The organism is Brachybacterium phenoliresistens (assembly GCF_039530785.1).
Classification (GTDB): Bacteria; Actinomycetota; Actinomycetes; order Actinomycetales; family Dermabacteraceae; genus Brachybacterium; species Brachybacterium phenoliresistens.
The window spans coordinates 113,405-163,075 of sequence record NZ_BAAAOW010000008.1 but is presented as its reverse complement, the minus strand read 5'-3'; the positions used below and the strand labels follow the sequence as shown (position 1 = coordinate 163,075).

At 73.3% G+C, this 49,671-nt stretch carries 45 protein-coding genes (1 of these 45 running past the window's edge); 20 read left to right on the top strand and 25 right to left on the bottom strand.

The window, feature by feature from the left end:
- Positions 1 to 175: 175 nt before the first annotated feature.
- The 3 genes from ABD234_RS15700 to ABD234_RS15690 all read right to left on the bottom strand — a co-directional run bounded on the left by ABD234_RS15700 (position 176) and on the right by ABD234_RS15690 (position 3,579).
- Positions 176 to 1,681, bottom strand: a complete 1,506-nt coding sequence (locus ABD234_RS15700) for a GntT/GntP/DsdX family permease (protein WP_344358198.1) — start codon at positions 1,679 to 1,681, stop codon at positions 176 to 178.
- 58 nt (positions 1,682 to 1,739) lie between these two features.
- On the bottom strand, positions 1,740 to 2,651 hold the full coding sequence (locus ABD234_RS15695; protein ID WP_344358196.1) for a phosphogluconate dehydrogenase C-terminal domain-containing protein: 912 nt from the start codon (positions 2,649 to 2,651) through the stop codon (positions 1,740 to 1,742).
- A 106-nt stretch (positions 2,652 to 2,757) separates the two neighbouring features.
- Positions 2,758 to 3,579: a sugar phosphate isomerase/epimerase family protein gene (locus ABD234_RS15690; RefSeq protein ID WP_038371673.1), complete on the bottom strand. Its 822-nt coding sequence runs from the start codon at positions 3,577 to 3,579 to the stop codon at positions 2,758 to 2,760.
- A gap of 247 nt (positions 3,580 to 3,826) precedes the next feature.
- Here ABD234_RS15690 and ABD234_RS15685 point away from each other — a divergent pair, with 247 nt between their 5' ends.
- Positions 3,827 to 4,633 carry a FadR/GntR family transcriptional regulator gene (locus tag ABD234_RS15685; protein WP_344358192.1) on the top strand — a complete coding sequence of 269 codons (807 nt, stop codon included), beginning with the start codon at positions 3,827 to 3,829 and terminating at the stop codon, positions 4,631 to 4,633.
- A gap of 122 nt (positions 4,634 to 4,755) precedes the next feature.
- Here ABD234_RS15685 and ABD234_RS15680 read toward each other — a convergent pair whose 3' ends face one another.
- From ABD234_RS15680 to ABD234_RS15670, 3 genes are all read right to left on the bottom strand, one after another.
- Positions 4,756 to 5,517, bottom strand: coding sequence for a triose-phosphate isomerase (locus ABD234_RS15680; RefSeq protein ID WP_344358189.1), 762 nt, complete (start codon positions 5,515 to 5,517; stop codon positions 4,756 to 4,758).
- Between the two features lie 256 nt (positions 5,518 to 5,773).
- Entirely contained in the window at positions 5,774 to 6,232 is a 459-nt protein-coding gene (locus ABD234_RS15675; protein WP_344358186.1) for a ribose-5-phosphate isomerase, read from the bottom strand.
- Positions 6,233 to 6,267: 35 nt separating this feature from the next.
- The gene (locus tag ABD234_RS15670) at positions 6,268 to 7,992 is read right to left on the bottom strand and encodes a dihydroxyacetone kinase family protein (RefSeq protein WP_344358184.1); all 1,725 of its coding nucleotides are present in this window, start codon (positions 7,990 to 7,992) and stop codon (positions 6,268 to 6,270) included.
- Positions 7,993 to 8,591: 599 nt separating this feature from the next.
- Between ABD234_RS15670 and ABD234_RS15665 the strand changes: the two genes are divergently transcribed.
- From ABD234_RS15665 to ABD234_RS15650, 4 genes are all read left to right on the top strand, one after another.
- On the top strand, positions 8,592 to 9,512 hold the full coding sequence (locus tag ABD234_RS15665) for a sugar phosphate isomerase/epimerase family protein (RefSeq protein ID WP_038371667.1): 921 nt from the start codon (positions 8,592 to 8,594) through the stop codon (positions 9,510 to 9,512).
- 118 nt (positions 9,513 to 9,630) lie between these two features.
- Positions 9,631 to 10,413, top strand: coding sequence for an SDR family NAD(P)-dependent oxidoreductase (locus ABD234_RS15660; protein WP_344358180.1), 783 nt, complete (start codon positions 9,631 to 9,633; stop codon positions 10,411 to 10,413).
- Between the two features lie 110 nt (positions 10,414 to 10,523).
- Positions 10,524 to 11,507, top strand: a complete 984-nt coding sequence (locus tag ABD234_RS15655; protein WP_038371664.1) for a 3-hydroxyacyl-CoA dehydrogenase family protein — start codon at positions 10,524 to 10,526, stop codon at positions 11,505 to 11,507.
- 154 nt (positions 11,508 to 11,661) lie between these two features.
- Positions 11,662 to 13,062, top strand: a complete 1,401-nt coding sequence (locus tag ABD234_RS15650) for a GntP family permease (protein ID WP_344358176.1) — start codon at positions 11,662 to 11,664, stop codon at positions 13,060 to 13,062.
- 388 nt (positions 13,063 to 13,450) lie between these two features.
- Here the strand turns inward: ABD234_RS15650 and ABD234_RS15645 are convergent, their stop codons facing one another.
- The gene (locus tag ABD234_RS15645) at positions 13,451 to 14,818 is read right to left on the bottom strand and encodes an MFS transporter (RefSeq protein WP_344358174.1); all 1,368 of its coding nucleotides are present in this window, start codon (positions 14,816 to 14,818) and stop codon (positions 13,451 to 13,453) included.
- 222 nt (positions 14,819 to 15,040) lie between these two features.
- On the opposite strand from ABD234_RS15645, the gene ABD234_RS15640 reads away from it, so the two are divergent.
- From ABD234_RS15640 to ABD234_RS15630, 3 genes are all read left to right on the top strand, one after another.
- Entirely contained in the window at positions 15,041 to 16,369 is a 1,329-nt protein-coding gene (locus ABD234_RS15640; RefSeq protein WP_344358171.1) for a hemolysin family protein, read from the top strand.
- Between the two features lie 136 nt (positions 16,370 to 16,505).
- Entirely contained in the window at positions 16,506 to 17,843 is a 1,338-nt protein-coding gene (locus ABD234_RS15635; RefSeq protein ID WP_344358167.1) for an ABC transporter substrate-binding protein, read from the top strand.
- 88 nt (positions 17,844 to 17,931) lie between these two features.
- On the top strand, positions 17,932 to 18,297 hold the full coding sequence (locus ABD234_RS15630; RefSeq protein WP_344358165.1) for a helix-turn-helix domain-containing protein: 366 nt from the start codon (positions 17,932 to 17,934) through the stop codon (positions 18,295 to 18,297).
- A 91-nt stretch (positions 18,298 to 18,388) separates the two neighbouring features.
- Here the strand turns inward: ABD234_RS15630 and ABD234_RS15625 are convergent, their stop codons facing one another.
- The 3 genes from ABD234_RS15625 to dnaB all read right to left on the bottom strand — a co-directional run bounded on the left by ABD234_RS15625 (position 18,389) and on the right by dnaB (position 21,092).
- Positions 18,389 to 18,988 (bottom strand): ClpP family protease, encoded by a 600-nt coding sequence (locus tag ABD234_RS15625; RefSeq protein WP_038371661.1) that lies wholly within the window; start codon positions 18,986 to 18,988, stop codon positions 18,389 to 18,391.
- Positions 18,985 to 19,602 (bottom strand): ClpP family protease, encoded by a 618-nt coding sequence (locus tag ABD234_RS15620; protein WP_344358162.1) that lies wholly within the window; start codon positions 19,600 to 19,602, stop codon positions 18,985 to 18,987. Before ABD234_RS15620 ends, ABD234_RS15625 begins: the two co-directional genes overlap by 4 nt.
- A gap of 89 nt (positions 19,603 to 19,691) precedes the next feature.
- The gene (gene dnaB / locus ABD234_RS15615; protein ID WP_038371659.1) at positions 19,692 to 21,092 is read right to left on the bottom strand and encodes a replicative DNA helicase; all 1,401 of its coding nucleotides are present in this window, start codon (positions 21,090 to 21,092) and stop codon (positions 19,692 to 19,694) included.
- 159 nt (positions 21,093 to 21,251) lie between these two features.
- Between dnaB and ABD234_RS15610 the strand changes: the two genes are divergently transcribed.
- The 4 genes from ABD234_RS15610 to ABD234_RS15595 all read left to right on the top strand — a co-directional run bounded on the left by ABD234_RS15610 (position 21,252) and on the right by ABD234_RS15595 (position 24,369).
- The gene (locus ABD234_RS15610; protein ID WP_344358158.1) at positions 21,252 to 21,713 is read left to right on the top strand and encodes a hypothetical protein; all 462 of its coding nucleotides are present in this window, start codon (positions 21,252 to 21,254) and stop codon (positions 21,711 to 21,713) included.
- Complete coding sequence (locus tag ABD234_RS15605) at positions 21,710 to 22,123, top strand: helix-turn-helix domain-containing protein (protein ID WP_051486659.1); 414 nt, start codon at positions 21,710 to 21,712, stop codon at positions 22,121 to 22,123. Before ABD234_RS15610 ends, ABD234_RS15605 begins: the two co-directional genes overlap by 4 nt.
- Positions 22,124 to 22,215: 92 nt before the next feature.
- Positions 22,216 to 22,689: a DoxX family protein gene (locus tag ABD234_RS15600; protein WP_344358154.1), complete on the top strand. Its 474-nt coding sequence runs from the start codon at positions 22,216 to 22,218 to the stop codon at positions 22,687 to 22,689.
- Between the two features lie 159 nt (positions 22,690 to 22,848).
- Positions 22,849 to 24,369: a peptide MFS transporter gene (locus ABD234_RS15595; RefSeq protein WP_425546798.1), complete on the top strand. Its 1,521-nt coding sequence runs from the start codon at positions 22,849 to 22,851 to the stop codon at positions 24,367 to 24,369.
- Between the two features lie 2 nt (positions 24,370 to 24,371).
- Here the strand turns inward: ABD234_RS15595 and ABD234_RS15590 are convergent, their stop codons facing one another.
- From ABD234_RS15590 to ABD234_RS15560, 7 genes are all read right to left on the bottom strand, one after another.
- Positions 24,372 to 25,157, bottom strand: a complete 786-nt coding sequence (locus tag ABD234_RS15590) for a MerR family transcriptional regulator (RefSeq protein ID WP_344358149.1) — start codon at positions 25,155 to 25,157, stop codon at positions 24,372 to 24,374.
- Positions 25,158 to 25,164: 7 nt separating this feature from the next.
- Positions 25,165 to 26,316, bottom strand: coding sequence for a serine hydrolase domain-containing protein (locus tag ABD234_RS15585; protein WP_344358146.1), 1,152 nt, complete (start codon positions 26,314 to 26,316; stop codon positions 25,165 to 25,167).
- Positions 26,317 to 26,433: 117 nt separating this feature from the next.
- Positions 26,434 to 26,937, bottom strand: coding sequence for a mycothiol transferase (locus ABD234_RS15580; protein WP_344358143.1), 504 nt, complete (start codon positions 26,935 to 26,937; stop codon positions 26,434 to 26,436).
- A 69-nt stretch (positions 26,938 to 27,006) separates the two neighbouring features.
- Positions 27,007 to 27,309 carry a GNAT family N-acetyltransferase gene (locus ABD234_RS15575; RefSeq protein ID WP_038371652.1) on the bottom strand — a complete coding sequence of 101 codons (303 nt, stop codon included), beginning with the start codon at positions 27,307 to 27,309 and terminating at the stop codon, positions 27,007 to 27,009.
- A 73-nt stretch (positions 27,310 to 27,382) separates the two neighbouring features.
- On the bottom strand, positions 27,383 to 28,324 hold the full coding sequence (locus tag ABD234_RS15570; RefSeq protein ID WP_344358140.1) for a DUF4097 family beta strand repeat-containing protein: 942 nt from the start codon (positions 28,322 to 28,324) through the stop codon (positions 27,383 to 27,385).
- A gap of 13 nt (positions 28,325 to 28,337) precedes the next feature.
- Positions 28,338 to 28,949, bottom strand: a complete 612-nt coding sequence (locus tag ABD234_RS15565) for a hypothetical protein (RefSeq protein WP_344358138.1) — start codon at positions 28,947 to 28,949, stop codon at positions 28,338 to 28,340.
- Between the two features lie 212 nt (positions 28,950 to 29,161).
- Positions 29,162 to 30,973, bottom strand: a complete 1,812-nt coding sequence (locus ABD234_RS15560; protein WP_344358136.1) for a hypothetical protein — start codon at positions 30,971 to 30,973, stop codon at positions 29,162 to 29,164.
- 145 nt (positions 30,974 to 31,118) lie between these two features.
- On the opposite strand from ABD234_RS15560, the gene ABD234_RS15555 reads away from it, so the two are divergent.
- Both ABD234_RS15555 and ABD234_RS15550 read left to right on the top strand, forming a co-directional pair.
- Positions 31,119 to 32,126: a hypothetical protein gene (locus tag ABD234_RS15555; protein ID WP_051486655.1), complete on the top strand. Its 1,008-nt coding sequence runs from the start codon at positions 31,119 to 31,121 to the stop codon at positions 32,124 to 32,126.
- 60 nt (positions 32,127 to 32,186) lie between these two features.
- Positions 32,187 to 32,972: a ferritin-like domain-containing protein gene (locus ABD234_RS15550; RefSeq protein ID WP_038371649.1), complete on the top strand. Its 786-nt coding sequence runs from the start codon at positions 32,187 to 32,189 to the stop codon at positions 32,970 to 32,972.
- Positions 32,973 to 33,038: 66 nt separating this feature from the next.
- Here the strand turns inward: ABD234_RS15550 and ABD234_RS15545 are convergent, their stop codons facing one another.
- Positions 33,039 to 33,875 (bottom strand): endonuclease/exonuclease/phosphatase family protein, encoded by an 837-nt coding sequence (locus ABD234_RS15545; protein ID WP_344358131.1) that lies wholly within the window; start codon positions 33,873 to 33,875, stop codon positions 33,039 to 33,041.
- Between the two features lie 301 nt (positions 33,876 to 34,176).
- Complete coding sequence (locus tag ABD234_RS15540) at positions 34,177 to 35,763, bottom strand: M48 family metalloprotease (RefSeq protein ID WP_344358128.1); 1,587 nt, start codon at positions 35,761 to 35,763, stop codon at positions 34,177 to 34,179.
- 256 nt (positions 35,764 to 36,019) lie between these two features.
- Between ABD234_RS15540 and ABD234_RS15535 the strand changes: the two genes are divergently transcribed.
- On the top strand, positions 36,020 to 37,324 hold the full coding sequence (locus ABD234_RS15535) for an MATE family efflux transporter (RefSeq protein ID WP_344358201.1): 1,305 nt from the start codon (positions 36,020 to 36,022) through the stop codon (positions 37,322 to 37,324).
- A gap of 7 nt (positions 37,325 to 37,331) precedes the next feature.
- Here ABD234_RS15535 and ABD234_RS15530 read toward each other — a convergent pair whose 3' ends face one another.
- From ABD234_RS15530 to ABD234_RS15520, 3 genes are all read right to left on the bottom strand, one after another.
- Positions 37,332 to 38,630: an RNA polymerase sigma factor gene (locus tag ABD234_RS15530; protein WP_344358126.1), complete on the bottom strand. Its 1,299-nt coding sequence runs from the start codon at positions 38,628 to 38,630 to the stop codon at positions 37,332 to 37,334.
- The gene (locus ABD234_RS15525; RefSeq protein ID WP_232226245.1) at positions 38,609 to 38,971 is read right to left on the bottom strand and encodes a YciI family protein; all 363 of its coding nucleotides are present in this window, start codon (positions 38,969 to 38,971) and stop codon (positions 38,609 to 38,611) included. The genes ABD234_RS15530 and ABD234_RS15525 overlap by 22 nt, the downstream gene beginning before the upstream one ends.
- Before the next feature lie 162 nt (positions 38,972 to 39,133).
- The gene (locus ABD234_RS15520; protein ID WP_344358123.1) at positions 39,134 to 39,994 is read right to left on the bottom strand and encodes a TetR/AcrR family transcriptional regulator; all 861 of its coding nucleotides are present in this window, start codon (positions 39,992 to 39,994) and stop codon (positions 39,134 to 39,136) included.
- Positions 39,995 to 40,104: 110 nt separating this feature from the next.
- On the opposite strand from ABD234_RS15520, the gene ABD234_RS15515 reads away from it, so the two are divergent.
- Positions 40,105 to 41,079 (top strand): NAD(P)H-binding protein, encoded by a 975-nt coding sequence (locus ABD234_RS15515; RefSeq protein ID WP_344358121.1) that lies wholly within the window; start codon positions 40,105 to 40,107, stop codon positions 41,077 to 41,079.
- 121 nt (positions 41,080 to 41,200) lie between these two features.
- Positions 41,201 to 41,803 (top strand): short chain dehydrogenase, encoded by a 603-nt coding sequence (locus tag ABD234_RS15510; RefSeq protein ID WP_344358119.1) that lies wholly within the window; start codon positions 41,201 to 41,203, stop codon positions 41,801 to 41,803.
- A 95-nt stretch (positions 41,804 to 41,898) separates the two neighbouring features.
- On the opposite strand, the gene ABD234_RS15505 is transcribed toward ABD234_RS15510, so the two are convergent.
- On the bottom strand, positions 41,899 to 44,445 hold the full coding sequence (locus ABD234_RS15505; protein ID WP_344358117.1) for a threonine/serine exporter family protein: 2,547 nt from the start codon (positions 44,443 to 44,445) through the stop codon (positions 41,899 to 41,901).
- 442 nt (positions 44,446 to 44,887) lie between these two features.
- Entirely contained in the window at positions 44,888 to 45,742 is an 855-nt protein-coding gene (locus tag ABD234_RS15500; protein WP_038371643.1) for a PHP domain-containing protein, read from the bottom strand.
- 186 nt (positions 45,743 to 45,928) lie between these two features.
- On the opposite strand from ABD234_RS15500, the gene ABD234_RS15495 reads away from it, so the two are divergent.
- The 3 genes from ABD234_RS15495 to ABD234_RS15485 all read left to right on the top strand — a co-directional run bounded on the left by ABD234_RS15495 (position 45,929) and on the right by ABD234_RS15485 (position 48,948).
- Complete coding sequence (locus ABD234_RS15495; protein ID WP_344358113.1) at positions 45,929 to 47,614, top strand: glycoside hydrolase domain-containing protein; 1,686 nt, start codon at positions 45,929 to 45,931, stop codon at positions 47,612 to 47,614.
- Between the two features lie 233 nt (positions 47,615 to 47,847).
- Entirely contained in the window at positions 47,848 to 48,651 is an 804-nt protein-coding gene (locus tag ABD234_RS15490) for a hypothetical protein (RefSeq protein WP_344358110.1), read from the top strand.
- Positions 48,652 to 48,768: 117 nt separating this feature from the next.
- A complete protein-coding gene (locus ABD234_RS15485; RefSeq protein WP_344358108.1) occupies positions 48,769 to 48,948 on the top strand; it encodes a hypothetical protein in 180 nt (59 codons plus the stop codon).
- 523 nt (positions 48,949 to 49,471) lie between these two features.
- Here the strand turns inward: ABD234_RS15485 and ABD234_RS15480 are convergent.
- Positions 49,472 to 49,671 carry the final stretch of a phenylacetate--CoA ligase family protein gene (locus tag ABD234_RS15480; RefSeq protein WP_344358106.1) on the bottom strand. 1,117 nt of this gene lie beyond the right edge of the window, so only the last 200 of its 1,317 coding nucleotides appear in the window; its start codon lies beyond the right edge, outside the window; it ends in the stop codon at positions 49,472 to 49,474.

The following is a 49,671-nucleotide window of genomic DNA, read 5'->3' as shown; positions in this document are numbered from 1 at the left end:
TTGATGGCAGGGCAACAAAGCCATACCCGGCCGAGCGACCAGACCCCGACCATCGGGGCCCTCACAAGGTAACGGGGGACCATGGTCGAAGGCCCCGGAGGCGTTCCCGCGGGAACGTCTCCGGGGCCTCCGGCATCGTGGCGGCGGCCCGGGGCCTCCGGGATCCGCCGGGGATCTACGAGACGATCAGCCAGGCCAGGGAGATGATCGCCATCCCGGTGAAGCCGAGCACGGTGCACATCAGCGTCCACGTCTTCAGGCCGCCCGCGACCGACAGCCCCAGGAAGCGGGTCATGATCCAGAAGCCGGAGTCGTTGATATGCGACAGCGCGAGCGATCCCATGCCGATCGCAAGGATGATCAGCGCGACCTGGATCGCGGAGAAGTCGCCCGCGAGGACCGTGGACTGCACCAGCCCGGCGGCTGTCAGGGTCGCCACGGTGCCCGAGCCCTGCGCCACCTTGAAGATCAGCGCGAGCAGGAACGCCAGCAGCAGCACCGGCACCCCGGCGTCGACCAGCAGGCCCGAGACGGCCGTCCCGATCCCGGAGACGGTCAGCACCTTCGCGAACACGCCGCCCGCGCCGGTCACGAACACGACGATGGCGGCCGGGCCGAGGGCGCCGTCCATGACGTCGGCGAGGTCCTGGCGACCCCAGCCGTGGCGGAAGCCGAGGATGTACATCGACAGCAGGCCCGCCACGAGCAGGGCGAAGCCGGGGGCGCCGAGGAAGGAGAGCACGTTCAGGGCGGGCGACCCCTCGGGCAGGAGCACCTTTCCGATGGTGCCGCAGGCGATGAGCAGGATCGGCAGCAGGATCATCGCGATGACCGTCGCGGCCGAGGGCTCGGTGACGCGGCGCGCGGGGGCGGCGTCGGCGCCGGACGGCGCGTCGGCATCGGCCGATGCTCCCTGAGCGCCGCCCGCCCCGGACCCGGACCCGGCGGCGAGGGAGCCGCCGGAGCCCGCCGGGACGGTGACCGCGCCGGCGCGGGCGGCCACGAACCGGGCCGCGCCCGCATCGGCGTACTTCTGCGCGACCTCGGGCGAGACCGAGAAGGTGGTGCTGCGCATGATGCGTCCGGACAGGAAGAACACCAGGAAGCCCATCGGGATCGCGAGCAGGATGCCCAGCACGGTCACCAGGCCCAGCTGCTCCGGGCCCAGCAGCGTGGTGGAGCCGACGATCCCCGGGTGCGGCGGCACCGCGTTGTGGATGAACACCATGAGCACCGCGACCGGGGCGCCCAGGGCGATCGGCGAGCGATGCCCGGCGGCCTTCGCGAAGCTGAAGATGATCGGCACCAGGATGATGAAGGCGACGTCGAAGAAGATCGGGATCGCGACCAGGCCCGAGGCGATCAGCAGGGCCGGGCCCAGGCGCTTCTCGCCGAGGACCTCCGCCGCGCGGTGCGCGATGATCTCCGCGCCGCCGGTCTTCTCGATGATGCCGCCGAGCATGGGGCCGAGGCCGACCAGCAGGGCGACATTGCCGAGCGTGCCTCCCATGCCCTCGATGACGGTGGGGATCACGTCCTGGATCGGGATGCCCGCGAGGACCGCGGTGAGGACGGAGACGAACAGGAGGGAGATGAAGGCCGGCCATCTCAGCTTCATGACCGTGAACAGGAGGATGGCGATCGCCAGGACGGCGACGCCGATGAGGTATGCGGTGCTCATGACTGCCTCTCCCCGGGCGGCGCAGCGCTGCGCCGCCCGGGATCGGGGGTGGGGGTGCTCAGCGCTCCTCGGCGCGGTCGAGCTTCAGCATCGTGGCGATGACGGAGTCGAGCTCGCTGTCGTCCCAGATGCGCTTCCAGTCGTCCTTGATGATCGCCTCGCGCCCGTAGTCCATCGCCAGCAGGCAGGCGTCGGAGAACGGGTTGGAGCCGCGCAGGGCGTTGGTCAGGGAGATGAAGATGTGGCCGTAGAAGATCGCCTTCACGGCGTCCTCGGGGATCCCCTTCTCGTGGATGGCGTGGTCCATCGAGTCCTTGAGAAACTGGCCGATCATGCATCCGGTGGTCTCCACCAGGGTCGGCTCGAGCTGGGCGAGCTGCTTCACGGTGACCCAGTGGACGTCGATGACGGGGGCATAGATCGCCCGGATGACCTGCTCGAGGCGCCCCTTCGCCTCCTGGTCCTCGCCCTCGAAGGCGGCGACGACCTCCTGCGGGGCGGCGATGCCGCCGAAGGTGTCGGCCCACTCCTCGGGGGTGGTGCGCTCGAGGAACACGGAGGGGTGGGCGGGGTGGGCGCAGGCCTGGAAGACGTCCTCGCGGGTGGCGAGCAGTCCCGCGTAGGCGGCGGCGGGGTCCAGCGTCAGCAGCACGGAGCCGGGCTTCATCTGCGGGACCACGGACTCGGAGACCGTCCCGAGGACCACGTCGGGCACGGCGAGGATGACGACGTCGGCCTCGCCGGCGACGTCGTCGATGCTGCTCACGGTGCGGCCCAGCGCCTCGACGCGCTCGCGGCCCGCCGGGGAGGACTCGCAGTAATGGATGGTCGCATCGGTGAGGTTCAGGTTGTTGGACACGCGCGTGCCCATCTTCCCGGCGGCGCCGACGACGGCGACGGTGAGGCTCGCATCGAGGTCGACCTGCTTGCCCTTGAGGGGGTTGAGGTCCTTGCTGCGATCGGTGGTCATGGTGATCTCCTTGCTCGGGGTGAAGGCGGGTGCGGTGCGGGCTGGGCCGATGGGTCGATGGGCCGATGGGCCGATGGGCCGATGGCCGATGGCCGATGGCCGATGGTCAGGGTGCGGGCGCGGGGGCGGCCTGCGCTGAGGTGCGCAGGGCGTCGAGGGTGGCGCGGGTCCAGTCGCGCTCGATGCGCAGCGTGGTCTCGAGGTCGCCCTGCCAGGGCAGCCAGTGCTCGACGATCGCGGCAGGCGTGCGCCCCTCGCGATAGACCGCGTCGAGCTCGTGGTCGAGGTCGAGCAGGCCCTCCCCCATCCGTGCGCCGGAGAGGGTGAAGCCCACCCAGCCCTCGGCGCGGTCGAAGCGGAAGTCCTTCACGTGCAGGTCGACCACGTGCGCGGCGGTCCGCTCGACGACGTCGCGGGGATGCTCGAGGGCGGAGACGCAGTTGGCGGGGTCCAGGCAGATCCCCACGTGGGGCGAGGCGACCTCCTCGACGACGGCGATCAGCTCGGCGGTGGGGACCTGCTCGTAGGTCTCCAGGGCGAGGGTCGCGCCCTGCGACTCGAGCCGCGGAAGGACCTCCCGCAGCGCGGCGACGGCCTGATCGCGGCCGCCGGCGATCTCGGGGCGCTGGATCATCGAGCGCAGCACCGGGGCGCCCAGCGCCTCGGCGATGTCGAGGTAGCGGCGCAGATGGTCGGGGCCGATGGTGCGGGTGCCGAGCTCGAGGCGCAGCCCCAGGTCGCGTGCCTGATCGCGCAGAGCCGTGAGCTCCGCCCGGGAGAGTCCGTCCACGCACGGGTCGTCGCAGATCTGGAAGACCTGGCAGTCCAGCTCCGCCGCCCGGTCGAGCATCCCGGCGATGCTCATCGGCCGCGGGTTGGCGTCCTGCCATTCCCAGAACAGCGCGTACGTGCCGATCCCGATGTCCATCCGCGTCACCTCGTCGTGGTCCGCCCCGGCCGGTCGTGCCGGGCGCGTGGCCTCACGCTAACCTCGCCACCCCCAACTGGTCAACCAGTTGACCGACCGCGCGCAGGTGCTCGCCGCACAGCGAGATCGCGGGACGATGAAGAACGGGACGGTGGGCGCGGGAACGCCGATGCAAGGGGCGGGGTCGCCGCGGCGGGCATCGCCGTGCGGCCGGAACGCCGGAGCCGGGGCGCACTAGTCTGGTCGGGTGCCCGAGACCTCCCGCCCGTCCCGATCCGATTCCGCAGCTGCGCCGGCCCCGGCCTCCGATCCGCGCACGCCCTCCGAGCCGGTGGACCCGCTGGATCTGCTGCGCCGCGACGCGCAGGGTTCCCGCTCCCCCAGCGGATCGGTGGCGAGCCGCCTGCTGGACGTGCTGCTGGGCGATTCCATGCGGCCGGGCGACCGGCTGCCCTCGGAGCGTCGGCTGACCGAGGCGATGGGCGTGGGACGTTCGGCGATCCGGGAGGCGATCTCTGCGCTCGAGGTGCTCGGCGTGGTCGAGACCCGAGCCGGATCCGGCACCTACCTGCGCGCCTCCACCTCGGAGCTGCTGCCGCAGACGCTCTCCTGGAGCCTGCTGGTGGACCAGGACGCGACGGAGGACCTCGCCGTGGTGCGCGGGGCGCTCGAGCGCTCGGCGGCCCAGGAGGCGGCACGGGAGCCGGCGGCCGACCAGGTGGCGCGGCTGGAGGAGCTCGTCGCCGCCCAGGAGGCCGCCCGTGGGGACGCCGCCGCCTACATCGAGGCGGACATGGCCTTCCACCAGCACCTCGCCGCGATGGCCGGGAACCCCATCCTCGCCGCGCTGCTGTCGACGTCGCGCTCGCTGCTGCGGGTGTGGTTCGAGCGCGGCGTGGAGGACCCGGCGGACATCGACGTCGCCATCCGGGAGCATCGGGCGGTGTGCGAGGCGATCGCCGCCCGGGATCCGCAGGCCGCCGCGAGCGCCATGGAGTCGCACATGCGCACCGCCGCGGAGCGCCTGGTCCGCACGCCCGTCGACGGCGCCTGAGGCCGCCGACGGCAGGCCGCGCCGACCACAGGCCACGCCGGCAGCCTGTGCCGACGGCTAGCAGCTGACGGCTAGCGGCCGATGACCGGCGGCCGACGACTGACGGCCGGCGGTCGGCGGGGTCAGCCGGCCCGATGGGCCTCGGCGATGCGCAGCAGCTCGAGGTAGTCCTCGAGCTTCCAGGCCGTGCGGCCGACGAACAGGCCGGTCACGTGCTCGATGCCGAGCAGGTCGGCCGCGTTGTCGAGGTTGACGGAGCCGCCGTAGAGCAGTCCGGCGACGCGGTCGCCGTAGACCTCGGCGAGGGCGGCGAAGGGCTCGCGCAGCTCCTCGACGGTGGCGGGGCGGCCCTTCTCGCCGATGGCCCAGATGGGCTCGTAGGCGATGACGACCCGGGACAGCTCCGCGGCGTCGAGGCCGTCCAGGGCGCCGGCGGCCTGCTCGAGGATGAACGCGCTGGAGCCGCCCTCGGCCTTGACCTGGGCGTCCTCGCCGATGCACAGCAGCGGGGTGAGCCCGTGGCGCAGGGCGGCGGCGACCTTCAGACGGGTGGTCTCCACCGTCTCGCCGAAGTGCTCGCGACGCTCGGAATGGCCGATCTCGACGAGCTGGGCCCCGGCATCCTTCGCCTGCGGCACGGAGACCTCCCCGGTCCACGCCCCGGCGTCCTCCCAGTGCGCGTTCTGCACGCCCAGCAGCACCGGCGAGTCCTGGCCCAGCAGCGCGCGCACGGTCGTGGTCGCGGTGAAGGACGGGATGACGAAGGGCTGGATCCCGGCGGGCGCGGAGTCGCCGAGCGCGTCGACCAGTCCCGTCGTCCAGGCGCGGGCCTCGTCGAGGGTCTTGTTCATCTTCCAGCTGGTGCCGATCCACAGGTCGGTCATGGCAGGGCCCTTTCGGAGGCGGGAGAAGAGGTGAGAGGTGCGGCAGCCGACACGGGGTCGCCGCCGGGAGCCGCCGACCCACGGGACCAAGCCGGGAGCCGCCGACCCACGGGACCAAGCCGGGAGCCGCCGACCCACGGGACCAATACGGGCACATGGGCCGAAATATGCGCCATGTCCCCGTATTGGTCCCGTGGATCGCGCCCGGGCAGCGGCACAGGGAGGCCGCCGCCCGGCACGGGTCAGGCAGGTGAGGTCACTCGCCCTCGTACGCGCAGATCGCGTCGACCTTCTCGGCGGAGGCCGAGGTCGGGTCGAACTCGAGGTCCAGCCAGACCTTCACCAGCTCCTTGGCGAGCTCGAGGCCCACCACGCGCTCGCCCATGCACAGCACCTGCGCATTGTTGGAGAGCACGGAGCGCTGCACGGAGTACAGGTCGTGCGCGGTCACGGCGCGCACGCCCTTGACCTTGTTCGCCGCGATCGAGACGCCGAGCCCGGTGCCGCAGATCAGCAGGGCGCGGTCGGCCTCGCCGGCGGCGACCTTCTCGGCGGCGGCGACGGCGACGTTGGGGTACAGCTCGGCGTCGTCACGGCCGGTGACGCCGACGTCGGTCACGGACTCGACGCGATCATCGGCCTCCAGGAGGGCCTTGAGCTCCTCCTTGTAGCCGTAGCCTGCGTTGTCTCCTCCGACGACGATCTTCCACGTCATGATGCTCTCCTTGGGTTGCGGGGGTGGTGCGGGGGTCACTTCGCCAGGTGGGCGCCCAGCTCGGCCATGAGGATCGAGAAGGACAGCGCGCCCGGGTCCGGGGTGCCGAGGCTCTTCTCGCCGAGCACGCGCGAGCGGCCCTTCTCCGCGGTGATGTCCGCGGTGGCATCGGCCGCGGTGCGCGCGGCGGCGGCGGCCTCGGAGATGCGGCGGGCGGCATCGGCGGCATCGGCCGGGTCCTCGCTGCCCAGGGCCTCCAGGAAGGGGACGGCCGCGTCGATCATGGTCTTCTGGCCGACCTTCGCGCCGCCCAGGCGCTGGATGGCGTCGATGCCGGACCGCAGGGACTGCAGGGTCTGCGCCGGGGAGCCGGCGGCGTCGTCGCTGTGGACGCTGCCGGCGGCGGTGAGCGCCGCGCCCCAGAGCGCGCCGGAGGTGCCGCCGGCGGACTCGGCCCAGGCGTCGCCCGCGTGGACCAGCACGGTGCGCGCGCCCGCCCCGGCGGCGAAGGCCTCGCGGGCCGCGGCCGCCGCGCCGCGGGAGCCGTAGGCCATGCCCTGGCCGTGGTCGCCGTCGCCGGCGATCGCGTCCAGGCGGCCCAGCTCCGCCTCCTCGCGGGCGCAGACCTGCTCGAACAGGTCCAGGACGCCGCTGATCCTCGCGGCGTACGCGCGGGACTCCTCGGTGGCGGCCGGGATCTCGACGGCGTCCGCGGTCCAGAAGGACTCGCGGGCGGGACGCTCGACCTCGGGCATCGCGCCGCGGTGGAAGGCGGGGGTGTCGGCGGGGGCCAGCCAGTGCTGCTCGAGCTCCTCGTCGAGGAAGACGAGGGTGAGGGAGGCGCCGGCCATGTCCAGGCTGGTGATGAACTCGCCGACCTCGGGGCGCACCGGGGTGATGCCGGCCTCGGCGAGGCGCTCGGCCACGCGGGCGTAGACGACGAACAGCTCCTCGTACTTCACGGTGCCCAGGCCGTTGAGGATCACGGCGGCGCGGCCCTGGTAGCCGCCCTCGACGCGCTCGGGCTGCTCGGCGAGGATGCCCTCGACCAGGAGGTCCGCGATCTCGGAGGCGGTGCCCAGGGGCTCGTCGCGCACGCCGGGCTCGCCGTGGATGCCCAGGCCGACGCCCATCTGGCCCTTCTCGACGTGGAACAGCGGCTCGGCGGCGCCGGGCAGGGTGCATCCCTCGAAGGCGACGCCGAAGGAGCGGGTGGCGTCGTTGGCCTTCCAGGCGATCCGCTCGGCCTCGTCGATGTCCGCGCCCGCCTCGATGGCGGCGCCGGCGATCTTGAACACGGGCAGGTCGCCGGCGATGCCGCGGCGGTCGCGGTGGTTCTCGGGGGTGTTGGAGACGATGTCGTCGCTGACGCGGATGATGCGCACGTCCACGCCCTCGGCGCGCAGCTTCTCCGCGGCGACGCCGAAGTGGAGGACGTCGCCGGCGTAGTTGCCGAAGCCGAGGATCACGCCGCCGCCGTTCTCGGCGTTGCGGGCCACGGAGTAGACCTGCGAGGAGGAGGGGGAGGCGAACACGTTGCCGCAGGGGGCGCCGTGGCCCATGCCCGGGCCGACCCAGCCGGCGAAGGCCGGGTAGTGCCCGGAGCCGCCGCCGATCACGAGGGCGACCTGTCCCTGCGGGGTCTGGGTCGAGCGGACCACGCCGCCGTGGACCGAGGCCACGTGCTGGGGATGCGCCGCCACGAGGCCGGCGACGGCATCGGCCGCGAAGTCGGACGGGGAGTTGAAGAGATACGTCATTGTGGATCCTCCGTGGTGGGACGTGCCGCGCAGCGCTTCCGCACCGGCCGAGTACGGGGTCGGCGGCACAGGGCCGCCCAGAGTCGAGATAATCCTATAGGCAACAGGGGTGTCGCGGAAGGGTCTCGTCTCTCAGCATGCCTGACCCGCGCGGAGGATGGGAGCCCGCTCCCGAGCTCAGGGACCCCGCAGCGCCGCGGAGGAGACCTCGCTCACGCCGCCGCCGCGAGCCCGGGCCGCACCGGCGCCGGGGCACCATCTCGGATCGGCGGGACGGGAGAGAGCAGCACGCAGGGCAGATGCTCCGCCGTCGCGGGCACGGAGCCGCGCGCGGGGCCCGCACGGGACGCCTGCGGCGCGGCCGCCCCGCCGCGCCCGCCCCTTCGAACCCCCGTGAGCCTCGCCACGGCGCGCAGGGCGGATAGGTCGGACCACCGGGCGGCACGGATCCCGCGCTGATCGGCGCGGATGCCCCGGGGATGCCGCGCACGGCCGACGATTCCGCCCGCTGGCCGCCCTCCGGGCAGCGGCCACAGGGTTGACAGCGCCACAGCGAGGATTGATCCTATAGGAACCTGACCTTCTCGAAGGAGACAACGATGTTCACAGCTGAGACCTGGCCGATCGCGGCCAACATGCTGTCCTTCGGTGCGACCGCCCCCGACGGCGGCCACATCAAGGACGCGCCCGCCACGGTCTGGGCCAGCCAGCTGCGCCAGGTCAAGGCGCTCGGGATCGACCAGATCGACCCCACCGACGCCTGGGTGCCCCTGGCCTCCCTCTCCGACGCCCGCGTCGAGGAGTTCCGCTCCGTGCTGGACGGCGAGGGCATCTCGATCCCCTCGATCTCCATGACCCGCAACTCCGTGGTCGACCGCGAGCACGGCGAGCGCAACCTCGCCGACGCGCACCGCCTGATCGACCTCGCCCCCAGCTTCGGCGCCCTCGTCGTCAACACCGGCTTCATGCAGGCCATCACCGAGAAGCAGGCCGCCGCCGTGTGGTTCTGGCTCGAGGACGGCCACGTCGACGACCCGGCGCTGCGCGACCTGGCCATCGAGCGGGTGCGCGAGCTCGGCGACCACGCCCGGGCCCAGGGCATCCAGCTGAGCCTGGAGATGTACGAGGACACGTACATCGGCACCCCCGACGACGCCGTCGCCTTCATCACCGACGTCGACCACGACGCCGTGGGCCTGAACCCGGACCTGGGCAACCTGGTGCGCCTGCATCGGCCGATGGAGCACCCCACCGCGATGTACGAGAAGGTCCTCCCCTACGCCAACTTCTGGCACATCAAGAACTACACGCGCGACGTCGACACCGCGACCGGCGCCTACAGCTCCGACCCGATGCCGCTGAAGTACGGCTACATCAACTACCGCCAGGTGATCCTGCGCGCCCTCGAGCTGGGCTTCTCCGGGCCGTTCTGCTGCGAGCACTACGGCTCCGACTCCTTGGGCGTCATCGCCGAGAACCGCGAGTACATCCGCCAGGTGCTGGCCTCCGCCGAGCTCTGAGCCACCGGCCGGGGCCGGGGAGCATCTCCCCGGTCCCGCCGCCCCCGCGCGCCCCGTGGCCCGCGCACCTCCGATCGCGCACCCTGCGCACCCCCTGACCTGCGAAGGAGCAGCTGGCATGACCTCTCAGCCCTCTGGATTCCCCGAGAAGCGCACCGCCGTCGTCACCGGGGCCGGCGCCCCGCGCGGCATCGGCCGCCACGTGGCCCGCAAGCTCGCCGCCGGCGGCTGGGACCTCGCCGTCCTGGACATCGACGGGGACGCCGTCGAGGCCTTCGCCGCCGAGCTGGCCGCCGAGAGCGGCCGCACCGTCGTCGGCATCGGCGTCGACATCGCCGACCCCGCCAGCGTCGAGGCCGCCTTCGCGCGCATCGACGAGACGCTCCCGCCCGTGATCGCCGAGGTCAACCTGGCCGGCATCGCGAGCCCCGCCTCCCTGTTCGAACTGGACGAGGCCACCTTCGACCGCGTCATGGCGGTCAACGCCAAGGGCACCCTGTTCATGATGCAGGCCGCCGCGCAGCGCATGATCGAGCACGGCCTCGGCGGGCGGATCGTGAACACCTCGTCGATCACCGCCTACGACGGCGGCGGCACCTTCTCCAAGATCGGCTACGCGGCCGCGAAGGCCGCCGTGCTGGGCCTGACCCGCGGCGGCGCCCGCGAGCTGGGCCAGCACGGGATCACCGTGAACTCGATCGTCCCCGGCCCCATCGACACCGACATCATGGGCGGAAAGCTCACCAACGAGCGCAAGGCCGGCATGAGCGCCGACATCCCGCTGCGCCGCGTGGGCCAGCCGCAGGAGGTCGCCGGCCTCATCAGCTTCCTGGTCAGCGAGGATGCCAGCTTCGTCAGCGGGGACAGCGTCTTCGTCGACGGCGGCAAGCACATGGTCTGATCCGGCCGCGCCGGCTCCGGCCGCGCCGCCCCCGGCCGGGCCCCCGGCCGGACCGCATCGCTCCTCCGCACGTCCCGCGCCCCGCGCGCACCCTTCGAAAGGAACTCCGCATGAGCATCTCCCCCGTCTCCAGCATCCAGACCGTCACCGTCGTCGGCGCCGGCTACATGGGCGGCGGCATCGCCCAGGTCCTGGCCGCCGCCGGCCTTCCCGTCCAGCTGGCCGATGTCAGCGTCGAGGCGGCCGATGCCGCGCTCGAGCGCATCGTCTCCGAGGCCCGCGCCTCCGAGGAGCAGGGCCTCATCCCCGCCGGCCACGCGGAGAAGATCGCCGCGAACCTCTCCGCCGGCAAGACCATCGAGGAGGCCGTCGCCGAGGCGGACTTCATCGAGGAGGCCGTCTTCGAGCTGCCCGAGGTCAAGCAGGAGGTCCTCGGCCGCGTCTCCGCCGCCGCCCGCCCCGAGGCGATCATCGGCACCAACACCTCCACCATCCCGGTGAAGGTGCTGGCCCCGGCCGTGACCAACCCCGAGCGCTTCCTCACCGTGCACTTCTCCAACCCGATGCCGTTCATCCCCGGCGTCGAGCTGGTCGCGGGCGAGGCCACCGACCAGGTCGCCATCGACGCGATCAAGGACCTGCTGCAGCGCGCCGACTGCGAGGGCGCCCAGGTCGCCGACACCCCCGGCATGGTGCTCAACCGCCTCCAGTACGTGCTGCTGAAGGAGGCCACCTCCATCGTCGAGGAGGGCGTGGCGACCGTCGAGGACGTCGACACCATCGTCCGCACCACCTTCGGCTTCCGCCTGGGCTTCTTCGGTCCCTTCGCGATCGCCGACCAGGCCGGCCTGGACGTGTACGCCAACTCCTTCAAGACATTCGAGGACGCCTACGGCGAGCGCCTGTCGACCCCGAAGCTGCTGCAGGACGCGGCCGCCGCGGACCGCAAGGGCCTCAAGAACGGCAAGGGCCTCGTCGAGGACTACGACGACGAGACCAAGGCCGAGCTCATCGCCTACCGCAACAAGGCCTACGCGAAGATGCGCGAGCTGCTGCGCGAGCTGGGCCCCGCCCCGCGCGGCACCGCCATCTGATCCCCGGGCCGGTGCCCGGCGCCGGCGCCCCGCCTGACGGGCGCGTCGCCCCGCCCCACCGCCCCGATCCGATCGTGAGGCCGCACGGCCCGCTGCGCGCGGCCGCACGATCAGACCCGACCCTCTCCTCCCCGGAACCGGAGCCGTTTCCACCATGGACCCCATCGTCATCGCAGAGCGCCCGACGCTGCTGCTGATCACCATCGCCGTCGTGGCGATCGCAGCACTGCTGCTGCTCATCATCAAGGCGAAGATGCATGCCTTCTTCGCCCTCACCATCGTCTCGGTCGCCACGGCCCTCGCGGCCGGGATCGGCGTCGGCGACACCGTGAACGTCATCATCGAAGGATTCAGCAAGACCGTCGGCACGGTGGCGCTGCTCGTCGGATTCGGCGCCGTCCTCGGACGGCTCGTCGAGGTGTCCGGCGGCGCCCAGGTGCTCGCCGACAAGATGCTGGACACCTTCGGCGAGAAGAAGGCGCCGCTGGCGCTCGGCGTCGCCTCGATGTTCTACGCGTTCCCGATCTTCCTGGACGCCGGCTTCATCGTCATGCTGCCGATCATCTACACGGTCGCCCGGCGCCTGCGCGGCTCCTTCATGCTGTACGTGCTGCCCTCGATCGGCGCGTTCCTCACCATGCACGCCCTCACCCCGCCCCACCCCGGCCCGACCGCCGCGGCCACGGTCATGGGCGCCGACATCGGCGTGGTCACCATCGTCGCGATCCTCATCGCGATCCCGACGTTCTACCTCGCCGGCTACCGCCTGTCGCTGATCATCGCCAAGCGCTACCCGGACATGCCGGTCCCCACCCTGCTGGGCGAGCCGGCCGATGTCCCCGCCGCGCAGCGCCCCGCCTTCGGCACCGTCATCGCGACCCTGCTGCTGCCGCTGGTGCTGATCTGCTTCAACACCGTCATGTCCACCCTCGAGGCCGGCGGCACCGTCGATGCCGACAACGGGATCTACCAGCTCTCCCGCCTGGTGGGCACCACCTCGATGGCGCTGCTCATCTCCGCCCTGGCGGCGATGCTGCTGCTGTACATCCTGCCCCGCAAGGGCGAGAAGGCCGGCGCGGCCCTGTCCTCCCTGGTGGACGACGCCCTCGCCCCCGTCTGCTCGATCATCCTCATCACCGGTGCGGGCGGCGCCTTCGGCCGCGTGCTGACCGAGACGGGCATCGGCGACACCGTCGCCGGCGGCCTGGATGCGGTGGGCCTGCCCGTGATCGTCGCGGCGTTCCTCGTCGCCGCCGCATTCCGCATCGCGCAGGGCTCGGCGACGGTCGCCGCCACCACGGCCGGCTCCATCATGGCCCCGGCGGTGATGGCCATGGACCTCAACCCCGTCGCCATCGCCGCGATCATCGTCGCCATCGGCGCCGGATCCATCGGCTTCTCCCACGTCAACGACTCCGGTTTCTGGCTGATCGGCCGGTTCTGCGGCTTCGACACCACGACCACGCTGAAGACCTGGTCCGTCGTCGGCACCGCGATCGCCCTGGTCGCCTTCGCGGTCTCGAGCATCGTCTACGTGGTGGCCTCCCAGATCTGATCCCGCCCCTACCCTCCCGGCCCGGTCCGGCCCCGCTTCGGCGCGGCCCGGACCGGGCCGGCTTGGTCTGGCCTGGCCTGGCCTGGTCTGGTCTGGTCTGGCCTGGCCCCGCCTGGCCTGGCCCGGCTCGACTCGGCCCGGCTCGGCCCGCTCGACCCGCTCGACCCGCTCGACCCGCTCGGCACCTACCCAGCGTCGTTCGGCCTGGCCCGGCCAATCGACCGGATTGATTCTGTCGCTTCCCCGTCGGGAAGCGACGGAATCAATCCGGTCGATCGCGTTGCGACGGAATCACTCCGGTCGATGGCGTTGCGACGGAATCACTCCGGTCGATCGCGGCGCGCCCGAGCCGTACAGCAGGGCCTCCTCTGGCGTCGCGGACGACTCCTCAGCGCAGCGGAGGGCGGGGACGGCGTGCGGTCAGCACCAGGCCGGTCGCGGCGGCGAGCAGCACGATCCCCTGGGCGGACAGCGCGACACGGTAGTCGTCCAGGCTCGGCGTGCCGACGCCGCCGGTGCGCAGGTCCAGCACGACGCCGACGATGAGCACGCACAGCAGCGCGCCGCCGAAGCCGCCGATGTTCACGAATCCGGAGGCCGTGCCGATCGCCGAGCGGTGCACCGACGTGCGGGCGAGGTCGAAGCCCACCGAGCAGGTCGCCGAGCCGAACGCCAGGCCGATCACCAGCGGGAGGAAGCCGAGCATGCCGTAGGGCGTCGGCACGGCGAGGCTTCCCGCCCACACCAGCGCCACGATGCCCCCGGCGATCAGGCCGAGCAGCGGCCGATGCTGCGGCACGAGCCCGGTCACGAAGCCGATGCACGGCCCGACCACCACCATGACCAGCACGTTCACCGTCAGGAGGACGGAGACGGCGCTGTGGTCCAGGCCGTGCCCGTTCTGCAGGAACGGCACGCCCCACAGGTACAGGAAGCTGTTCACGCCGGCCAGGGTCAGGCAGTGCAGGAACAGGCCGGACCACACCCCGCGGGAGGTGACCACCTCGCGGAGGATCGCCGTCGCCGACGGGGCCGGCCGCGGCGCCGGGGCGACCGCCTCGCCGTCGTGCCCGGCGCGCAGCGCCTCCAGCTCCTCGTCGATCCCCAGCTCCCCCGGCGGATGGTCCGCGGCGGCGATGGCGCCGCCGGCCCCGTCCTCCTCGGCCGCGCCGCGGGCATCGGCGCCCTCGGCTCCGGCGGCCGGACCGTCGCGGACGACGGCCAGGGCGAGCAGGCCCGAGACCAGCAGCAGCGCCCCGAGGCTGAGGAAACCCGCCGGCCAGCCGACGCCGATCACGATGCCGAGGAAGGGCACGGCGGCCACCGCCTGGCCGAGCTGTCCGACCATCGTGGCCAGCTGCGTGAACAGCGGTACCTGCCGGGAGGGGAACCACACCGCCGTCAGCCGCAGGATCGACACGAGGGTCGCGGCATCGCCGGCGCCGGTGAGCAGCCGGGCCAGCAGTGCGAGGGGGACGCCGTCGGCGACGGCCATGAGCAGCTGCCCGGATCCCATGGTCAGCGCCCCGAGGACCATCATCGTGCGCGGTCCCCAGCGGTCCAGCAGCAGCCCGGCGGGGATCTGGGCGGCGGCGTACGTGCCCAGCTGCACGACGCCGAACAGTCCCAGCACCGTCCCCTCGACGCCGAAGCGGACCGACGCCTCGACGCTGACCACGCCGAAGGAGGCGCGGGCGGCGACCGCGGAGAGATACGCCAGGACGCCGACGGCCCAGATCAGGTGGGCTCGGGTCACGCGCGGACCGGGACGGACCGCCCCAGCCGGTCCATCCTCGAAATCCTGCATGATCCCACTGTGCTCCGTCGTCCGGGTCACCGGTCGAGGCTTCCATCAGCTGGATGCAGGCAGGATTCCGTACACTTCTGCCATGCCCAGAACAGGTGAGCAAGACAGCCCCGGACACAGTCCCAGGACCCCCCTCCCGCGCCCGAGCGCCGAAGGGGGGTCGGTCCTCCGATGATCGGGGAGCTCGCGCTCAACATCGTCCTTGTCGTGCTGTTCGTGCTCATCGGCGGCGTCTTCGCGGCGACCGAGATGGCGCTGGTGACGCTGCGCGAAGGCCAGGTCACCATGCTCGCCCAGCGCGGCGCCCGCGGGCGGAAGGTCGCCGACCTCGCCCGCAACCCCAACACCTTCCTCTCGGCCGTGCAGATCGGCGTGACCGTGGCCGGGTTCTTCTCCGCCGCCTACGGCGCCTCCTCGATCGCGCCGGCGGTCGTCCCGGTCCTGACCGGCTGGGGAGTCTCCGAGTCCTTCGCGAGCACCCTCGCCACGGTCGTGCTCACGCTGCTGATCGCCTATCTGTCGCTGGTCCTGGGCGAGCTCGCCCCGAAGCGGCTGGCCATCCAGCGCAACGAGTCCTTCGCCTACGTCGTCGCGCCGGTGCTGGCGGGCTTCGCCACGCTCATGCGGCCGGTCATCTGGCTGCTCTCGGTGTCCACCAACACGGTGGTGCGGCTGCTGGGCGGGGACCCCGACAAGGCCTCCGAGCAGATGAGCGAGGAGGAGCTGCGCGACATGGTCTCCTCCCACGAGGGGCTGCCGGAGGACGAGCGCCGCATGCTCGACGACGTCCTCTCGCTGCGCGACCGCGAGATCAGCGAGGTCATGCGGCCGCGCCCCGAGGTGGTCAGCCTCGATGCCGAGGAGACGGTGCAGGCGGCCGCCGCCCGCGTCCGCGACCTCCCGTACTCCCGCTACCCGGTCACCGAACGGTCCATCGACGACCTCCTCGGGTTCGTGCACGTGCGCGACCTGTTCGATGCGGAGCATGAACGGCCCACGGCCCCCATCTCGCAGATCGTCCGCGAGATCGCGTTCTACCCGGCCACGGCGCGGGTCCTGCCCACGCTCACCGACATGCGCGCCGAGGGCCACCACATCGCGGTGGTCGTGGACGAGTACGGCGGCACCGACGGCATCGTCACCCTCGAGGACATCATCGAGGAGGTCGTCGGCGAGATCTTCGACGAGCACGACGAGGAGACCCCGGTCGGGGCGATCGCCGAGTCGGGCGGGCGCGTGGACGGGCGGCTGAACCTGCAGGACTTCGAGGAGGCCACCGGCATCGCCCTGCCGCGCGGCACCTACGACACCGCCGCGGGCTTCTTCATCGAGCGCCTGGGCCGCCTGCCCGTCGAGGGCGACTCGATCGTCGTGGACGGGGTGAAGCTGCAGGTCGCCCGCATGGACCGGCGCCGCGTCGCGGAGATCGACGTCGCCCGCCTGCCCGCCCTCACGGCCGATGCGCCGCAGACCCCGGGCGCCGAGGACCCGGCCGGCTGAGCCGCCGGGACCACGCACCGGAAAGCGCTTGACCGCCTCGAGGGGCCGTCGTACCGTTCCCGCATCCCGGACGGTCCGCCGGCCCCTCGACGGTGAGGCGCCGCGCCGCCCTCTCGACGACGAGCAGGAGTCCGCCATGCCCACCCCCGGTCCCCTCCCCCGACGCCCTCGGTCCTCCGGGGGCGTCGCCCGCCGCACCCTGCTCGCCGGAGCCATCGGCGGCCTGATCGCCCCGGCGCTGCTCAGCGCCTGCGGCCCCTCCGCCGGCGGCGGCGCCAGCAACCCGGGCGGAGGCGGCGTCTCCTTCACCTTCTGGGGCCCGGACTTCTACCAGCAGTTCACGACGAAGATGGTCGACGCGTTTACCGCCGCCCACCCCGAGGCCCCCGTCAGCCTGCAGCCCGCGGAGTGGGGCGGCTACTGGGACAAGCTCGCCATCTCCGTGGCCGGCGGGACCACGCCGGACGTCATCAACATGGACGGCAAGTACATCGCCGAGTACTCCGGGCGCGGCGTGCTCGCCGATCTCGAGGCGCTCGAGGGCCTGGACCTGTCCGGCATCGACGATGCGGACCTCGACGCCGGCCGCGTGGACGGCACCCTGACCGGCATCTCCACCGGATCCAACGCGTGGGTGGTCGTGGTCAACCCGCAGCTGTTCGCCGATGCGGGCGTGGAGATCCCCGACGACACGACCTGGACCTGGGACGACTACCTGCAGATCGCGACGCGGATCAGCGAGTCCGGGGTCGCCACCGGGGTCACCGGCGGCGGCAGCTACGCGGACCTCACCGTCTTCCTGCGGCAGCGCGGCGAGGACCTCTGGGCGGCCGATGGCATGGGCTGCAGCGAGGAGTCCCTGGCCGCCTGGTTCCAGCTGTACAAGGATCTGCAGGACTCCGGGGCGACCCTCGCCGCGGACGCCGCCGTCGAGGACGGCTCCGCGACCCTCGAGCAGCAGGCCTTCAGCACCGCCCGCTCGGCGATGAGCTGGACCTGGACCAACCAGCTCGCCGCCGTGCGCGACGCCGCCGGGAACCAGGAGATCGCCATGCTCCGCGCCCCCTCGGCCGCGGGATCGGCGCAGGAGAACGGCATGTTCAAGAAGGCCTCCATGTACTGGTCCGTCGCCGCGGACTCCGCGGATCCCGCCGGCGCCGCCGCCCTCGTGGACTTCCTCCTCAACGCGCCCGAGGCGCAGGCGATCCAGCTGCTCAATCGCGGCGTCCCCTCGAACCCCGTGGCCATCGAGGCGATGGGCGAGGACCTCACCGACACCGACCGTGAGGTGATCGACTTCCTCGACGCCATCACCCCGGAGCTGGGCGCGGCGCCCGCGGTCCAGCCGATGGGCACCGCCGATGCGCAGAACACCTTCACGCGCCTGCTCACCGACGTCCGCTTCGGCAGCGCCACCCCGGCGGAGGCCGCCGCGGCGACCCTCGCCGAGGTCAACGGCATGGTCGAGGCCTGAGCACCGGCGCCGGCCCCCGGCCGCCCCTGCGGTTCCGCTCACAGCGGAGGACGGCGCGGCGCCCGGGGCGGCGTCGTAGATTCGGCCCATGGAACGCTCTGGCCCCGCCCCTCTCGCCCCGCTCCTGCGCGAGCTGATCGGTCAGGCGCTGCGCGAGGAGCGCCACGCGCAGGGCCGGACGCTCGCCGACGTCGCCGCCCGCAGCGGGGTGAGCATGCAGCACCTCTCCGAGGTGGAGCGCGGGCTCAAGGATCCCTCGAGCGAGGTGCTCGCCGCCGTGCTGGGCGCCCTGGGGCTGTCCGCCTGGGACCTGCCGGCCCTGCTCGCACCGCGACCGGTGCTGCTGGACCTCACCGCGGACGGGCCGGACGAGCTCGACGCACGCCGCCATCGCAGCATCACCGCAGGCCACAGCGCTTCCGGCCCGCGAGGCGTCTCGCTCCTCGCCGCCTGACCTGCGCCGCCCGACCCACCGCATCGGCCCGAACTCGGGCCGGCCGGGCCGCGAGTCCGACCACCCCGATCCCGCCCGGTCCGAGCTCGCGTCACCCGGCCCGGCGCCGCTCCAGGACGGTGTCGGCGAGGCCGTAGGCGATCGCGGCGCGGGCATCGAGGACCCGCTCCCGCTCGAGGTCGTGGCGCACCGCGGCGAGGTCCCGCCCGGAGTGCTCGGCCAGCAGGGACTCGATCTCGCGGCGGATCCGCTCGACCTCCTCCGCGGCGAGGATCAGGTCCGGGATCGCCCCGCGCCCGCTCGCCTCGAGGGGCCGCAGCACGACCCGGGCGTGCGGGAGCACGGCGCGCATACCGGGGGTGCCGGCGGCCAGCAGCAGCACGGGCGCCGCCACCACCTGGCCGATCACCGTCACCGCCACCGGGCAGCGCACGTAGGCGAGGGCGTCGTGGATCGCCAGGACGGACTGCACGTCCCCGCCCGCGGAGTTGATGTACAGCTGGATGGGCGACTCGGGGGCCTGGTTCTCGAGGTGGAGGACCTGGGCGATGATCGTGTTGGCGACGCCGTCGTCCACCGGTGTGCCGAGGTAGACGATGCGGTCGCTGAGCAGGCGGGAGAAGACGTCGGCCGTGCGCTCGGCCCCGGTGGAGGTGCGCTCGATGACGCTGGGGATCGTGTAGCTGCTCATCGCAGGCCTCCCGCCCGGCCGGTGGCCGCACCCAGCGGCAGGACGTCGGCCAGGGAGTCGACGGTGCGGTCGCAGAAGCCGTAGGCGATGGCGTCCTGCGCGTCCCAGAAGCGGTCGCGCTCGGAGTCCACGGCGATGCGCTCGACGGCCTGGCCGGTGCGCTCGGCGGTGATGCGGATCAGCAGGTCGCGGTTCTTGCGCAGGTCCTCGGCCTGGATCTCGATGTCGGCGGCGCTGCCCCCGAAGCCCGCGGAGCCCTGGTGCATGAGCACCCGGCCGTGCGGGAGGATGAGGCGCTTGCCCGGGGTGCCGTGGGTGAGCAGGTACTGCCCGGCGCTGTAGGCCATGCCGAGGCACACGGTGCGCACGTCGCAGGGGATCAGGTCCATGAGGTCGCCGATGGCGAGCATCGCCGGGACCAGCCCGCCGGGAGAGTTGATGAGCAGGGTGATGTCCGCCGAGGGGTCCTCGGCGGCGAGCAGGAGGAGCCCGGCGCTGAGCTGCGCGCCGTTGTCCATGTCGAGCTCGCGGTCCAGGATCAGGACCCGCTGGTGCAGCAGGCCCAGTCCGGTGCGGTCCGCGAGGGCGGTTCCGGGTTGCGTGGTGGTGTCCATGCTCCGAGCCTGGCGCGGCCGGGGCCCGGGCGGCGCGGAATCCGCCCGGGGTGGATCCGCCGTGCGCGGAGCGGGCAGAACCGCGCAGGTCAGCCCGAGAATCCGCCCCCGCCGCCGGCGGGCATGTCCTTGAACCGGGAGTAGCGGCCCTCGAAGGCGACCGGGATGGTGGCGGTGGCGCCGTTGCGGTGCTTGGCGACGATGAGATCCGCCTCGCCGGCGCGGGGGGACTCCTTCTCGTAGTAGTCCTCGCGGTGGATCAGGATGATGAGGTCGGCGTCCTGCTCGATCGAGCCGGACTCGCGCAGGTCGCTCATCATCGGGGTCTTGTCGGTGCGCTGCTCGCTGCCACGGTTCAGCTGCGAGATGGCGATCACGGGGACCTCGATCTCCTTGGCCAGCAGCTTGAGGGCTCGCGAGAACTCGGAGACCTCCTGCTGGCGGGACTCGACCTTCTTGCCCGAGCTCATGAGCTGCAGGTAGTCGATGACCACGAGCTTGATGTCGTGCTTCTGCTTCAGGCGGCGGCACTTGGCGCGGATCTCCATCAGCGACATGTTCGCGGAGTCGTCCATGAACAGCGGGGCGTCGCCGATCCGGCTCATGGCGCGGGCCATGGCCTGCCAGTCGCGGTCGTCCATGGAGCCGTCGCGCATGCGGTTCATCGGGACCTGGGACTCGGCCGAGAGCAGACGCATGGTGATCTCGGTCTTGTCCATCTCCAGGGAGAAGATGACGCTGGCCATGCCGTTGTGGATCGAGGCGGAGCGCAGCACGTCCATGCCGAGGGTCGTCTTGCCCATGGCGGGACGGCCGGCGAAGATGATCATCTGCCCGGGGTGCAGGCCCTGGGTGAGCTCGTCGAACTCGTGGAAGCCCGTGGGCACCCCGGTGACCTGGCCGCCGCGGTTCTGGGTGGCCTCGATGGCGTTGAGGGTGTCGTCGATGACCTCGCCCAGCGGGAGGAAGTCCTCGCTGCGGCCGCGCTCGGTGACGGCGTACACCTGGGCCTGGGCCTCGTTGATGGCCTCCTCGATCTCGCCGCCGTCGGCCGCATAGCCGAGCTGGACGATGCGGGTGCCGGCCTCGACCAGGCGCCGCAGGGTCGCGCGCTCGACGACGATCTCCGCGTAGTAGCCGGCGTTCGCGGCGGTGGGGACCATGTCGATGAGGTCGGCGAGGTAGGCGCCGCCGCCCACGCGCTGCAGCTCGCCCTTCTTGGTCAGCTCGTCGGAGACGGTGACCAGGTCCGCGGGCTCGCCGCGGGAGTACAGGCTCGTGATCGCATCGAAGATGATCTCGTGCGCGGGGCGGTAGAAGTCGTTGCTCTTGACGATCTCGATGACGTCCGCGATCGCGTCCTTGGACAGCATCATGCCGCCGAGCACTCCGCGCTCCGCGGCGAGGTCCTGCGGCGGGGTGCGCTCGAGCCCGCGGTCGGGCCCGGACTCGTACGCCTGGTTCTCGAAGGTCTCGCTCTGCGTGCTCACCGGTCCAGTGTAGGGACCGGGGAAGACCCTCTCGGCACGGCCCACATCCGCTCCTCCTCCCCATCGGCCCCGCGACCGCCGCCCCTCTTGACAGCCGGTACTGCACCATAGGTACAGTACTGATGTCACAGACCGCTGGATCCGACGGAGGAGCCCGCCATGACCTCGACCTCCCACCCCCTCCCCTCCGATCCCCGCCCGGCGCGGCCGCCGGCCGGGTCGACCGACGCCGCCCTGCACAGCCTGCTGCCCTATCTCGGTGCGCTCGTCCTGGCCTGCCTCGCGCTGCAGGTCACGATCGCCCTCACCGGCGGGCGCATCGCCCTGCTGGCGGCCCTGCTCACCGCGGTGATCGCAGCCGGCGCCGCGATCTACCTCGGCACCCGGGGCCGGGCGCTGGGCCGCCTGCGCTTCGGGCTCCTGATCGCCCATGCCCTGCTCTACGTGAGCGTGAACGGGTCCTTCGCCCTGCATGCCTTCGTCCGCTCGGCCCTCGGCGAGGGGCTCGACCCCAGCTGGGGCGGGCCGATGCTCGCCATGCCCGGGATCTGGGCCCTGGGGTTCCTGACCCACGCGGCCGGCTCCCTCGCCGGGCGCGGGTTCGAGGCGGGGCGCGCATGAGCCGCGAGCCCGCATCGGCCGAGGCGACCTCGGCCGATGCGGAGTGGGCGCGGGAGCTCACCGCGAGCTGGGTCGAGACGTACAAGAAGTCGGCGACGACGCTCGCCCTGCTGCGGATCGTCCGGGCGCACGGCCCGGTCCCCGCCGCCGAGGTCGCCGCCCGCCTCGAGGAGGCGACCGGATGGAGCGTCACCGAGCGCGGGCTGTACCGGACGCTGCGGCGCCTGGCGGAGGCGCAGGTGCTCGCCGTCCACCGGGTGGACGTGGCCCGCACCGGCATGAAGCGCCAGGACTTCACGCTGACCTCGATCGGGGCGGCCTATCTCGCCGGGATCGAGCAGGCCCACGCCCGCCTGGCCGCCGCCCCGGCCCCCGCGATCAGCCCGGACGCGCCGCCGGCCCCGGAGTGACCCGTGACTCCCGCGGCGGAGCACCCTCTGGGCATTGGTTGAACTTTCCTCTACCGTGAGGGCAGCGATCCCCTTCGACCCAGGAGTCACCCATGGCCCCCTCGACCCCCGCCGGCCGATCCGCCCTGAGCGATCTCGGCCTCCTCCTCGCCCGCGTCGCGCTCGGCGTCATCTTCGCCGCGCACGGCTACCAGAAGGTCTTCCAGTTCGGCATGCCCGGCGTGACCGAGAGCTTCTCCGGCATGGGCGTGCCCTTCGCCCAGGTCGCGGCGCCCGTGGTCGCCTACGCCGAGCTCATCGGCGGCGTGCTGCTCGTGCTCGGCGCGTTCACGCCGATCGTCGGCCTCGTGCTCACGGTCGACATGCTCGTCGCCGCCCTGCTGGTCCACCTCCCCCAGGGCCTGTTCGTCGACCAGGGCGGCTGGGAGCTGGTCGGCGCGCTCGGAGCCGGCGCGCTCGCCCTCGCCGCCGTCGGCGCAGGACGCTACTCGAACGATGCCACCGTGCTGGGCCGCCGCCGCTCCGCGCGCGGCCGCGCCCGCAGCTCCGCGGCCGCGGAGGTCTGACCCCGCACGGCCCGATCACCCCGGCGAGGGCGTCGACGCAGGTCTCCTGACCTGCCTCGACGCCCTCGTCGTCGGCCCCGCCGACGTGCTGCGGGGGCGTGATCGCGCCCCCGGACGGCGCGAGGAACTCGTCACAGGATCGGCCGCAGCGATGTACAGATGACGCCCCGCGGCGAACGATGTCTCTCCGTGAACGACTCAGGCCCCCTCCCGACGGCGCCCGCCGCTCCCCCGGCGGACGCGCACAACCCCTCCGGCAAGACCTTCTTCGGCCAGCCGCGGCCGCTCGCGAACCTGTTCAGCGTCGAGACGTGGGAGCGCTTCAGCTTCTACGGCATGCAGGGCATCCTCGCGATCTACATGTACTTCCAGGTCGCCGAGGGCGGCCTGGGCATCTCGAAGTCCGTCGCCACCGGCATCGTCGGCGCGTACGGCGGCGCGGTGTACGTGTTCTGCATCCTCGGCGCGCTGGTCTCGGACCGCCTCGTCGGCCCGGAGCGGACGCTCTTCTTCAGCGGCGCGCTGATCATGGTCGGGCACATCGCCCTGGCCCTGCTGCCCGGCGTGCCCGGCCTCGTCGTGGGCCTGCTGTGCGTGGCCATCGGCTCCGGCGGCCTCAAGGCCACCGCGGCGACGCTGGTCGGATCGCTGTACGAGGTCAACGACGCCCGCCGCGACGCCGGCTTCTCGATCTACTACATGGGCGTGAACATCGGCGGCCTGTTCGGTCCGCTGCTGACCGGCCTGCTGCAGAAGGAATGGGGATTCCACCTGGGCTTCGGCCTCGCCGCCGTCGGCATGGCCATCGGCCTGACCCAGTACGCGCTGACCCGCCGGAACCTGCCGGCGACCGCCTCCCGCGTGCCGGACCCGCTGCCCGCCGGGAAGTACCCGCTGTGGATCTCGGTCGCCCTGTTCGCGGTGCTGCTGGTCGGCGGGCTGGTCCTCACCGGCGCCATCACCCCGGCGAACCTCGCCGGCATCGTCGTGGGCATCTCCGCCGTCGGCGCGATCGTGCTGTTCGCCCTGCTGCTGACCTCCTCGAAGATCACCGCCGACGAGCGCTCCCGCGTCATCGCTTTCATCCCGATGTTCATCGGCACCGCCGCGTTCTTCGCCCTGTTCCAGCAGCAGTTCACGGTGATCACCCTGTACTCCGACGCCCGCATGAACCGCAGCGTGCTGGGCTGGGAGATGCCGATCTCGTGGGTGCAGTCCTTCAACCCCTTCTTCATCATCGTGCTCGCCCCGATCTTCGCGGCGCTGTGGACGAAGCTGGGGCCGCGCCAGCCGACCACCCCGGCGAAGTTCGGGCTCGGCATCATCCTCATGGGCGCCGCCTTCGTGCTGTTCCTGCCGATGGTCCCCTTCGCCTCCGTGCCGGTGCTGTGGGTCGCGATGATCATGCTGGTCGCGACGATGGGCGAGCTGTCCATCTCCCCCGTGGGCCTGTCCCTGGCCACGCGCCTGGCCCCCTCGGCCTTCCCGGTGATGATGATGGCGCTGTACAACCTGTCCGTGGCCCTGGGCACCGCGCTGTCCGGCTCGCTGGCCGGCTTCTACTCCGCCGAGAACGAGGGCGCCTACTTCGGCACCCTCGGGGCGGTGACCATCGGCATCGGCGTGCTCATGCTGCTCATCGCCCGGCCCATCGGCCGCGGCATGCGCGGGGTGCGCTGAGCTCAGGCCCCCCGGGGACCGGGCACGCGCACGCCGGCGCGGCGCAGACCCGCCTCGACCAGCGCCTGCAGACGCTCCCCGGCCGATCCGGGCGCGACGCCCGCGTCCCGGACCACCTGGTACCGGGCCGCGGTGTCGCTGCGGGCCTGCATGCCGGTGACGATCGCGAGGTGCTCGGGCCGGGCCAGGTAGTGCGCCACGACCTCCTCCGCCAGGCCGGGCAGGCGCGGGTCCTCCGGCGACCAGGTGGCCGCCTCCGCGGCGCGACGGCTCAGCGCGACGAACTGCTCGTCGGCCAGGGCGTTCTCGACGTGCCCCAGGTGCGCCTCGAAGGCCTCGGGGACCATCGCCCGGGCCAGGACCAGGCCCTCCCGGGCGACGGCCACCTCGGCCTCCGAGAAGCCCAGGCCGGGCATCCGCGCCAGGAGGTCCGCCGCCCGATCGGGCAGCAGGGTCCGGTCGCCGTCCCGCAGGCGGCGCAGCACCGACCGTCGCGCCGTCAGCTCCCGGATCCGTGCGGTGACCTGGCGCTCCACCCCGTCGATCGCGCGGGAGAACTCGTCATCGTCGGCCGCGAGCAGCGGGCCGACCTCGGCCAGGGGCACCTCGGCGCCGGCGAGGGCGCGCACCTGGACCAGTCGCAGCAGCTCCGCCGGGCCGTAGCGCCGGTAGCCGGAGACGTCGCGCTCCGGCTCCGGCACCAGGCCCAGGCGGTGGTAGTGCCGCACCGTCTTGATGGTCACCCCGGCGAACGCCGCCGCCTGTCCGATCGTCACCCCGGTGCTCATCGGCCCATCATCCCTGCGCGGGAGCTTCCCCGGCGAAGACGGCCCGCACCAGCGACTGCGAGAGCCGCTGGAAGGGGACGGCCAGGGAGAGCCCGGCGTCGTCGACGTAGTTCATCGTCCCGGTCATCACCCGGCTCCCGTCCGGGGTGATGGCCATCAGCGCGCCGTGGCCGGCGGCGCCGCCGTGGTGGGTGACCACGGTGCCGTGGGCGCCGAGATCCTCGACGAAGACCCCGAGCCCGTACCCCGAGCCGGGGATCGGGGTGGGGCGCGGCGTGAGCATCTCCTCCCGCAGGGCCGGGGGCAGCAGCTGCCCGCCCATCAGGGCGCGCAGGAAGGTCTGCAGGTCGCGGGCGGTGGAGATCATGTCGCCGCCGCTGGAGATCCACGAGGGGTTCTGCCGGGTGACGTCGATGATCTGCTGCGCGCCGTCCTCCTCGATGCGGAAGCCGGCGCGGGCGTGCGGGGCGGGGACGTCCGTCTGGGTGGTCGGCTGCAGGGTCCCGGTGAGTCCGAGCGGGGAGATGATCCGGCGCTCCATCGCCGCGGCGACGGTCTCGCCGGTGAGCGCCTCGACGAGGAGGCGGGCGATCACGTAGTTGGTGTTGGAGTAGCTCCAGTCGGTGCCGGGCTCGAAGCGGGCGGGGCGGGACAGGGCCAGCCGGGCGAGGTCCCGCGGGTCGTGGTCGTCGAAGCGGTGCTCGACCCATTCCCGGCCGGCGGTGGTGGCGGGGATCCCGGGGACCACGCTCCCGTCGGGGTAGTACTCGCCCGTGTGGTTGAAGATGCCGCTGGTGTGCTGGAGCAGCATCCGCAGGCTCACGCGCGGGTCGAGCTCCAGGTCCGGCAGCACCGGGCCCACCGGGTCGTCCAGGGCGATGCGCCCCTCGGCGACGAGGCTCAGCGCGAGGGCCGCGATGAAGGTCTTGGTGCTGCTGCCGATGCGCACGTGGCCGTCGATCGGCGGGGCGCCCGTGGCCCCCTCCCAGTCGCCGTGGCCGGCGGCTCCGGTCCATGCGCCGTGCTCGTCCCGCACCCGCAGGGTGATGCCGGTGATGCCGGCCGCGACCGCGTCGTCGAGGATCTGATGCAGGGCGTCGCGCCCGTCGTCGGCTGCGCGGGGCGCGGCGGGGGTGCGGTGGTGGTCGGTGGTCGTCATGGCGATCTGCTCCCTCGTGAGGTCCTGCCGCGGCCGGTTCCGTGCCGCGGAGGCGAGTGTGGACCCTGACCTCGGGTCAACCTCAAGGGGGCGATGCAGGATGCGCCGGGCCGATGCTCAGCGCCGGGCGCCGACGGCGTAGGCCGCCTGTCCCACGTGCTGCGCGGCATCGTCGATGATGCTGATCAGGCGCACGCCACGGGTCACGGGCGGCTCCCATGACGTGTCGATGACCGCGTCCAGATCGTCGGCATCGAGGGTGCGCAGGTAGCGGATCAGCTCGTCGGTGACGGCGGCGAGATGCTCGAGCAGCAGGTCCGCATCCGTGACCGTGACGGCCCGGGCCTGCTCGGGGGTGTGGCCGTAGCCGATCCCGTCGCCCAGCTCCCCCAGCGCGAACCGCTCGCGGAACCCCTGCGCCGTCCACACCTGCTCGGTGCCGGAGAGGTCCGCGCGCTGGGCGTCGATCTCCCGCGCGGTGTGCCACAGCAGCCAGGCCGGGGAGTTGTCGTGGCCGCCCGGATGCGCGGCGAGCACCTCCGGGGTGAGCTGCTCGCGCAGGGCGGTCGCCGCCTCCACGGGACGGGCGGCGGCATCGATCAGGACATCGAGGGCATCCATGCCCCGACTCTACGCGGCAGGTCCCCGCTGCGGCAGGCCCCCGCCGCGGCAGGGCCGGCACGTCGCCGATCAGTCGTCCAGGACGATGTCCGCATGCTCGGGGTGGCGGTCCAGCCAGCTCTCCACGAAGGGGCAGATGATCAGCACCTCGCTGCCGCGCGCCCGGGCGTCGGCGAAGGCCGCGCCGGCCAGGGCGGAGGCGACGCCCTGCCCGCGCCGGGCGGGGTCGGTGACCGTATGGATGATCTCGGTGCGCCGGCGCCGCCGCTCGTAGGTGAGGATCCCCCATTGCTCGTCGCCGACGTACGCCTCGAAGCGCGAAGCCCGCGGATTGTCGCGGACCTCGATGGTCACCGCGCGCTGTGCGCTCATCTCGATCACCTCCGACCCTGATTCTCCCACCCGGGCGGGCCGAGCGGCAGGGCCGATCCGGCCGCCGCGGCGCTCAGTCCCGCACGCGCTCGACGCGGATGCTCCCGGTCCCGGCGCGGGCCTCGATCTCGAGGGTGCGGCCGGCATCGGGCACGCCGTCCGTGGGCGTGAGGTCGACGCTGCGATCGCCCAGCCCGGTGGCGAGGTCCAGCCGCGTGGCCGTGCCCTCGAGGACCCGGATCTGGATGTCGCCGACCCCGGTGCGGGTGCGCAGGGTGCCCCGCTCGGCCCGGCTGATCCTCACCGATCCGGTGCCGGTGGTCGCGGTGGCCTGGCCGCGCAGGGCGCCGATGGTGACGCTCCCGGTCCCGGTGACGAGCTGGGCGGTGCCGTCGACGTCGGACAGCTCGACGTCCCCGGTGGCGCCCTTGAGGTCGGCGCGCCCGAAGCTGCCGTGGAGGCGGATGTCGCCGACGCCCACCGAGACGACCGCGCGGCTGTCCACGGGCACGACGATGTCGAGGTCCAGGCCGCTGCCGATCTCCCCGGCCGTGCGCGTCAGGGTGCGCAGCGCCGCGCCGAGCCGGTCGACGAAGGAGCCGCCCGATCCGCCGGGCTCCGCGTCGCCGCCGGAGCCGCGGAAGAGGTCGCCGAAGGTCGCCGAGAGGTTCCCGGCCTCGTCGGCCGGGGCGTCCACGCGCAGGTGCCCGCCGGAGAAGTCGATGCGCATCCGCGCGGCGAGCTCGCGCCCGGCCTCGCCGCGCGGCCGCAGCTCGACCCGCACCGCATGGCCGTGCTCGGCCCGCACGCTCACGTTCCCGCGCACGTGCTGGACGTTCATGTCGATGGGGCCGTCGGCGGAGAAGGAATGCACCAGGGGCGGGGCCGGGGCGGGCTCCTCCGCCGGATGCGGCGGGGCCGATGCGGCCGGGGGCGGGGGCTGGGTCGGGGCTCCGCCCGGCGCGGAGCCGTGGCCAGGTCCGAACGAGGGTCCGGGATTCTCGGGGATGTTCATGGGGTCCTCCTGATCAGATGAACCAGCCGCTGGTGCGGCCGGTGCCTCGGGGGTCCTGCGACCCGGTGGCGGGGTAGGACTGCTGGGCGGCGCCGTCCAGGTGCGCGGTCAGAGCACGGACCAGGTAGGCGTTCAGGCTCAGGCCCTCACGGTTCGCGGCGTCCTCGAGCCGGGCCTTGAGGTGCTGGGGCGGGCGGAAGGAGACGCGGGTGGTGGAACCGTCGTCCTCGCCCTCGGGCGGTGGGGGCGGGACGGGGGGCACCGGCGGGACGGCGCCCTCAGGCGGAGGCGGGAAGCCCGGCGCAGGGACTCCCCCGGGCGGCGGGGCGAACCCGCCGGGCGCGGCCCCGAAGCCCCCGGGCGGCACCGCCGCCGAGGGCGGCGCCGGCGGGACCACGCGGACCTCGACCTCGCTGCCGCGCAGGCCGATGTCCACGCGCCCCGGGGCGATCTCGCGGGAGATCTCGGCGGCGAGGGCGCCGATGAGGTCCTGCATGGCCAGGCGGACGGCGGGCTCGACGGTGACGGCGAGCAGGCCCGCCGCCCGCCGCACGTCCTCGTCGCCCACCGCGGCGCTGGCGGCGAGCTGCTCGTACACGGTGCGGGATGCATGTCGAAGATCCATGGCATCATGTTGGCGCCATCGTGGCGCCACGTCAAGGGGGTTCGGGAGCGGATCTGGCACCACTTCGCGGATCCCGCCCAGGATATGGCCGCTGCCTGCAGGTTCGATGCGGGGTTCCGGTCGGAAGAGATGCCACGGTGGCGCCACCGTCGCCTCGGATCGGCGCGGCGGCGCGCCCTCCTGCGGAGGGAGAGGCGGTCCCCGGAGGGCGCTCAGGCCTCGAGCGCGGCGATCTGCGCCCGCAGCCGGGCGGCGTCGTCCGTGCGACCCAGGTGCTCCCAGCCGGCGAGCGCCCGGCGCGCGGCGCGCAGCGCCCGCTCCGCCTCGCCGCGGGAGGCGAGCATGGTCGCGTGGCGGTCGTCGAGATAGGCGACCCAGTAGCGTGCCCGCTCCTCGTGGCCCGCCGGGACCTCGCCGATCACCCGGATGGCCTCGCGGCGCCGCTCCTCGTACAGCGCCTCGGTGACATCCTCGTCGCCTCGGGCGAGGCCTACCCCGGCGGCGATCACCCGGCCCACCCGGGCATCGACCCGGTAGTCCCACATGAGCGGGGCCGGCAGCTCCTCGGGTGCGGCGCCGGGCCGGGTGCGGCGCTCCATGGCGGCCGCGGCGGCATCGGCCACGCGCCGTTCCCCGAGGTCCACGGCGTGGCGCAGCACCAGCGCCTGCGCCTGGATCTCCTCCTGGATCAGGCGCGCCCGATCGGCGCCGCTGGTGTCGAGGTCGTCGGCGAGCCAGCGGGCATCGGCGGCCATCCGGCGCAGCTCCGCCATCGCCCCCTCGGCGTCGCCGGTGAGCTGATGGATCCGGGCGGACAGCCGCGAGGCCTCCATGGCGGCGCGGCGGTCGCGCCCCTCCTGGGCGATCCGGCGGACCTCCGCCACGGGGATCGCGGCGGCCTCGAAGCGCTGGGCGACGATCCGCTGGGTGGCGACCGCCAGCAGCGGCTGCACGCGGTGCGCGTCGCGCTGGATCCCGCGCTGCAGGGCGGCCAGGCGCCCGGAGACGAAGCCGGCATGATCGGCGAGCTCGGCCCGCATCAGGGCGCGCAGCAGGTCGGTGATGATGCCGATGCGCAGCACCGGATCGTCCACCCGGCGCAGGGAGCGCAGCGCCGCGAGCGCGTGGCGCACCGCCTCGAGCGGGCTCGGGCCAGCGAGGGTGCGGGCCAGCACCGCGTGGGCGGCGGTCTCCGCGCGCTGCGGGTCCAGCAGGGTGCGGCCCTCGACGGCGCCCGTCTGCGCGAGCTCGAGCACGTCCAGCGCCTGCCGGGTGGCCCCGGCGCGGTCGCCCATGCCCTCGAGCGCCTGGGCGCTGCGCATGCGGAGGGTCATCTCGACCACGACCGGGTCGCCCAGCAGCTGGTCCTGCACCCGAGGGAGGGATTCGAGGGCGCGGCGCAGGTCCCGCGCCTCTCGCGCCGGGTCGGCCTGCTCGCCCAGGGGCACGATCTCCAGGGCGCGCACCACGCGCAGCAGATCCTCGGAGGCGACAGGGGCCTCGCCGCGACGCCGGCCGCCGCGGGCCGGGGAGCGTCCCGGCGCGCCGGCATCGGCCGCGGTCGCCGGCCCGGAGCCGCCCTCGCCCGGCCTGCCGCGACGGGCCGCACCGCGGTGCGGGGCCGCGGCCAGCGCCTCGGCGACCACGGAGGCGGCGGCCGCGGCATGAGCGGGATGCCCGCTGCGGCGCAGCAGGCCCACGAGCTCCGCGGCGGCATCGGCCCACTGGTCCACCAGCCCGGAGGCGGCCAGGGCCGCGATCCGGGCCTGCAGGAGAGAGGCGCGCTCCGCGGCGGGGGCGGGGACCTCCGCGAAGGAGTCGGCGATGTAGCGCGCCTCGAAGAACCGCTCGGCGTGGATCAGGTCGCGGACCCGATGCGCGGCCTCGGGCACGCTGCGCGGGGCCGGGAGGGGGATGTCCGGGGAGCGCAGCGCCGTGCGCACCTCCGCGAGGGAGGGGATCCGCGCCGGGTCGTCCGCGAGACCGGGCCCGGTCTCGTCGGGCACGGGCGGGGGCGCAGTCATGGAGGGAAGATACCAAGGCGCGCTGGCGGGACCCCGGGGGGAATCCTGCGGCCGAGGTGCGGCATACCCCCTGCCCGTTCGCAGGCGCAGGACCGTAGGATATGCAGGGGCCAGCAGAGGCGCCCGCGCGAGGAGAGGTGAGGGGATGGCGATGGCCACCGGTGCCGCGAGCACGCCGTCGGATCTCGTGGCCGACGCCCCCGCCGCGAGCCCCGACGCCGCCCCCGACGCCCCCGGCCTCGGCGCGCGAGCCGAGCGCCCCGGCGCCGCCGCAGGGAGCGGGAGGCCCGCCGCGGAGCTCCCGCCGCACCTGCGCCCCCACCTGCACGCCGACGGCACCGTCGCGCCCGTGCTGGTGACGGACTTCGACGTCGCCGAGTACACCCGCACCGCCCCCGGCCGTCTGCCGCTGGACCATGCCGCCCTCGCCGCGGATCCCGGCGGCCTGGACGAGGCGGATCTGCGCCGCGACCTCGCCTTCCTGCATCGGCTGCAGTCCTCGGCCCTGGCCGAGGCCCGCTCCATGCTGAGCACCTGGACCGGGAACGAGGCCCGCATCACCGCCTTCCTCGCGACCTGGCTGTACGAGCGGCACTGGGCGGCCGCGGCGCTGGCCGAGCTGCTGGAGGCGACCGGGCCGATGCCGGCCGTGCCGGCCTCCGACGGCGCGGCGCTGTCCGCCCGGCGCCTGGGCACCCGCGCCCGCGCCCTGTACGCGGCCCGGGCGCTGCCGGTGCTCGCGCCGCTGTGGACGGGCACCCTCGGCGAGAACGTCACCGCCGGCCACATGGCGCGGATGGCGATCCTGGAGTCCTCCCTCGCCGCCGCCCATCGGGCGCTGCTGCCCCGCACCCGCGGCGAGGCGCGCCGGGCCCTGGAGCAGCTGCTCGAGCGCACCGGTCCCGCCCGCCGGTTCTTCCGCCTGGAGGCCCACGCCCGCCTGACCCGCTCGCGGGCGGAGGCCCTGACCGCCCGTGCCATGCTCGCCCTGGCCGGGCCGGTGTGGCGTCCCGTCGGCGTGGCCGATCCGGCCGAGCACGCCGCCCTGACCAGCATCCTCTCCTCCCCCGAGTCCCGCGCCGAGGTGCGCCGGGCGCACGAGGACGTGACCCGGCTGCTGCCGGGGCCGCGCCCCCGCGTCCCGATGCGCTGAGACCCCTCCCGTCCCTCCCGTCCCCCGCTCTGCGCCCGCACGCCCCCGAAGGAGGCACCGTTGGCCTTCGACCTCGATCGCTTCGCCGAGTCCTCGCAGCCCGTGGCATGGGCGGACCTCGACTTCGACAGCTTCGACAGCCAGCCGCTGGACGAGCAGACCCTGCGCTCCCTGCGCTACATGTGCGACGTCGAGTACCACACCTCCTGCTTCCTGCGGGACATGCTCGTGACGCCCTCGCACCGGCAGGAGGACGTCGGCGGCTTCATGACCATGTGGAACCGTGAGGAGTTCTGGCACGGTGAGGCCCTCGCCGCGGTGCTGGCGCGCCACGGGATCCTCGTGGACTACGACGAGCTCAAGGCCAAGCGGGTGAAGCTGGGCTGGCAGTCCGCGCTCGGGCCGATGAAGCAGTCCGTGCTCACCAGCCTCGCCGGCACCGACTTCGTGGCCGTGCACATGGTGTGGGGCGCCGCCAACGAGCTCTCCGCCGTGGCGGCCTACCGCCGCCTGTCCCAGATGACCTCGCACCCGGCGCTCTCCCCGCTGCTGAAGCGGATCGCCCAGCAGGAGACCCGCCACGTCGCCTTCTACACCACGCAGGGCCGCGAGCGGCTCGAGGCCAGCGCGAAGGCCCGATCGATCGTCCGGCTGATCCTCTCGCGGGTGTGGCGCCCGGTGGGCTCGGGGATGATGGACGACTCCGAGGTCCGCCACGTGATGGGCCACCTCTTCGAGGGCCGCGCCGAGGACCTCGACAGCCTGGACCACCGGATCCAGAAGCTGCCGGGGCTGGAGGGGCTGACCATCTTCCGCAATGCCTTCGCCCGCATGGGCATCGCCTGAGCCGATCCGCCGTCGGTCGAGGAGCGCCCCGGCCCCGCGCCCCGGGACCGGGCGCCGCCCGCCGGGTCAGGGAGCGAGGACCAGCTGGCTGAGGACCGGCAGGTGGTCGGAGGCCTCGGGGACGTCCGCCAGCACCGCGGCCCGGATGGGACGGAAGCTCTCGGTGACGAAGATGTCGTCGATCCGCGCATCGGGTTCCTGGACCGGATAGGTCGCCCCGGTGCCGTGCCCGGCCGCGTCCCAGGTGTCGACGAGGACGTCGTCGATGATCTGGATCTCGGGGGTTCCCGGGCGGGCGTTGAGGTCGCCCATCAGGATCGTGGCCCCGTCCGTGTCGATCCGCTCGATGATCTGCCGCGCCTGCTCGAGGCGGTCGACGGCGGAGCTCGCGGCGAGGTGGGTGCAGCAGACGTCGACCGGGGTCCCGGCGACGTCGAGCGAGGCCCGCAGCAGGCCGCGCTGCTCCTGGTCCGGGGACCGGAACAGGGGGATGTTCTCGGACTCGAGGATCGGGTGCCGCGAGAGGATCGCGGTCCCGTACTGGATCCGCTGAACGCCGGAGACGGGCGGGTCCCGGTCGATGTTCGCCCCGAAGACCACGTGCATGCCCAGCAGATCGGCCAGCTCGGCGGGCTGATCCGCCCAGTCGCTGCGCTCGGAGTAGTGGCGGTCGACCTCCTGCAGGCCGATGACGTCCGCGCCGCTGTCGCGGATCACGGCGGCGATGCGCTCGAGGTCCAGCACGCCGTCGGAGCCCTCGCCGTGATGGATGTTGAAGGTCATGACGGTGAGCACCCGGGCTCCGGGACGGGCGGGGGCGGGCCCGGCCGCCCCGGCCGGCGCGACCGCCAGCGTGGACGATGCCAGGGCGAGGGGAACGGTCAGAAGGGTTCTGCGCAGCATGACGGTGTCGCCTCTCGGGAGATGCACGGCTCGGGGGAGCCCGATGTCCGATCCACCGTAGGGCGAGGGACCCCGCCTCGGAGAGGGCTGCGCGGGGATTCGGGCGACGTTCGGGAGCCGTTCACCCGGTCGTCCCGGCCCCCGCCGACCGCGCCGCACAGCGGGAGACGGCCCGGCCGGGCGCCTGCCGGCCGCCGGCCGGCCTCCCTCACACGAACAGTCACCCTGCGTGCCATCGGGGGTCCCGATCTGGCAGGCAGGGTGACTGTTCGTGGAGGGCGGGGTTCGCACCCCGGGCCGGTCAGGAGCGCGGCGGCATGCCCCAGGGGTTGTCGGCGGAGGCGGTGCCCTGCGGGCCCTGCGTGTAGGGGTCGGTGCCCGCAGGATCGGCCGCGCCGGAGGGACGCGCCGGCGGTGCCAGCGGGCTCGGACCCGCCGCGGACTGCGCTGACGCGCTGTAGCCGCCCTGCGGGGCGGAGCCGTAACCGCCCTGCGAGGCGGGGCTCCCGTAGCCGCTCTGCGGGGCGGGGCCCGCGGAACCGTAGCCGCCCTGCGGGGCGGGGCCCGCGGAGCCGCCGGAGCTCTTCGGCCCCATCGGACCGGCGGGACCGCGCGGCGGGCCGACCGGGCCGGACGGGGACGCGCCCGGGCCGGACGGACCCTGCGGCGGGCCTCCCACGGGCGTGGACAGCAGCGGCGGGGACAGCTGCAGCTGGCGCATGGGCATGCGGTCGGAGTAGTCGGCGCCGTTGAACCGGCCGAACTGCCCCAGGGTGCCGGCGGGCCGGACCGCATCGGCCGCATCCAGCATGGCCAGGACCTGCTCCGGCGTCGGGTACGGGCCCGAGAAGGTGCTGCCGGCCGGGAGCGGCCCGCGGTACCAGGCGCCGGGCGTGGTGTAGAGGCCGAAGATCGCGTCCCCGGGGCGGAACCACAGGTGCCCCCGGCGGCTGCGGTCGCGCAGCGCGTGGGCGCGCCAGGTGATGATCGGGTGGGAGGAGCGCCAGTTGACGATGTGGACCCACAGGCCCTTCTCCGTCGCGGCGCGGTCGGCGAGCTCGTGAACGTTGACCTCGGCGTTGAGGTACTTGCCGCCGGAGAGCACGCCCATCGCCCCGAGGGAGCCGCCGGGGCAGTAGGAGTGGCCGAAGTTGTCCGCCGTGTACTCCTGGGAGCGGGAGAACGCGCTGCCCAGCAGCGGCACGTAGGAGATGAGGTTGGCCAGCACCAGACGGAAGTAGGACACGTGGCCGGCGGCGATGTGCCCGACCTCGTGGCCGATCACGAAGCGCAGCGCCTCCGGGTCGCGCGGCGCGCCGCCGACCTCGAACATGTCGGAGTACAGCACCACCGAGCGGCGGAAGCCGTGTCCGAAGGCGAAGGCGTTGATGACGCCGTTGCCGGAGGCGACGTAGGCATCGGGCACGCGCCGCAGCCCGAACTGCGAGGCGGCCTCGGCCACGATCCGGTATCCCTCGGGGAACTGGGTGGGGCTCATGCGCAGCGCGGTGGCCCGCTGCTGCGCATACATCAGCGCGCGGGCGATCCAGATGATGAGGGGGAAGACCAGCAGGATCACGAACAGCTGCACCAGGTAGGAGCCGATCAGGGTGTCGCCCAGCGTGAAGATCGTCGGGCCGGTGCCGCGGATCAGGTTGACGATCGTCATGATCACGAAGACCAGCCAGATCAGGTAGCCGATCCCGGTGACGGCGACGCCCACGCCCAGCAGCGGCAGCTCCCACGGGTGGCGGATCCGCTTCTGACCGAGGATCCCGTGACGCGTCGCGCCGTTGATGAGGTTCGGCGCCTCGTCCCTGCGGGCGGGCGGAGCGGCGGGGCCCGAGGGCGGGCCGACCGGCCCCGGGTGCGGCGACGGATGGGTCATGGGGGTGCTCCTCGGTCCTGCGGTTCGAGCTGTGCAGGGCCGACGCTACCGCCTCGTGCTCCACGCGCCCTCCTGATATCCACAAAGCCCGCCCGGCGCGTCGGCGCGGACCCGCCGCCGCGGACCGTCCCTCACGGACCCGCCGGCGCGACCCGGACCGCGCCCGAGGGCGGTTCTCGACCACAATGGGCAGGTGCCCTCCTCCCCTGCCTCGCCGGCCGCATCCGGCTCCCCCGTCCCCTCCGCGCGCCGCCTGGTGGACCGCGACATCCTCCGCCTGGCGGTGCCGAGCCTCGGAGCGCTGATCGCCGAGCCGCTGTTCCTGCTGGCGGACTCCGCCTTCGTGGCCCGGGTGGGCACCACCTCGCTCGCCGGTCTCGGGCTGGCCTCCGCGATCCTCACCACCGTGGTGGGGCTGTCGATCTTCCTGGCGTACTCCACGACGGCGGCCGTGGCCCGGGCCGTCGGCGCCGGCCGCATGCGCGAGGCGATCGCCCGCGGGGTCGACGCCTGCTGGCTGGCGCTGCTGATCGGCGCCGGCAGCGTGGTGCTGCTGCTGGTGGGCGGCCGATGGCTGCCGGGGCTGTTCGGCCCCTCCCTCGAGGTCCTCGCCGAGGCGACCGTCTACCTGCGCATCAGCGCCTTCGGAGTGCCGGCGATGCTGCTGGTGCAGGCGGCGACGGGGCTGGTGCGCGGCCTGCAGGACGCCCGCCTGCCGCTGTACGTCGCCGTCGGCGGGGCGGTCGCGAACATCCCGCTGAACGCGACGCTGATCTTCGTGCTGGACCTCGGGATCGCCGGCAGCGCGATCGGCACCGTGATCGCCCAGTGGGGCATGGCCCTGGTGCTGCTGGCGGTGGTGGTGCGCGGCGCCCGCGCCCATCGGGTGCCGCTGCGCCTGCACGGCGGGCAGGTCGCCACCGCCGGGCGCGATGCGCTGCCGATGCTGGTGCGCACCCTGTCCCTGCGCGTGGTGCTGCTGGCGGGGACGCTGGTCGCCACCCGGCTGGGCGATGTGCAGCTGGCCGCCCACCAGATCGCCATGACCGTGTTCACCCTGCTCTCGCTGGCGCTGGACGCCCTGGCGATCGCGGGCCAGGCCCTCACCGGCCGCTTCCTCGGCGCGCGCGATGCGGCGAGCGTGCATGCGGTGACCCGCCGCCTGATGGTGTGGGGCGTCGGCGGCGGCATGGTGACCGGTGTGCTGCTGCTCGGGGCGAGCTACGTGATCCCGGCGGTCTTCACGCCCGATGCCGCGGTGCAGGAGTCGCTGCGGGCGGCGCTGTGGGTGCTGATGATCGCCCAGCCGATCGCGGGGTACGTGTTCGTGCTGGACGGGGTGCTGATGGGGGCGGGCGATGCCCCGTACCTCGCCCGCGCCGGGATCATCAACGCCCTGATCACCCTGCCGTGCGCGGCGGTCGTGTGGTTCTCGCCCTGGCAGGGGCCGATGGGCCTGGCGGCGCTGTGGGTGGCGTGCACGCTGATCTTCCTCGTGGCGCGGTCGGTGACGCTGGGGCTGCGGGTGCGCGGGGACGCCTGGATGCGCCTGGGCGGCTGACCGCAGGTCAGGGCGCCGGGGGCGACTGCCCCTCGAGCTCGGCGAGGCGGCGCTGCAGGTGGCGGCGCGCGGCGGCGCCGGGGGTGGCCTGCAGGGCACGGCGGTGGGCGGCGATCGCCGCGGGCACGTCCCCGGCGCGGCGCAGGAGATCCGCCTCGATCGCCGTGACCTCCGGGACCTGCCCGGCGCGCGGGTCCTCCCGCGCGGCGGCGAGCGCCGCGAGCCCGGCCCGGGGACCGTCCCGCTGGCCGATGGCGACCGCCCGGTTCACGGCGACCGCCGGGGACCCGCCCGCCGCGTACAGGGCGTCGTACCAGGTGACGATGCCGTCCCAGTCGGTCTGCGCCACGGAGGCGGCGCGTGCGTGCCGGGCGGCGATCTCGGCCTGCGCGCGATAGGGCCCGACCTCCCCGTCGCGGGAGTCGAGGGCGCGGCGCGCGGCGGCGAGCGCATGCAGGCCCTCGGCGATCAGCCCGCCGTCCCATCGGCCGCGGTCCTGCTCCTCGAGCGGGACCAGGTCGCCCGCGCCGTCCCGCCGGGCGGGGCTCCGGGCGTGCGTGAGCGTCAGCAGGGCCCGCAGCGCCTGCGCCTCGCCATGATCGGGGAGCAGGACGCTGACCAGCCGCGACAGCTCGATCGCCTCGCGGGCGGGCTCCTCGCGCGGGCCGTCCTCGCCGGTCGCGCCGTAGCCGTGGGTGAAGATCAGGAAGACCACCCCGAGCACCGCCGTGGCCCGCGGGGCGACCTGCCCGGGCGGGGGCGCCTGCAGGCGCAGGTCCTCGCGGCGGATCCGCTCCCGGGCGCGCTGCAGGCGTTTGCCGAGCGTCCCCTCCGGCACCAGCAGCAGCGCGGCGATCTCCCGGACGGACAGCCCGCCGACGGCCTTCAGGGTCAGCGCCACCTGGTCCTGCAGCGGAAGATCGGGATGGGCGCAGGCCAGCAGCAGGCGCAGCCGGTCATCGAGCTCGCCGTCCTCGGCTGGCGGCCCCGGGGCGGGCATCGCCGCGATCCGCGCGAGGATCTCCGCTTCCCGCCCGCCGCGGCGCAGGACGTCGATCGCCCGACGGCGGGCCACCGTCATCAGCCAGGCGGCCGGGTTCGCGGGCACGCCGTCCCGCTCCCAGACGAGCAGGGCCCGCTCGGCGGCGTCCTGCGCGCAGTCCTCGGCGAGCTCCCACACCCCCGTGGCGCGGATCAGCGCCGCGACGATGCGCGGCCGCTCCTCGCGCAGCGCCCCGGCGAGCGCCTCCGCCGCGGAGGCGGCCGGGTCCCGGGGCGCGCCGATCAGCCCTCGCCCATCGGCCACAGCGCCCGCAGCTCGAGCACGCCCTCGTGGGCCATCGGGTGCCCGGTCGCGATGCGGACGGCCTCCTCCGCGCTCTCGCACTCGAGCACGTCGAAGCCGAGCACCAGCTCGCCGCCCTCGGCGAAGGGACCCTGGCTGACCAGGGTCTCCCCGCCGCGCACCCGCACGGCCATCGCCTCGCCCGGAGGGCGCAGCCGGTCGCCCATCACGTAGTTCCCGGACGCGTTCGCGGCGTTCCACCAGGCCTCGACGTCGGGGGCGCCGTCCCGGTCGGCCTGCGTGGGCGGCGTCGCCGAGTCCTGCACGTCCTCGCACACCAGCATCAGATACCTCATCGTCATCCCTCTCCTGCATCCGGTTCTCTGTCATCCTCGCCGCCGAACGCCGGCGAGTCACCCCTACGACGAACGGGAGGACCCGGATCGGACATCCGCGGCGAGGAGATCCCCGGGGTTCCGGTGACGGGTCCAGGATCGCGCGGATCGGGGCGCTGCGGCAGGGGCTCAGCGGGGGCAGATCAGATCGGCCACGATCTGCGCCTGCAGGCCGATGAGCTCCTCGCCGATGGCCGCGGCGTCCGGCCCGAGCTGGCCGAACACGTGCGCGCTGATGATCCCGACCAGGGCGCTCCAGGCGGCCACGGCCCGCAGGGCCACCTCCGGCGGGACGTCCACGCCGAGCTCGGCGGCCGCGTCCTCGAGGAGGCGGACCGCCTCGGCCGGGAGGGGCTGCGGCGGTGCGGCGGAAGCGGCACCCGTCGCGGCGCCGCCCGGGCGGGCATCGGCCGCATCGGCGGCATCGGCGGCGTCGGCGGCGATCTCCAGCAGCCGGGCCATCACCCGGGTGCCGGGGGCGGTGGTGGACTCCGCGGGCGCCGCGTAGCCCCGCACCGGCGTGCCATAGAGCAGGGTCCAGCGCTCGGGATGGGCCAGCGCCCAGGCGGTCATCGTGCCGGCCAGGGCGAGGAACCGTGTGCGGGGGTCGGGGCTCGCCGGGCCAGGGCCCGCCGGGGCGGGGGCGGCCTGATCGAGGCTCCCCTGATCGAGGGCGGCCTGGTCGAGGGCGGCGTCCACGCGGTCCGCGAGCTCGGTGAAGGCATCGGCGATCAGCAGGGTCAGCAGCGCGTCGCGGCTGTCGACGTAGCGGTAGATCGCGGAGGAGACCATGCCCAGGCCGCGGGCGATCTCGCGGACGCTGAGCTCTGCAGGGCCGCGCTCGACGAGCTGCGCGCGGCCCAGCGCGAGGATCCGGGCCATGGTGCGCTCGCGGGCCTGCGCGCGGCTCGCGCCGGAGGGCTGCCGGGTCGAGCGGGACGGGGCGGAGCCCTCGGGCGGGTCGGCGGGCGGGTCGGCGGGAGCGGTCATCGCCCCATCGTGCCACATACCGAGAGCAGTGCTCTTGACTCCGCAGCGAGAGCAGTGTTCACTGAACCCGTCACAACCGAGAGCACTGCTCACAGTTTCTGGAGGCTCCCATGCACCACCTCGTCATCGGCGAAGGCCAGATCGGCCGCGCGATCATCGAGCACGCCCTCGCAGACGGCGACCGGGTCACCGTCCTGCGACGCCGCGACGCCGCCCCCGAGCCGCCGCTGCGCCGGGTGCGCGGCGATGTGCAGGACCCGGCGGCGCTGTCCGCCGCCCTCGAGGGCGTCGACGCGATCCACGCCTGCTTCCACGCCCCCTACGACGCCCGCATCTGGCGGCGCGACCTGCCGCCGCGCGAGCTCGCCGTGCTCGACGCCGCCGCCGAGCGCGGCATCCCCGTCGTCTTCCCCGAGTCGATGTACGGCTTCCAGGGCGCGGCGCGGCGGCTGTCCGAGGGGGCCGCGTACAGCCCGCAGGACGCCAAGGGCGAGGTGCGGGTCGCGCTGATGGAGCAGCGGCGCCGGCACCCGGCGCGCACGCTGAGCATCGTCGCCGCAGACCTCCTCGGCCCCACGGCGGTGGGGACCGGCGCCGCGGTGGTGTGCACCCTGCTCATCGAGCGCATGGTCGCCGGGACGCGACCGATCGTCTTCGGCGACCCGGCGGCGCCGCACCTGCTGACCTTCATCCCCGACCTGGCCGTGGCGATGCTGCACGCCGCGCGCCACGCCGAGCGCCTGGCCGGCGCCGCGGGCGACGCGGTGCTGCATGCACCCTCCGCCCCGGCCCGCTCGCAGGCGGAGCTCATCGCGGCGACCGCCGCGCAGCTCGGGACGCCCGCGCGGCGGGCCCTGCGGATCCCCCGCACCGCCCTGCGCGCCGCCGCCCCGGTCAGCACCTTCGCGCGCGAGCTCGCCGGGATCTCGGGCCTCTGGTACGCGCCGTGCACCCTCGAGCCCGGGGTCCTCGAGGAGCAGGAGGGGCTGCGGCCCACGAGCTGGGAGGAGGCCCTGCGCCGGACCGTCGCCGCCGCCGTCGCCCCGGCGAGCGCCGAGGCCGGGCCGGTCCCCGCGGCGCGCTGATCCCGGCGGGCCCCGCGCCGCCGGGGGCCGCTGGCACGCACCGGGCCCGGATGCGGCATGCTGGGTGGCGGGCCCGTCCCGCTCGGGCCCGCCCCGCAGCCCGCTCGGAAGGAATCCCGCCATGTCCCGTTCCCGCGTCCTCGTCGTCGGAGCCAGCGGCCTGATCGGCTCCACCGTCGCCGATCTCCTGGACCAGCGCGGCCACGAGGTCGTGCGCTCGTCCCGGTCCTCGGGCGAGCGCGCGGACCTCACCGACCCCGCCTCGATCGAGGCGCTGTTCGAGCGCATCGGCCCGGTGGACGCCGTGATCGCCGCGACCGGCTCCGTGCCGTTCAAGCCCCTCCCGGAGCTGGGCGTGGAGGACTTCCGGACCGGGATCCTGGACAAGGCGCTCGGGCAGATCGCCCTGGTCACCCTCGGTGCGCCCCGGCTGCGTCCGGGCGCGTCGTTCACGCTGACCAGCGGAATCCTGGCACAGAGCCCCGTGGCCACGGGCGCAGTGGCCTCCGCCGCCAACGGGGCGATCGACGCCTTCGTGCGCGCCGCGGCGACGACCCTCCCCGGCGGCGCCCGCATCAACGCGGTCAGCCCGACCGTGCTCGCCGAGGCCGAGGGCTATCACGCGAGCTTCCCCGGCTTCGTGCCGGTGCCCGCCGCCACGGTCGCCCAGGCCTTCGTCCGCTCCGTGGAGGGCGTGGAGACGGGTCAGGTCTTCGCGGTCTGAGCGCTCGGCCGGACGCCGACGGGCTCACCACGATGGCCGACGGGCCCTGACGATCTGCCTCGCGGCGACCGCCAGGGCCCGACGGCACGAGCGGATCACATGTAGTCGATCGCGATGGACCCGTCCGCCGCGAAGACGACGGACGCCGAGATCGAGAAGGACGTCGTGCGCGTCTCCTCCGTCGTCGTCCCGTCCCACTGCTCGTACTGATAGGTGAAGACGGCCTCGCCCGATCCGTACTCGGATTCCGCGTAGAAGTACCCCTCGCCCATGTTCGTGAGCGTGACCTCCGGATAGGTGGTGATGCTCCAGGTCCCCGAGTCCGCGCCGTAGACATAGGTGCTGAACGGGCACCCGTCGGGCTCGGTGACCTCCTGCTGCGCGCACTCGTCGAGATCGGCGACGACCTGGGCGGAGACCGCCTTCTCGCCCTCCGCGTTGACCTCGTAGCTGGGGAACGCGTAGGCGGGCTCGACCGGATCCCCGCCGGCCGAGATCGAGAACTCGATGGGCATCTGGTCGAGGTAGGGGCTGTCGTTCGGGTACGTGACGGTGTAGCGGCCGGGGAGGACGGGCAGCCGTGCCATCTCGAAGCCCTCCTCGTCGATCTCCGTCGGAACGTCCTGGAGATCGACGCTCACCCCGTTGACCTCGATGACGCGCGACCCGTCCATCGGGAGGTAGGTGTAGACCTCCGCGAGCTGCACGTCCTCGAGCTCCCAGTGCGGGAAGAGCAGGAACGAGCGCCCGGTCCGCTCCAGGACGAAGACCTGCTCGGAGCGCACACCGTCCTGCTCGAGCGTCGCGGTCACCGTGGCGATCTCCCCCTCGGTCTCGACGCTGTCGATCGTGTACCCGCTGATCCCGCCCTCGGTCGCAGCCCCGATCTGATCGGAGAGCAGCACGCGCTGGCCGTGGGACACGTTGGGCGGCGAGATCGAGACGGCCTGGCCGTAGTCGCCGTCCTGCACGGCGCCGAGATAGGCCTCGACCTGCTTGCCCGGGCTGAAGAACATCGAGCTCACGACACCGATCGCGATGGTCGCCGCCACGGCGAGGACAGCGAGCGTCCCCACCGCGATACCCCCGGCGAGCACGCGCCGCCGTGCCTTCGCAGACAGCGGACGGGCGACGGCGGCGGGCGCCGGGACGGGAGCGGCGACCGGGACGGCCGCGCGCTGATGCGGTGCCGCAGACGCGGGGATCGCAGGATCTGCAGCCGGACCTGCGTCGCCCGGCATGATCCCGTACTGCCCCGGCGCCGGCGGCTCGGCCTCCGGGACGGGCACGGGACCGCTCGGGGCCGTCGCCGCGGATGCGGCGGGACGGCGGAACCAGGACAGCATCGCCGCCGGGACGAAGGGGGCGAGGATCGGAGCGAGGAATCGTGAGGAGACCTCGACGACTGCTCCGGCGATCCCGAACAGCACCGGGGTCCAGGGCGCGAGCGAGAGGGCGGCGCGGCCGTCCCCGACGGTGCTCGCCTGGACGGAGATGCCGACGTGTGCGAGGACCAGCGCGATGATGCCGCCGACGAAGAACACGACGGGCAGCGCGGTCCACGAGATGAGGAGGGCCGCAACGCTTCCGGGCACGATGCTGCGGGCGTGGTTCCAGAGGACGGAGACGCCGACGACCACGGCCAGGCTCAGCAGCAGCGTCGGAAGCCACACGTACCACTCCAGGTCGAAGACGGTGAACCACTCCGTCGCCGCGCCGCCGCCGACGAGGTCCACCACGCTGCCGGAGATTCCGGCCGAACCGCTGGAGAGCGCGCTGAGCCCGGTGGCGTAGGCGAGGAGATGGCCGAGCAGGAGCGGCACGGCGAAGAGAGGCGCGAAGACGGCGCCGATCTCTCCGTCGGCGATCGAGGTCACGGCGTGGGCGAGCCAGATCCAGATCCCGACGACGACCATCAGCGCGAGGGCGTGCACGGCCATGAGGCGGGCCCCTGCGGAGAGATCGGCGACCACGGGCCACCAGGCCGGCCTGGGGGCCCCGCGCAGCTGCCCGAGCAGGAGCGACGCCGACCCCAGCAGCCATGCACCGAAGAACGCGTCCGGGCCGGCGGCATGGACGCTGAAGTCGCCGATCCCCCCGGTCGGGATGGGCTGCGCCGCGATTCGGGCCGCGACGAGGACGACCAGCGCCAGGACCAGGCCCCCGAGGACCGAGTTCACTGCGACCCCCAGCAGGCGCGAGGCCGGCTGGCGCCTGCGGACGAAGCTGCCGCCCAGGAGGCACGTGACGACGAGCGCCGCGGTGACCAGGAACGGCAGGAACCGCAGGCTCATGGACACCTCGCCGGCGAACGGAATCATGGCGTCGAGGCCGTAGGAGCCGAAGGTCCCCAGCGCGACGACCTGGAACGGGAGGCGGATGAGCGCCCCGATGCCGGTGAACGCCTCCTCCGCGCCGAGGACCTCCTGGCCGAGGTCGCCGGTCGCCTCGCCGCCTCCGACGATCGCGACACCGATCCCCGCGGAGAGGAGAGCGAACACGGCGGCGATGAAGGCCACCAGATACCCGACCGCGGCGACGGCGAGCGACGGCAGGGGGTTGACCAGCCCGATCGCGCTCAGCTGGCGACCCAGCTGTGCGGCGGCATCGGCGGCCTGTCTGCTGGCATCCGCTCCCGTCACGCCGGGTCCGGAGGCGGGGGTCCCCGCGGCGCCGGCGACTCCGACCGCGGGAGCGGGGGCCGGGCCCGTCGTCGGCCCCGGCGGCCCGGGCGGCCCAGGCATCGCAGCAGGCGCGGGACCCGGTGCCGGAGCCGGCGTCGGTGCGGATGCGCCGGCGTCCGGCTGTCCGCTGCCGGGCGAGGACCAGTCGTACGGATCGTCGGGCCCCGTGCGGCCTCCTGGACCAGGCTCGGCGCGTTCGGGCATGTTGTGGTCGTCGTTCATCGTCTCCCTTTCCCACCAGGGTCCCCTGAGCATCCGATTCCCCCGGATGCCTCGCCGTGTCGGCGTGTTCGCAGGGCGCTCCCTGCTCGTCACCAAGTACCTCACAGGAACGGCGGCGAAGGGAAGTCGCGACGACGGATGTGGACGGGCGCCGGCCCGCCGCGCTGAGAGCCCCGGCTCAGCGCCGCCAGAGGTCCCAGGGCTGCGCGCCGGGCCGGAAGCCGAAGGCCTCGACCATGGCCATCGCCTCGGGGAAGCCGTGGGCCAGGGTGCGCGCCTCGTGGGAGTCGCTGCCGATGCTCACGGCGCGGCCGCCCTCCTCGCTCCACCACTGCGGCATCCACGGCTGCAGGCGGCGGGTGTTCATCTCCAGCGCCCGGCCGCTCGCCGCGATGGCCCGCATGGCCGTGCGGAACTCCTCCTCGAAGCGGCGCGGGTCGAAGGGGCCGGCCTCCTCCTCGGGCCAGTACCGCACCGCGTAGTCGAGGTGGGTGACGATCTCGAAGGGCTCGTCCCCGGCGACGAGGGCGGGGACCTCGGCGAGGTAGCGGCGCATCACCGCATCGGCCGGCATCCGGCGGTAGAGCGTGTTGGGCTCGGCGCGCAGGCCGTCGAACTCCAGGGTGTGCAGGGAGCCGATGATCCGGTCGAACATGTCCAGGTCCAGCTGCGCCCGGGCGGCCTGGATGCGCAGATGCGGCTGCCCGAACTCGAGGCCGGTGCCGATGCGCAGCTGCGGGAACGCGGCGCGGCAGCGCTCGATGCTCTCGAGATAGCCGTCGACGTCGAAGCGGGGGACGGCGACGATTCCGTCGGCGCCCAGCAGGTGGCGCTCGTGGTCGCCGAAGTCCTCCGCGTCGCTCATCCACGCATCCTCGAGGTCGAGGTGCTCGGTGAAGAACAGGGCGGGCAGGCCGATGCGCACGGCGCGGGCGCACGTCGCCTCCATCGTCCCGCGGGCGGCGGAGCCGGGACCGCCGGTGTCCCAGGAGAACTCGCTGTGGACGTGGCTGTCGGCGCTCAGGCTGGTCATCGCCCCAGCGTGCCACAGCGCGGGGCGGGCTCCCGGGCACGGGCCCGCGCGCGGACGGAAGTTCGCCGAGCGCCCGCGCACCGCGGTGACTGCCGGTTCGTGAGCAGATCTTGATCCTCCGCTCATTTTCGCCCAGGATTGTCGGACTGCCCGCCCGCCCCCTTCCCCCCCTCCAGGAGCGACCCCGTGCTCTCCCGTCTCGCCGACTCCCTCGAGAAGGTGCTGGGTCCGGACGCCCCGCGCCCCGCCGCCGCCCCCGCCGGTTTCCACGCCTCCGGCTTCCTCGGGGAGACCCTGTCCTTCCAGATCGCCCTGCAGCTCGAGGACGGCGACCCGGCCGACGGCGCCCTGCGCCTCGAGCTGGACGGCCCGCTGGCCGAGCATGCGCAGATCAGCGTGGTGCGGCGGGTGCCGGTCTCCTTCCCCGCCCCCGCCCCCGAGCGGGCCGATGAGCACTACCTCGTCACCGAGCCCGGCGAGTACCCCGACCTGCTGGAGCCGGTGGAGGACGGCCGGGTCCGCGTGGGCACCGGCGTCTGGGAGGCGCTGTGGATCGATGTGCGCGTCGAGGACGAGGCCGCGGCGGGCGAGCACGAGCTGGCCGTGCATCTGCTTGCCGCGGACGCATCGGCCGCGCAGCCGCTCGCGTCCCATCGGGCGCGGATCCAGATCCATCCGCACCGCCTGCCGGAGCTGTCGATCCTCAACACCCACTGGCTGCACGCGGACAGCCTCGCGGTGCGCTACGGCGTCGAGGTGCTCTCCGAGGAGCACTGGCGGCTGCTGGAGGCCTACCTCGCCGCGGCGCGCGCGATGGACGTGAACTCGGTGCTCACGCCGGTGTGGACGCCGCCGCTGGACACCGCCGTCGGGCACACCCGGCCCACCGTGCAGCTGGTGGGGATCCGCGAGGACGCCCCCGGGCAGTACTCCTTCGACCTCTCGCAGCTGGACCGCTGGCTGCAGATCTGCGCCGATGCCGGATTCCGGGCGCTGGAGATGGCGCACCTGTTCACCCAGTGGGGCGCCCGATGCACCCCGAAGATCGTCGTCCAGACGCCGCAGGGCCCGCAGGAGCGCTTCGGCTGGCACGTCGAGGCGACCGATCCCGCGTACCGGCAGCTGCTCGAGCAGCTCCTGCCCGCGCTGCGCGCCCACCTGGACGCCCGATGGGACGGGCAGGTGCTGTGGCACATCAGCGACGAGCCCGGCGAGGAGGATCTCGCCCCCTACGAGGCGGCGCGGGCGCAGGTCACCGATCTCCTCGAGGGGGCGCAGGTGGTCGACGCGCTGAGCTCCTTCGAGTACGCCTCGCGCGGACTGGTCGACACGCCGATCGTCGCGACGAACCACGTCGAGCCGTTCCTCGCCGCCGGTCGCCGCCCGTGGGTGTACTACTGCGTCTCGCAGGGGAAGGACGTCTCCAACCGCTTCATCGCCCTGCCCTCCGTGCGCAACCGCGTGCTGGGGCGGCAGCTGTTCGTGCACGGCGCGCCCGGATTCCTGCACTGGGGCTTCAACTTCTGGTGGGCCCAGCACTCCCTGCACGCCATCGACCCGTTCGAGGACACCTGCGCCGGCGGCGCCTTCCCCGGCGGCGACCCCTTCGCCGTGTACCCGGGCCCCGACGGCACGCCCTGGCTCTCGATCCGCTACCGGGTCCTCGCCCAGGCCATGGCCGATCACCGCGCGCTGAGCCTGCTCGCCTCCCTCGCCGGGGCCGATGTCGCCACCCGGCTCGTCGACGAGGGCGGCACGCTCACCTACTCCTCCTTCTCCTATGACGTGGATGCGCACCTGGCGGCACGACGGGCCGTCGACGAGGAGATCGTGGCGCGCCTCGCCCTCGCCGGGAGCGAGAACGGCCGCTGAGGAAGGGGGCAGGATGGGCGTCTCGCGCGAGTCCGCCTCGATCCGGGCGACGCTCGAGAGACGGACGTGCCAAACGCCCCTCTCGACACCATGGGTGGCGATGTCGTCGAGCACTGCGTCTCAATATTCTGGATGACTCCTCACCAAGCGGTGCAACCGGCCCTGATGTGAGGTGGACAACTGTCCGGTAACTCTGGATGCGCCCTGGCAGACCGGTCGGTAACGTCCTCGGCATGGACCAGACCACACGCCCCCGCGCGACTCGCCGCGCCCTCATGAAGGGAGCAGCCTGGGCTACGCCGATCGTCGCCGTATCCGTCGCCGCTCCTGCACTCGCCGCCTCCCCGGTGTGCGAGACCGAAGACGTGACCCTCAACTGGGGGCTCGCGCGCTACACCGGCACTCCGTCGAACACGTCCTCCTTCACGACGACGGTGACGTTCGACCCGACGACCTCGAGCGAAGCGTTCCCCGAACTGGAATCTCCCCTCACGGCGACGATCGTGCACGCCTACCACGGCAACGCCCGCGGAACCACGCCGAACGGCACGATCACCAACTTCAACGTCGGGGGCATCGGACAGGTCGGGTACGACGTCCGCCAGCAGATCGGCTCGAGCGGAACCACCACTCCCACGGCGAACGACTACCAGACCATCCAGTTCACTTTCGCCGAGCCCGTCTCGAACCTCCGGTTCTCGATCACGGACATCGATAGGACCTGGACCACCAGCCTCCGTGACTTCATCGACGGTGTCTCGCTGTCCAGCCCGACGGCGTTCACATACTCCGTTCCGTCCGGATCGACGGTGACAGGATCAGGCACGGTAGCAAGCCCGTGGCAGAACAGCACGGAGGGCAACAAGAGCGAAGACGGCCCTGGCGGGCAGATCGACATCACGTTCACCGCCCCGGTTCAGTCGTTCACGATCCGCTACGACAACCTCGGGCGGCAGTCCATCACCCGTGGCGCGAACAATGACCAGGCCATCTTCGTGACGGGATTCCGGACCAACCGACACACGCAGTGCCCTTGAGGTCACTGCACGGTATTGTCAGATCCGCGGGCCCGGATGGCCCGCATGGAGCGCCTCGTCCTGCTTCCCCATCGGCTGACGAGGCGCTCCGCGCCGAGATCTGACAGGAGTTCCATCGTGACGACGCTCGGGATCGCGCTCCTTGCGATAGCTGGACTGCTGCTTCTGGCATCTCTCGTCTCGGTCTACTCCACCACGATGACCGTCCATCGCAGCCGTGTGTCGTCCGCGGCCCTCGTGCTCGCTGGGGCTGCGATTCTCGTCGCAGCAGCCGGAGTCGCTGGGCTCATCTTCTGAACCAGTGCGGCCTCCTTGCGACGTGAGAGCGAATCGGCACTGCTTCAGGCGCCGCGAACTCCCCGGGCCCGAGCTCCGGTTTCGGTGGAGAGTTGATCGCCGGTGATGAAGGAGTCAGGCAGAGGCCGGATCGGTCAGGTTCGGAGCCGAGCCTTGAGCGGTGCGGAACGCTGCCGGCGTGAAGCCGCCGAGAGCACAGTGAGGCCGGAACGTGCCCTGCCAGTAGGCCCGCTCCGCGGTCGCGATCTCGACATCCTCACGGCCGACACGATGGCGCGCTGCCGCGCGAGCTTCTGGTCGAAGTCGGAGGCCCGGACGTAGGCGACGCGCTGCCCGGCGGGCTGGAGTGTCTCGATCACATTCGTTCCCTACTCGTGACATGCCTCAATCGTCAGCACCGGATGTCTTGGATAGGACGTCCAGCCTGGTGACGGGCGTCTCGTTCGGGTACACCCCAGAGAGGCATAGTGATGGTGCAGACCGCCACCTTCCGCAAAACTCACTAGGGACTTCATGAGACACGCTAGGTCCGACCTCGGGCCAGCACCGCCTCCGGATCGGGGATCTCCGACACGAACGTCTGCCGCTTCCCGGCGCCGTACCGGAGCGGTTCGTCGGTGCGGACCACGGTGCATTCGAGGATGTCCCCGATCTCCTCGTCGAGGATGCGGCGCAGCCGATCGTCGACCGCCGGGGACTGCTCCGCATTGACGATCCAGGTGA

Coding starts and splice junctions, on each gene's coding strand:
- ABD234_RS15600 (WP_344358154.1), top strand. CDS start 22,216: ATGGCCCCCTCGACCCCCGCCGGCCGATCCGCCCTGAGCGATCTCGGC.
- ABD234_RS15680 (WP_344358189.1), bottom strand. CDS start 5,517: ATGACCGACCTGTGGATCGGCACCAGCTGGAAGATGAACAAGACCCTC.
- ABD234_RS15590 (WP_344358149.1), bottom strand. CDS start 25,157: ATGAGCACCGGGGTGACGATCGGACAGGCGGCGGCGTTCGCCGGGGTG.
- ABD234_RS15610 (WP_344358158.1), top strand. CDS start 21,252: ATGACCTCGACCTCCCACCCCCTCCCCTCCGATCCCCGCCCGGCGCGG.
- ABD234_RS15570 (WP_344358140.1), bottom strand. CDS start 28,324: ATGAACATCCCCGAGAATCCCGGACCCTCGTTCGGACCTGGCCACGGC.
- ABD234_RS15560 (WP_344358136.1), bottom strand. CDS start 30,973: ATGACTGCGCCCCCGCCCGTGCCCGACGAGACCGGGCCCGGTCTCGCG.
- ABD234_RS15540 (WP_344358128.1), bottom strand. CDS start 35,763: ATGACCCATCCGTCGCCGCACCCGGGGCCGGTCGGCCCGCCCTCGGGC.
- ABD234_RS15690 (WP_038371673.1), bottom strand. CDS start 3,579: ATGGACATCGGGATCGGCACGTACGCGCTGTTCTGGGAATGGCAGGAC.
- ABD234_RS15655 (WP_038371664.1), top strand. CDS start 10,524: ATGAGCATCTCCCCCGTCTCCAGCATCCAGACCGTCACCGTCGTCGGC.
- ABD234_RS15515 (WP_344358121.1), top strand. CDS start 40,105: ATGCACCACCTCGTCATCGGCGAAGGCCAGATCGGCCGCGCGATCATC.
- ABD234_RS15620 (WP_344358162.1), bottom strand. CDS start 19,602: ATGGACACCACCACGCAACCCGGAACCGCCCTCGCGGACCGCACCGGA.
- ABD234_RS15660 (WP_344358180.1), top strand. CDS start 9,631: ATGACCTCTCAGCCCTCTGGATTCCCCGAGAAGCGCACCGCCGTCGTC.
- ABD234_RS15640 (WP_344358171.1), top strand. CDS start 15,041: ATGATCGGGGAGCTCGCGCTCAACATCGTCCTTGTCGTGCTGTTCGTG.
- ABD234_RS15650 (WP_344358176.1), top strand. CDS start 11,662: ATGGACCCCATCGTCATCGCAGAGCGCCCGACGCTGCTGCTGATCACC.
- ABD234_RS15585 (WP_344358146.1), bottom strand. CDS start 26,316: ATGACGACCACCGACCACCACCGCACCCCCGCCGCGCCCCGCGCAGCC.
- ABD234_RS15510 (WP_344358119.1), top strand. CDS start 41,201: ATGTCCCGTTCCCGCGTCCTCGTCGTCGGAGCCAGCGGCCTGATCGGC.
- ABD234_RS15520 (WP_344358123.1), bottom strand. CDS start 39,994: ATGACCGCTCCCGCCGACCCGCCCGCCGACCCGCCCGAGGGCTCCGCC.
- ABD234_RS15575 (WP_038371652.1), bottom strand. CDS start 27,309: ATGAGCGCACAGCGCGCGGTGACCATCGAGGTCCGCGACAATCCGCGG.
- ABD234_RS15605 (WP_051486659.1), top strand. CDS start 21,710: ATGAGCCGCGAGCCCGCATCGGCCGAGGCGACCTCGGCCGATGCGGAG.
- ABD234_RS15695 (WP_344358196.1), bottom strand. CDS start 2,651: ATGACCACCGATCGCAGCAAGGACCTCAACCCCCTCAAGGGCAAGCAG.
- ABD234_RS15565 (WP_344358138.1), bottom strand. CDS start 28,949: ATGGATCTTCGACATGCATCCCGCACCGTGTACGAGCAGCTCGCCGCC.
- ABD234_RS15665 (WP_038371667.1), top strand. CDS start 8,592: ATGTTCACAGCTGAGACCTGGCCGATCGCGGCCAACATGCTGTCCTTC.
- ABD234_RS15635 (WP_344358167.1), top strand. CDS start 16,506: ATGCCCACCCCCGGTCCCCTCCCCCGACGCCCTCGGTCCTCCGGGGGC.
- ABD234_RS15675 (WP_344358186.1), bottom strand. CDS start 6,232: ATGACGTGGAAGATCGTCGTCGGAGGAGACAACGCAGGCTACGGCTAC.
- ABD234_RS15670 (WP_344358184.1), bottom strand. CDS start 7,992: ATGACGTATCTCTTCAACTCCCCGTCCGACTTCGCGGCCGATGCCGTC.
- ABD234_RS15500 (WP_038371643.1), bottom strand. CDS start 45,742: ATGACCAGCCTGAGCGCCGACAGCCACGTCCACAGCGAGTTCTCCTGG.
- ABD234_RS15555 (WP_051486655.1), top strand. CDS start 31,119: ATGGCGATGGCCACCGGTGCCGCGAGCACGCCGTCGGATCTCGTGGCC.
- ABD234_RS15545 (WP_344358131.1), bottom strand. CDS start 33,875: ATGCTGCGCAGAACCCTTCTGACCGTTCCCCTCGCCCTGGCATCGTCC.
- ABD234_RS15595 (WP_425546798.1), top strand. CDS start 22,849: ATGACGCCCCGCGGCGAACGATGTCTCTCCGTGAACGACTCAGGCCCC.
- ABD234_RS15490 (WP_344358110.1), top strand. CDS start 47,848: ATGGACCAGACCACACGCCCCCGCGCGACTCGCCGCGCCCTCATGAAG.
- ABD234_RS15625 (WP_038371661.1), bottom strand. CDS start 18,988: ATGAGCAGCTACACGATCCCCAGCGTCATCGAGCGCACCTCCACCGGG.
- ABD234_RS15630 (WP_344358165.1), top strand. CDS start 17,932: ATGGAACGCTCTGGCCCCGCCCCTCTCGCCCCGCTCCTGCGCGAGCTG.
- ABD234_RS15580 (WP_344358143.1), bottom strand. CDS start 26,937: ATGGATGCCCTCGATGTCCTGATCGATGCCGCCGCCCGTCCCGTGGAG.
- ABD234_RS15525 (WP_232226245.1), bottom strand. CDS start 38,971: ATGACGATGAGGTATCTGATGCTGGTGTGCGAGGACGTGCAGGACTCG.
- ABD234_RS15700 (WP_344358198.1), bottom strand. CDS start 1,681: ATGAGCACCGCATACCTCATCGGCGTCGCCGTCCTGGCGATCGCCATC.